This is a genomic window from Streptoverticillium olivoreticuli subsp. olivoreticuli (assembly GCF_003391135.1).
Lineage (GTDB): Bacteria > Actinomycetota > Actinomycetes > Streptomycetales > Streptomycetaceae > Streptomyces > Streptomyces blastmyceticus.
This window is the reverse complement of record NZ_CP031455.1, coordinates 2,999,599-3,056,576: the sequence shown is the minus strand read 5'-3', so window position 1 is coordinate 3,056,576 and position 56,978 is coordinate 2,999,599. Positions and strand designations below refer to the sequence as shown.

The following is a 56,978-nucleotide window of genomic DNA, read 5'->3' as shown; positions in this document are numbered from 1 at the left end:
ACCTGGGCGCGGGCGGCCGCGTCTCCCAGCCCCGGCCGCCGCGCTTCGACGGCGCCGGCAAGCTCAAGGGCACCTCGGCCGTCCTCACCGACGCGCCCGGCAGCCCGCTCACCGCGGCGGGCGCCTACAGCTCCGTCTCCGACGAACTGCCGCCCGCGGACTTCCCGCAGTTCCGCAGCGCGCCCGCCGGCGACTACACGGGCATGCGGTCCCCCTTCCAGCCGTACGAGGGCTCCTGGATGGCGGCCGCCCGGCACCAGGACAACGCCTGGATGCGGCTGTCGCGCACGGTCGACCTCACCGGCGCGACCGCGGCCGACAAACCGGCGCTGGGGCTGTGGCTCAGCCACGACACCGAGCAGGGCTACGACAACGCCGTCCTGGAGGCGCACACGGTCGGCCGGGACGACTGGACCACCCTGCCCGACGCCCGGGGCGGCACCACCGACCAGGTGCCCGCCGACTGCGACTCCCTCCTCCGGCTGCACCCCTTCCTCACCCACTACCTCACGCTCCGTAGCGGCACCTGCGCCGGGCAGGGCACCACCGGCGCCTGGCACGCCTTCACCGGCTCCTCCGACGGCTGGCGGCAGGTCTCCTTCGACCTGAGCGCCTTCGCGGGCAGGAACGCCGAGGTGGTCCTCTCCTACGTCACCGACCCGGGCACCGGGGGCCGCGGCGTCTTCGCCGACAACACCACCCTCACCATCGGCGCGACCGCACAGCCCACCGAGGGCTTCGAGTCCTCCCTGGGCCCCTGGACCGTCCCCGGACCGCCCGCCGGCAGCCCGGGGAACGTGGGCGACTGGGCGCGCTCGAAGGAGTTCATCCACTTCTCGGCGGCGATCACCACCCGGGACACGGTGCTGCTGGGTTTCGGACTCGAACACGTATCAAATGGGAAGACGCGTGCTCGTCTGCTCGGCAATGTGTTGCACGCCATTGACAGCTGACGTGTGAGGGGTCCGCCAATGTCACGTCCCCCTGCTGTTGGAGGTAGGGTCAGTGGTGGTCGGGGACATCCCATACAGCTCGCCGGGTGACAGACCGGCACACCAACGAGGAGATCGGTTCGTGACGATCCGCGTAGGCATCAACGGCTTTGGCCGTATCGGTCGTAACTACTTCCGCGCGCTGCTGGAGCAGGGTGCGGACATCCAGATCGTCGGTGTCAACGACCTGACCGACAACGCCACCCTGGTCCACCTGCTGAAGTACGACACCATCCTGGGTCGTCTGAAGCAGGAGGTCAGCCACACCGACGACTCGATCACCGTCGGTTCCATGACCTTCAAGACGATGGCCGAGCGCGACCCGGCGAACCTGCCGTGGGCCGAGCTGGGCGCCGACATCGTCATCGAGTCCACCGGCATCTTCACCAAGAAGGCCGACGCCGCCAAGCACCTCGCGGCCGGCGCCAAGAAGGTCCTGATCTCCGCGCCCGCCAAGGACGAGGACATCACTATCGTCATGGGCGTCAACCAGGACAAGTACGACGCGGCCAACCACCACGTCATCTCCAACGCCTCCTGCACCACCAACTGTGTGGCGCCGATGGCCAAGGTTCTCGACGAGAACTTCGGCATCGTCAAGGGCATGATGACCACGGTCCACGCGTACACCAACGACCAGCGGATCCTGGACTTCCCGCACTCCGACCTGCGCCGCGCCCGCGCCGCCGCGGAGAACATCATCCCGACCTCGACCGGTGCCGCCAAGGCCACCGCGCTGGTCCTCCCGCAGCTGAAGGGCAAGCTGGACGGCATCGCCATGCGCGTCCCGGTCCCGACCGGCTCGGTCACCGACCTGGTCCTCGAGCTCGACCGCGAGACCAGCAAGGAAGAGATCAACGCCGCCTTCCAGAAGGCCGCCGAGGGTCAGCTCAAGGGCATCCTCGAGTACACCGAGGACGCGATCGTCTCCTCCGACATCGTGAACTGGCCGGCCTCCTGCACCTTCGACTCCTCCCTGACCATGGTCCAGGGCAACCAGGTCAAGGTCGTCGGCTGGTACGACAACGAGTGGGGCTACTCCAACCGCCTGGTCGACCTGACCGTCTTCGTCGGCGGCCAGCTCTGATCTTCGCCCGACTCGCACAGTCGTAGGCAACAGAGATGTAGGGGACAGGGCTCGTACGACGCGATGGAGCGTCGTACGAGCCCCGTCTCATGACTGTCCCCCAGCTATCGCTGGGCGGTGCCCCCATCCGGAAGTCACGGAGTCACTGCATGAAGACGATCGACGAACTCCTCCAGGACGGCGTCGAGGGCAAGCGGGTCTTCGTCCGCGCCGACCTCAACGTGCCGCTCGACGGGACCACCATCACCGACGACGGCCGCATCCGCGCCGTCGCCCCGACGATCGCCAAGCTCGCCGAGGCGGGCGCGAAGGTGATCGTCGCCTCGCACCTGGGCCGCCCCAAGGGCGCCCCGGACCCCGCGTTCTCGCTCGCTCCCGCCGCCGCGCGGCTCGGCGAGATCCTGGGCAGGAATGTCTCGTTCGCCACCGACACGGTCGGCGACAGCGCGAAGGCCACCGTCGCCGCACTGGCGAACGGCGAGGTCACGCTGCTGGAGAACCTCCGTTTCAACGCGGGCGAGACCAGCAAGGACGACGCGGAGCGCGGCGCCTTCGCCGACGAGCTCGCGTCGCTGGCCGACCTCTATGTGGGTGACGGCTTCGGTGCGGTGCACCGCAAGCACGCCTCGGTCTTCGACCTCCCGGCGCGCCTCCCGCACGCCGCCGGCGACCTGATCGCCACCGAGGTCGGCGTCCTGAAGAAGCTGACCGATGATGTCGCGCGCCCGTACGTCGTGGTCCTCGGCGGTGCCAAGGTCTCCGACAAGCTGGGTGTCATCGACAACCTGCTGGAGAAGGCCGACCGCATCCTCATCGGCGGCGGCATGTCCTACACCTTCCTCAAGGCCAAGGGGCACGAGGTCGGCATCTCCCTGCTCCAGGAGGACCAGATCCCGGTCTGCCTGGAGTACCTGGCCCGGGCCGAGAAGCGCGGCGTGGAGTTCGTCCTCCCCGTCGACGTCCTGGTCTCGGCCGACTTCCCGGACCTGAAGACCAAGGCTCCGGCCAACCCCGAGCTCGTCGCCTCGGACGCCATCCCGGCGGACAAGGAGGGCCTGGACATCGGCCCGAAGACGCGCGAGCTCTACGCCTCGAAGCTGGCCGACGCGGGCACCGTCTTCTGGAACGGTCCCATGGGCGTCTTCGAGCACCCCGACTACGCCAACGGCACCAAGGCCGTCGCCCAGGGCCTCCTCGACAGCGAGGCCTTCACCGTCGTGGGCGGTGGCGACTCCGCCGCCGCCGTGCGCATCCTGGGCTTCGACGAGACCGCCTTCGGCCACATCTCGACCGGCGGCGGCGCCAGCCTCGAATACCTCGAGGGCAAGACGCTCCCCGGCCTCGCCGCACTGGAGGACTGAACCACCGTGAGTGAACGTACCCCGCTGATGGCGGGCAACTGGAAGATGAACCTCAACCACCTCGAGGCCATCGCACACGTCCAGAAGCTCTCCTTCGCGCTCGCCGACAAGGACTACGACCACACCGAGGTCGCCGTCCTGCCGCCCTTCGTGGACCTGCGCTCGGTGCAGACCCTGGTCGACGGCGACAAGCTCAAGATCAAGTACGGCGCCCAGGACCTCTCGGCGTACGACTCCGGTGCCTACACCGGCGAGATCTCCGGCGCAATGCTGTCCAAGCTCAAGTGCACCTACGTGGCCGTCGGCCACTCCGAGCGCCGCCAGTACCACGGCGAGACCGACGAGGTCTGCAACGCCAAGGTCAAGGCCGCCTACCGGCACGGGATCACCCCGATCCTCTGCGTCGGCGAGGGCCTGGAGGTCCGCAAGGCCGGTGCCCAGGTCGCGCACACCCTCGCGCAGGTCGACGGCGCCCTGAAGGACGTCCCGGCCGAGCAGGCCGAGAGCATCGTCATCGCCTACGAGCCCGTCTGGGCCATCGGCACCGGCGAGGTCGCCACGCCCGAGGACGCGCAGGAGGTCTGTGGTGCGATCCGCGGCCGCCTCGCGGAGCTGTACGGCCGTGAGCTGGCCGACAAGGTGCGCATCCAGTACGGCGGCTCCGTCAAGTCCGGCAACATCGCCGCGATCATGGCGCAGCCGGACGTCGACGGCGCCCTGATCGGCGGCGCCGCGCTGGACGTGGACGACTTCGTCAAGATCGTCCGCTTCCGCGACCAGTAAGCGAGCTATGACGACGGGTGCTCCCCGTCGTACCCTGTCGGGGCCGGGACCGGTGCTTATCAGCCGCCCGGCCCCTCACCGTTCCAGTCCGAGAGAGTTGGTCCAGCCGTGGTCATGGGGTTCTCGATCGCCCTCATCGTCTTCAGCCTGCTGATGATGATGCTGGTGCTCATGCACAAGGGGAAGGGCGGCGGCCTGTCCGATATGTTCGGCGGCGGCATGCAGTCCTCGGTCGGCGGCTCCTCGGTCGCCGAGCGGAATCTCGACCGGATCACCGTCGTGGTCGGTCTGCTGTGGTTTGCGTGCATTGTCGCACTCGGCCTGCTGATGAAGCTCGATAGCTGACGCACCGTCGTGGACGCGGCCTATCATTGAGGTCGCGTCCTGGCGGCCGGGCTGTAACTCCTGCCACTGGACGCGCGTTGGGCCTTACGTAGACTGGGGCGCCCGCAGCGGAGGCCTTCTTCGACCCCGCGGCGCAGCCGCTATTTGGCACCGTGCAGCACCATCACGCAGGGAGTTACGACCGTGGCAAGTGGCAACGCGATCCGAGGAAGTCGGGTCGGAGCGGGGCCGATGGGAGAGGCCGAGCGCGGCGAGTCCGCACCTCGCCTCCGCATCTCCTTCTGGTGCTCGAACGGGCACGAGACGCAGCCGAGCTTCGCCAGCGACGCACAGGTGCCGGACACCTGGGACTGCCCGCGCTGCGGCTTCCCGGCCGGCCAGGACCGGGACAGCCCGCCCGACCCGCCCCGCACCGAGCCGTACAAGACCCACCTCGCGTACGTCCGGGAGCGGCGCAGCGACGCGGACGGCGAGGCGATCCTCGCCGAGGCGCTCGCGAAGCTCCGCGGGGAGATCTGAAACGGCACGACCGACTGGAGCGGCCCGGCCGCGCACCTGAGAAGGAGCGCAGCCGGGCCGTTGTCAGTGGTGGCCGTTACGGTCTTCGACAAAGCCATCCTTGAGGGGGAACCGTGGCGGCGGTCGAGGAACCGAAGGTCGTACCGATCACATCAACGCACGGGAGCCGGGCGGAAGTTCGGGGCGGCTTCGGGCGGCTGTGGTCGGCGGCCGTCGTCTCGCGCCTCGGTGACGCGCTGCGGGGCGCCGCGCTGCCGCTGCTCGCCGTCTCCCTCACGGATTCGCCGCTGCTCGTCTCGCTGGTGACGGCGAGCGGCTTCCTGCCCTGGCTCCTCTTCGGACTGCTGGGCGGCGCGGTCGCCGACCGGGTCGACCAGCGGCGGGCGATGTGGACGGTGGACGTGCTCCGCGGCGCGCTGGTCGCCGCCTTCGCGGCCGCCGTCGCCCTCGGGCACGCCACGATCGGGCTCCTGATCGCGCTCGCCTTCCTCCTCACCACCCTCCAGACCCTCTTCGACAACGCGGCCACCGCCCTGCTGCCCGCCGTGGTGCCCCGGGACGGGCTCGGCAGGGCCAATGCCCGGCTGATGACCGGGCAGCAGATAGCAGGGGCGTTCCTGGGCGCGCCCCTGGTCCCGGTGCTGCTCGCCGTGGGCGCCGCGATGCCCTTCGCGGCGGACGCCGCCACCTATCTCCTGGCGGCCGCCCTCGTGGCGACCCTGCGGATACCGGCGCCCGCGCGGGAGCCGCGCCCGGCCGGGCGCACGCTCCGCCAGGAGATGGCCCAAGGGCTGCGGGCGCTGTGGCGCGACGGCACGCTCCGCGCGCTGTGCGTGTCCACCACGCTCTGCAACGTGGCGATCGGGGCGCTCATCGCGACCCTGCCGCTGCTGGTCACCGGATGGCTGCACGGCGGCCACGGAGGCTATGCGGCCACCCTCGCCGCGTACGGGGTGGGCGGGGTCGCCGGAGGGATGCTGGCCGGCCGGCTCGTGGACCGCTTCGGGCCGGTGCGCAGCATGCCGGCGCTCGGGGCCCTCCAGACGGCCTGCCTGGTGGCGCTCGGCACGGTGCGCGAACTGCCGGTCGCCGTCGCCGCCCTGGGCCTCTTCGGCTTCTCCGGCATGGTCTGGAACGTCACCCAGACGACGCTGATGCAGCAGCGCGCCCCGGAGGGGATGCTCGGGCGGATCAGCGCCGCCTTCCGCACCCTCGCCATCGCCGGGGCGCCGTTCGGGGCCCTGGCCGGGGGAGCGGTCGCCACCGCCTGGGGGCTGAACACCCCCATGCTGCTGGCCTCGGCCCTCCTCGCGCTCGCGGTCCTCGCCCTGCTGCCCGCGGTGGACCGCGCCGGGGACGGCACGACATCTCATACCGAGCTCTGATCACATAGGTTGGAGACCGGCGGGGCAGCTACGAGAAGAATGGGCTGATGTCCGAGATGAACGCAGAGGGCCACAGCAGGCTCGACCAGACGCCTGAGTGGAATGCGCTGGCCAAGCACCGGGAAGAGCTCGGGGAGGTGCACCTGCGAGAGCTGTTCGCGGAGGATCCCCAGCGGGCCGGGCGCTTGACGCTCACCGTCGGCGATCTGCACGTCGACTACTCCAAGCACCTGGTCACCGACGAGACGCTGCGCCTGCTGCGCGAGCTGGCGGCGTCGGCCGGGGTGGCGGAGCTGCGGGACGCGATGTTCCGTGGCGAGAAGATCAACACCACCGAGGGCCGTGCCGTGCTGCACACCGCGCTGCGCGCCCCCGAGTCGGCGGTGATCAGGACGGACGGCGAGAACGTCGTCCCGGCCGTGCACGCCGTGCTGCTCAAGATGCAGGTCTTCACCGACCGGGTGCGCTCCGGTGACTGGAAGGGCCACACCGGAAAGCCCATCAAGAACGTCGTCAACATCGGCATCGGCGGCTCCGACCTCGGTCCGGCGATGGCCTACGAGGCGCTGCGCGCCTACACGGCACGCGACCTGACGTTCCGTTTCGTCTCCAACGTCGACGGCGCGGACCTGCACGAGGCCGTCCGGGACCTCGACCCGGCCGAGACGCTGTTCATCGTCGCCTCGAAGACCTTCACCACGATCGAGACGATCACCAACGCCACCTCGGCGCGCAACTGGCTGCTGACGGGGCTGGGGGCGGGCGAGGAAGCCGTCGCCAAGCACTTCGTGGCGCTGTCGACGAACGAGGAGAAGGTCACCGAGTTCGGCATCGACCCGACCAACATGTTCGAGTTCTGGGACTGGGTCGGCGGCCGCTATTCGTACGACTCGGCCATCGGGCTGTCCCTGATGCTCGCGATCGGCCCGGACCACTTCCGGGAGATGCTCGCCGGCTTCCACCTGGTCGACGAGCACTTCCGATGCGCGCCGCCCGAGGAGAACGTCCCGCTGCTGCTGGGGCTGCTCGGCATCTGGTACGGCAACTTCCACGGCGCGCAGTCGCACGCGGTGCTGCCCTACAGCCACTACCTGTCGAAGTTCGCGGCCTATCTCCAGCAGCTCGACATGGAGTCCAACGGCAAGTCCGTCGACCGCGAGGGCAACCTCGTCAACTGGCAGACCGGGCCGGTCGTCTGGGGCACGCCGGGCACCAACGGGCAGCACGCCTATTACCAGTTGATCCACCAGGGCACGAAGCTGATCCCGGCGGACTTCATCGGCTTCGCCAAGCCGGTGGAGGACCTGGCGCCGGGGCTGGTCGCCCAGCACGACCTGCTGATGGCCAACCTCTTCGCCCAGGGCCAGGCGCTCGCCTTCGGCAAGACCGCGGAGGAGGTCGCCGCGGAGGGCGTTCCGGCGGAGCTCGTCCCCCACAAGACGTTCCGGGGCAACCACCCGACGACGACGATCCTCGCGAGCGAGCTGACTCCGTCGGTGCTGGGGCAGCTGGTCGCGCTCTACGAGCACAAGGTGTTCGTCCAGGGCGCGATCTGGAACATCGACTCCTTCGACCAGTGGGGGGTCGAGCTGGGCAAGGTGCTCGCGAAGCGGGTTGAGCCTGCGCTCAGCGCTGGCGCCGAGGTGCCCGGCCTGGATGCGTCCACGGCGGCGCTGGTCGCGCGCTACCGCGAGCTGCGGGGTCGCTGACCCGTACATCGTCAAACGCCGGACGGGCTGGAAAATCCAGCCCGTCCGGCGTTTGAGGACACCGCGCGTCAGCGCGGTCAGGGCGAAGCCGGGGGGTACAGCCCCCGGGGGAGGCTCGCGGCGGCCGCCGCGTCGAGCAGCCACAGCGTGCGCGAGCGGCCGTACGCGCCCGCTGCCGGGGCCTGGATCTCACCCGCACCCGACAGCGCCATCGCGACAGCGTTCGCCTTGTCCTCGCCCGCCGCGAGCAGCCAGACCTCGCGGGCCGCGCGGATCGCCGGGAGGGTCAGGGAGACCCTCGTCGGCGGCGGCTTCGGCGCGCCGTGCACCCCGACGACCGTGCGCTCGGTCTCCCGCACGCCCGGCAACTCGGGGAACAGCGAGGCCACGTGCGTGTCCGGGCCGACGCCCAGCAGCAGCACGTCGAAGGACGGCACGGGGCCATGGTCCTCGGGCCGGGCGGCCGCCGCGAGTTCGGCCGCGTAGGCCTCCGCCGCGGCGTCCGCGTCGTTGCCGTACCGGTCACCGGCCGGGGGCATCACATGCACCCGGGCGGGGTCCAGCGGCACTGAGTCCAGGAGCGCGGCGCGCGCCTGGGTCACATTGCGCTCGGGGTCGCCCTCGGGCAGGAAGCGCTCGTCGCCCCACCACAGGTCCAGCCGCGCCCAGTCCACCGCGTCGCGCGCGGGCGCCTCGGCGAGGGCCGCGAGCAGCCCGTTGCCGTTGCGCCCGCCCGTGAGGACGACGGAGGCGGAGCCCCGCGCGGCCTGCGCGTCCACGATCTTCGTGATCAGCCGGGCCGCCGCGGCCTGCGCCATCAGCTCCTTGTCCCGGTGGACGACGATCTGCGGAGCGCTCACTTGCCGGCCGCCTTCTTGCTGCCGGCCTTCTTGGCGGGCGCGGGCGCGGCCTTGGCCTCGGCGGCGTCCGCTTCCGGAGCCTCCGTGGCCGCCTCGGCCGCCTTCGGCGCCGCGGGCGCGGCCGCCTTGGCCTCGCCGAGCCGCTCCACGCCGTACTTCAGCGCCGACTCGTAGGTGTCGTCCGGGTCGAGCCGCCGGAGTTCCTCCGCGAGGAGCTCCGAGGTGTCGCGCCGCTGGAGCGCCACCGCGCGGTCCGGCTGGCCCGGCATGGAGAGCGTGGCCAGGGAGCCGTCGGGGCGGTCCAGGGTGACCGGGCCGTTCCTGGTCTCCAGCCGTACGGCCGTGAGGCCCGGCCCGTCGGAGACGGTCCGGCTGACCGGCACGCCCAGGCGGTCGGCGAGCCACATCGCGAGCAGCTCGCCGCTCGGGTTGTAGCCCTCGCCCTCCACGTCGGCGGAGATGATCTCGACCTGCTGCTGGTCCAGGGCGGCCGCGAGCATCGAGCGCCACGGCGTGATCCGGGTCCAGGCCAGGTCGGTGTCGCCCGGGGTGTAGTGCGCGGCGCGGGCCGAGAGCTCCGAGAGGGGGTCCTCGGCGGCGTAGGCGTCGGTGACCCGGCGCTGGGCGAGCGAACCCAGCGGGTCCTTCTCCGGGTTGACCGGGGAGCCCACCGGCCACCAGACGACCACGGGGGCGTCGGGCAGCAGCAGCGGCAGCACGACCGACTGGGCGTGGTCGATGACGTCGCCGTAGAGCCGCAGCACCACGGTCTCGCCGGTGCCCGCGGACGTGCCCACCCGCACCTCGGCGTCGAGGCGGGCCTTGGCACGGTCGCGCGGCGACCGGCTGACCCGCTTGACGACGACGAGCTTGCGCGAGGGGTGCTCGCGGGAGGCCTCGTTGGCCGCCTTCAGCGCGTCGTAGGCGTGCTCCTCGTCGGTGACGATGACCAGGGTGAGCACCATGCCGATGGCGGGGGTGCCGATGGCGCGCCGGCCCTGGACCAGGGCGTTGTTGATCTTGCTGGACGTGGTGTCCGTCAGGTCGATTTTCATGGCCGGCGCCAGCTCCGTCCGTCACGTGCGAGCATCTCGTCCGCCTCGATGGGGCCCCAGGTGCCTGCCGGGTAGGACGCGGGCTTGCCGTTGGATTCCCAGTACTGCTCGATCGGGTCGAGGATCTGCCAGGACAGCTCGACCTCCCGCAGGCGCGGGAAGAGGTTGGCGTCGCCCAGCAGCACATCGAGGATGAGCCGCTCGTACGCCTCCGGGCTGGACTCGGTGAAGGACTCGCCGTAGGCGAAGTCCATCGAGACGTCCCGGACCTCCATCGAGGTGCCCGGCACCTTCGAGCCGAACCGCATGGTGACGCCCTCGTCCGGCTGCACCCGGATGACCAGGGCGTTCTGCCCCAGCTCCTCGGTGGCGGTGTGGTCGAAGGGCGAGTGCGGAGCCCGCTGGAAGACGACCGCGATCTCGGTGACGCGGCGGCCGAGCCGCTTGCCCGTGCGGAGGTAGAAGGGGACGCCCGCCCAGCGGCGGTTGTCGATCTCCAGCTTGATCGCGGCGTAGGTGTCGGTCTTGGACGCCGGGTCGATGCCGTCCTCTTCGAGGTAGCCGACGACCTCCTCGCCACCCTGCCAGCCGTGCGCGTACTGCCCGCGGACGGTCTCCTTGCCGAGGTCCTTGGGCAGCCGGACGGCGCCCAGCACCTTGGTCTTCTCCGCGACCAGCGCGTCCGCCTCGAAGGAGGCGGGCTCCTCCATGGCGGTCAGCGCCAGCAGCTGGAGCAGGTGGTTCTGGATGACGTCACGGGCGGCGCCGATGCCGTCGTAGTAGCCCGCGCGGCCGCCGATGCCGATGTCCTCGGCCATGGTGATCTGCACGTGGTCGACGTACGACCGGTTCCAGATCGGCTCGAAGAGGGTGTTGGCGAAGCGGAGCGCCAGGATGTTCTGGACGGTCTCCTTGCCCAGGTAGTGGTCGATCCGGAAGACCTCTTCGGGCGGGAAGACCTCGTGGACGATCCGGTTGAGCTCCTGGGCGGAGGCCAGGTCGTGACCGAAGGGCTTCTCGATGACGGCGCGCCGCCAGGAGCCGCCCTTCTTCTGCTCGGCCAGCCCGTGCTTCTTCAGCTGCTGGACGACCTTGGGGAAGAACTTCGGCGGCACCGACAGGTAGAAGGCGAAGTTGCCGCCCGTGCCCTGTGCCGCATCGAGCTCGTGGATCGTGGACTTGAGGGTCTCGAACGCCACGTCGTCGTCGAAGTCGCCCTGCACGAACCGGCAGCCCTGCACCAGCTGCTGCCAGACCTCCTCACGGAAGGGCGTGCGCGCGTGCTCCTTGACGGCGTCGTGCACGATCTGGGCGAAGTCCTCGTTCTCCCAGTCGCGGCGCGCGAAGCCGATGAGCGAGAAGCCCGGCGGCAGCAGCCCCCGGTTCGCGAGGTCATAGACCGCGGGCATCAGCTTTTTCCGGGACAAATCGCCCGTGACGCCAAAGATGACCAGGCCCGACGGCCCCGCGATACGCGGGAGCCGTCGGTCCTGAGCGTCACGCAGCGGATTGCTGCTTGTGCTCAACTCACGCCTCCGGGGCGAGGCGCTTGAGCTCCGCCTCGGTGGACTTAAGAAGGTCGTTCCACGACTGCTCGAACTTGTCGACGCCCTCGTCCTCCAGCAGCTGGACGACGTCGTCGTACGAGATGCCCAGCTTCGCGATCGCGTCGAGCTCGGCCTTGGCCTGCTCGTACGTGCCGCGCACCGTGTCGCCGGTGATCTGCCCGTGGTCGGCGGTGGCCTCCAGGGTGGCCTCCGGCATGGTGTTGACCGTGTTCGGGGCGACCAGGTCGTCCACGTACAGCGTGTCCTTGTAGGCCGGGTCCTTGACACCGGTCGAGGCCCACAGCGGACGCTGCTTGTTGGCGCCGGACTTCTCCAGGGCGGCCCAGCGGTCGGAGGAGAAGACCTCCTCGTACGCCTGGTAGGCGAGGCGGGCGTTGGCCAGGGCGGCCTTGCCGCGCAGCGCCTTGGCCTCGTCGGTGCCCAGCGCGTTCAGGCGCTTGTCGATCTCGCTGTCCACGCGGGACACGAAGAAGGACGCGACCGAGTGGATCAGCGACAGGTCCAGGCCGGCGGCCTTGGCCTTCTCCAGACCGGTCAGGTAGGCGTCCATGACCGCGCGGTAGCGCTCAAGGGAGAAGATCAGCGTGACGTTGACGCTGATGCCCTTGCCGATCACCTCGGCGATGGCCGGGAGGCCCGCCTCGGTGGCCGGGATCTTGATCAGGGTGTTGGGGCGGTCCACCAGCCAGGCCAGCTGCTTGGCCTCGGCCACGGTGGCCGTCGTGTTGTGCGCCAGGCGCGGGTCGACCTCGATGGAGACCCGGCCGTCCTGGCCGTCCGTCGCGTCGAAGACCGGGCGCAGGATGTCGGCGGCGTCACGGACGTCCGCCGTCGTGATCATGCGGATCGCCTCGTCCACGGTGACCTTGCGGGCCGCGAGGTCGGTGAGCTGCTGCTCGTAGCCGTCGCCGCCGGAGATCGCCTTCTGGAAGATCGACGGGTTGGTGGTGACACCCACGACGTGGCTCTGGTCGATCAGCTCGGCCAGGTTGCCGGACGTGATGCGCTTGCGGGACAGGTCGTCCAGCCAGATCGCGACGCCTTCGTCGGAGAGGCGCTTGAGTGCGTCTGTCATCGGGATTGCATCTCCTACTAGTGGTGGGCGGTCGCGTCAGCGACGGTTGGCGTCGACGTGCTCGATCGACTCGCGGGCGGCGGCCACGACGGCCTCGGAGGTCAGGCCGAACTCGCGGTAGAGGATCTTGTAGTCCGCGGAGGCGCCGAAGTGCTCCAGCGAGACGATCCGGCCGGCGTCGCCGACGTACCGGTGCCAGGTCAGGCCGATGCCCGCCTCGACGGCCACGCGGGCCTTGACGTCCGGCAGCAGCACGCCGTCGCGGTACGCCTGGTCCTGCTCCTCGAACCACTCGACGGAGGGCATGGAGACCACGCGGGTCGGGATGCCCTCGGCCTGGAGCACGTCACGGGCCTCGACGGCCAGCTGGACCTCGGAGCCGGTGCCGATCAGGATCACCTGCGGCCGGCCGCCCTCGGCCTCGAAGAGGACGTAGCCGCCCTTGGCGGCGCCCTCGTTGGCCTCGTAGGTCGGCACGTTCTGGCGGGTCAGGGCCAGACCGTGCGGCGCCGGCTTGGCGGTGTGGCGCTTGGTGATCTCGCGCCAGGCGATCGCCGTCTCGTTGGCGTCGGCCGGGCGGACCATGTTCAGGCCCGGGATGGCGCGCAGCGCGGCCATGTGCTCGACCGGCTGGTGCGTCGGGCCGTCCTCGCCGAGACCGATGGAGTCGTGCGTCCACACGTAGGTGACCGGCAGCTTCATCAGGGCGGCCAGGCGGACGGCCGGGCGCATGTAGTCGGAGAACACCAGGAAGGTGCCGCCGTACACACGGGTGTTGCCGTGCAGCGCGATGCCGTTCATGGTCGAACCCATGGCGTGCTCGCGGATGCCGAAGTGGATCGTGCGGCCGTACGGGTTCGCCTCGGGGAGCGGGTTGCCCTCCGGGAGGAACGAGGACGACGGGTCGATCGTGGTGTTGTTCGAGCCCGCGAGGTCGGCGGAGCCGCCCCACAGCTCGGGGATCACGCCGCCCAGCGCCTTGAGGACCTCGCCGGACGCCTTGCGGGTCGCGACGTCCTTGCCGGCCGGGAAGACGGGGAGCGCGTGCTCCCAGCCGTCGGGCAGCTCGCCCGCGGCCATGCGGTCCAGGACGGCGGCGCGCTCCGGGTTGGAGGTGCGCCACTCCTGGAGCTGCTTCTCCCAGGTCGCGTGGGTCTCGCGGCCGCGGTCGACGACCTTGCGGACGTGGGTGAAGACCTCGTCCTCGACCTGGAAGGTCTGCTCCGGGTCGAAGCCCATGACGCGCTTGGTCGCGGCCACCTCGGCGTCGCCGAGCGCCGAGCCGTGCGAGGCCTCGGTGTTCTGGGCGTTCGGGGCGGGCCAGGCGATGATCGTGCGCGCCGCGATGATCGAGGGACGCTCGGTCTCCTCCTGCGCCGCCTTCAGGGCCGCGTAGAGGGCCTGGACGTCGAAGTCGCCGTTCTCGGCCTGCTCGATGCGCTGGACGTGCCAGCCGTACGCCTCGTAGCGCGCGAGGACGTCCTCGGAGAAGGCGGTCTCGGTGTCGCCCTCGATCGAGATGTGGTTGTCGTCGTAGAGCGCGACGAGGTTGCCGAGCTTCTGGTGGCCGGCCAGCGAGGACGCCTCGGCGGAGATGCCCTCCTCCAGGTCGCCGTCGGAGACGATCGCCCAGATGGTGTGGTCGAACGGGGAGGCGCCCTTCGGGGCCTCCGGGTCGAACAGGCCGCGCTCGTAGCGGGCGGCCATCGCCATGCCCACGGCGTTGGCGATGCCCTGGCCCAGCGGGCCGGTGGTGGTCTCGACACCACGGGTGTGACCGTGCTCCGGGTGGCCCGGGGTCTTGCTGTCCCAGGTGCGGAACGACTTCAGGTCCGCGAGCTCCAGGCCGTAGCCGGCCATGAAGAGCTGCACGTAGAGCGTGAGGCTGGTGTGACCGGGGGAGAGGACGAACCGGTCCCGGCCTGCCCAGTCGGCGTCGCTCGGGTCGTGCCGCATCAGCTTCTGGAACAGCAGATAGGCGGCGGGCGCCAGGCTCATGGCCGTGCCCGGATGGCCGTTGCCGACCTTCTGCACGGAGTCCATGGCCAGGACGCGGGCGGTATCGACGGCCCGCTGGTCCAGTTCGGTCCACTCGAGGTCTGTTGTGGTCGGCTTGGTGCTCACCCTCGGTTCAGGGCTCCTCTCCACATGTTTCGATTGCCGGGGGCGGTATGTTCCGCCACGACGCGGCGCTGTCGAGCCTACCCCGCAGGGGCGCGCGCCTTTTCGACACACAGTCGGCTGCCCGACCCGACGTCCCGGGCAACCGGATCCGGATGGCGAAGATTCCCGCCGCGGGTGCGACGGCCATGGGTCCAGCCTGCCGGGGAGGCCGCCGGGGCGCCTCCCGAACGGGGCCACCGTGTCATGTTCCCAGGAGGCCCGATCCGGCGCGCGGGCATCGGGGAACGGCCGCGGATCGGGTCCGCTACGGTCCCAACACGACCCCACCCCGGCGGAGGCCGGGGTATCCCCTACGTCTAGAGTGGCGTGGTAAGCGCAAGCCTTCACCGGGTTCATCCTGCCCGCATCGCTTGCTGGCCTTATCTCTGTCAGGGGTGTGCGTGACGGCCGTCGAATCCCGTCCTGCGGGGGTGCTTCCGGAGAGCCTCGGTCACCGGCCGTTCGGGGCCCGTGTCAAGGCGTTCGTGGCGCTGACCAAGCCGCGGATCATCGAGCTGCTGCTGATGACGACCGTGCCGGTGATGTTCCTCGCCGCGCAGGGCGTGCCCGACCTGTGGCTCGTCCTGGCCACGTGCATCGGCGGTTACCTGTCGGCCGGCGGCGCCGGCGCGTACAACATGTACATCGACCGGGACATCGACGCGCTGATGGACCGTACGGCCCAGCGCCCGCTGGTCACCGGGATGGTCTCGCCGCGGGAGTGCCTGGTCTTCGCCACCGCGCTGACCGTGGGCTCCACCCTCTGGTTCTGGTACCTGGTCAACCCGCTGTCGGCGATGCTGTCGCTCGGGGCCAACGCCTTCTACGTCGTCATCTACACGATGCTGCTCAAGCGCCGCACCGCGCAGAACATCGTCTGGGGCGGCATCGCGGGCTGCATGCCGGTCATCATCGGCTGGTCCGCCGTCACCGAATCGGTCTCCTGGGCCCCGGTCGTCCTCTTCCTGGTCATGTTCTTCTGGACGCCGCCGCACTACTGGCCGCTGTCGATGAAGGTCAAGGACGACTACGAGCGCGCGGGCGTGCCCATGCTGCCGGTCACCGCGGGCAACAAGGCGGTCGCCCGTCAGATCGTCCTCTACAGCTGGGTGATGGTCGCCGTCTCGCTCCTGCTCCAGCCCCTCGGCTACACCGGCTGGTTCTACACGATCGTGGCGGCCGTGCTCGGCGGCATGTGGCTCAAGGAGGCGCACGCGCTCCAGGGCCGCGCCAAGGCCGGGATCACCGGGGCGAAGCTCAAGGAGATGCGCCTCTTCCACTGGTCCATCACCTATGTGTCGCTGCTCTTCGCGGCAGTGGCCGTGGATCCCTTCCTTCGCTAGGGGGTTCGGGGGTCTCCCCCAAAAGACGCAGTACTGGTGGGTAGCATCTGCTTCATGGCAGACACCACGCAGGCCGAAGACACCGCACTCGACAGCCGGGCCGCCCGCAGGGCCGCCCGGCTCGCCCGGCAGATCACCGCCTTCGCCAAGAGCCACGGCGGCAGCGCCGAGGGCCAGCTGGCGCACATCGGCCGCGGCAGCACCCGGATCGCCCTCGTCGGCGCCAACGGCGAGTGGGGCAACCTGGTCGCCCCCTCCATGCCCATGGCGCGGAAGGCCGTCGAGCTCGCCGGCATCACCCTCCACGAGGACTTCGACGGCGAGTTCGCCGCCAAGGTCCGCACCGGCCCGTACGAATGGTCCCGTATGGCCGGCATCCAGCTCGGCGGCCCCAGCAATAACTGACGGCCCCCTCGCCCGTTAGACCCGCCGGGAGCGGCCACCTCGGTGCGCCGCCCGGGGGTTCGGCACGGGGGGACGAGGGCGCGGATGGACGGCATGCCGCCGATCGTGGATCAGCACAGCCACGGCACGGTCCACGGCGAGCTGGGGCTCGGCGCCTTCGAGACGCACCTCGCCGCCGCCGCGGGCTCCACCGGCCCCGCACCGCCCGGCACCACCTTCTTCGACAGCCCCGCCGGACTGGCCGTACGCCGCTGGTGCCCGCCCCTGCTCGGCCTGGAAGCGCACTGCGCGCCGGTCCGCTATCTGGCGCGGCGGCGGGAACTGGGCGCCTACCGCGCCGGGCAACTGCTGCTGCGCGGCGCGGGAATCGGCACCTTCCTGCTGGAGTCCGGGGCGCCGGGCGCCCTCACCTCGGCCACCGAGCTGGCGTACGCGGCCGACGGGCGCGCCCACGAGGTCGTACGCCTCGAACCGCTCGCCGAACAGGTCGCCGACACCTCCGGCAGCGCCGGCTCCTTCACCGCCTACGTCACCGAGGCGTTATGGGTGGCCGCCCGGAGCGCCACCGCGTTCGCCTCCGGGATCCGCTCCTGCGACGGGACGCCACCGGAGCCGCCCGAGGTCCGCAGGGCCGTCGACCGCTGGCTGCGCACCCGCCGGACGGGCGGGCCGCTGGACGAGCCCGTGGTCGCCTGTCATCTGCTGTGGACGGCGGTCGCCACCGGGCTGCCCGTACAGCTGCACTGCCCCGACCCGCGCCGCGTGACGCGCTTCCTGCGTGCCACCGAGGGGCTGGGGACCGATCTGGTGCTGCTGCCCGCCCCCTGGCACCACCGGCAGGCCGCGCGGCTCGCCGCGGGCTTCCCGCACGTGTACGCGGACGTGGGCACCCGGCCCGAGGAGAGCCTGGCCGAAGCGCCGTTCGGCAAGCTGCTGTTCTCCACCGGGGCGCGGGCGCTGGCCGAGCTCTATGTGGTCGGCGCCCGGACCTTCTCACAGGCCATGGGGCGGCTCATGGACGACTGGGTCGCCGACGGGGTGTGCCGGTGGGCGGAGGCGGGGCGGATCGCCTCGCTCGTCGCCGCCGGCACCGCCCGCAGGATCTACCGGCTGGGGACGGAGGCCGTCTGAAGCGCGTCGTGCTCACCGGAGGGGGCGGGCACGGAGGCGAGTTCACCGCGGTCGCGCAGCGACAGGAAGACGCGCAGAACGGCGATCCACACGATGCAGGAGCCGAGCATGTGGGCACCCACGACCAGCTCCGGCTGGCCGGTGAAGTACTGCACGTACCCTATGACGCCCTGGAGCATCAGCACGACGAACAGCTCGGTGACCCGGCGGCTCGGCGCGGCGGCCGCCTTGACGGCCCGCAGGGTGAACCACAGGGCGACGGTCAGGCCGACCACGACGAATACGAAGTCGACGTGCAGCTGGGTGAGCTCACGCCAGTTCAACGGGATCCGGTGGACGTCCTTGGAGGCGTCGCCCGCGTGCTTGCCCGCACCGGTGACCACGGTGCCGACCACGATCAGCACGGCGCTCGCGACGACCAGCAGCCAGCTCAACTGCCGCACCGGACGGGCCACCCGGTCACGCGGCTCCGCGTCGCCCTCACGAGTGCGCTGCCACATCACCACGGAGACCGTCAGCAGCGCGGTGGACAGCAGGAAGTGGGAGCTGACGATGTACGGGTTGAGGCCCGTCAGCACCGTGATGCCACCGACGACGGCGTTGCCCATGACGATCCAGAACTGCGCCCAGCCCAGACGGGTCAGCGACCGCCGGCGCGGCTCACGCGCGCGTGCCGCGATGATCGCGAGCCCGACTACACCGCACAGGACGTACGTCAGCATGCGGTTGCCGAACTCGATGACACCGTTGATGCCCATCGCACGCGTGGGCGTCAGGCTCTCGTCGGTGCACGTCGGCCACGTCGGGCAGCCGAGCCCCGACTGGGTGAGACGGACCGCGCCACCTGTCACCACGATGACCACGGCCATGACCACACAGGCGAGCGCGGCCCGCTGGACGAAGCGCGCGGAGGGCTGCCAGCGGTCGGCGATCAGCTGGAGAGGGTTCATCGAATTCGGCACGGAGTCATCGTAAGGGCCCGCTTGTGCATGGATTCACGAGGGGGGTGCGTGGCGAATTGCCCGGCTGCTCCCGGGCTCACCCCCGGCTCACTCCCAGCGGAAGAAGCGCGCCGCCGCGCCCAGCCCGAGCACCGCCCACGCCGCGAGGACGCCCAGGTCGGCCCACGGCATTCCCGCGCCGTGCTGGAGCACGTCCCGCAGGCCGCCCGAGAGCGCGGAGATCGGCAGCAGGTCCAGCACCGACCGGGCGGCGGCCGGGAACTTGTCCAGCGACACGATCACCCCGCCGCCGACGAGCAGCAGCAGGAAGACGAGGTTCGCCGCGGCCAGCGTCGCCTCGGCCTTGAGCGTGCCCGCCATCAGCAGACCCAGCCCGGAGAAGGCCGCCGTGCCGAGCACGAGCAGCAGGACGACGGCGAAGGGGTTGCCGTGCGGCGACCAGCCCAGCGCGAACGCGATCACCGTCAGCAGGGCGATCTGGAGCACCTCGGTGACCAGCACGGAGCAGGTCTTCGCGGTCATCAGCCCCCAGCGCGGCAGCGGGGAGGCGCCGAGCCGCTTCAGCACGCCGTAACGGCGCTCGAAGCCGGTCGCGATGGCCTGGCCGGTGAAGGCCGTCGACAGCACCGCCAGCGCCAGGATGCCGGGGGCGAGGAAGTCGACGGCCTTGCCCTCGCCCGTGTCGACGATGTCGACCGAGCTGAAGAGCACCAGCAGGAGCGTCGGGATGACGACGGTCAGCAGCAGCTGCTCGCCGTTGCGCAGCAGCATCCGGGTCTCCAGCGCGGCCTGCGCGCGGATCATCCGGCCCAGTGGCGCGGCGCCGGGCTTCGGCGTGAACGTGCCGGTGTTCGTACTCGTGCCCGCGTCCGCGCTCATGCCCGCAGCTCCTTGCCGGTCAGCTCCAAGCTGTTGTCCTCCGGGGGGCGCTGTGCCCCATTGCGGCTGTGCCGCGGGCCGGACCCCCGGCCGGTCTGTGCGTAACCCCTCATGCCCGCAGCTCCTTGCCGGTCAGCTCCAAAAAGACGTCCTCCAGCGTGTGCCGCTCCACCGCTATGCGGTCCGGCATGACCCCGTGCTGCGCGCACCATATGGTGACCGTCGCCAGCAGCTGGGGGTCGATCTTGCCGCTGACCCGGTACGTGCCGGGTGTCAGCTCCACCGCGGCGGAGTCGGCGGGCAGTGCCTTGAGGAGCGAGGCGAGGTCGAGCGCGGGGCGGCCGCTGAAGCGGAGCGTGTTCTCGGCGCCGCCGCGGCACAGCTCCTCGGGGCTGCCCTGGGCGATGACCTTGCCGCTGTCGATGATGGCGACGTCGTCCGCCAGGGTCTCGGCCTCGTCCATGTAGTGCGTGGTCAGGACGACGGTGACGCCGTCCTGGCGCAGCTCGCGCACCAGGTCCCAGGTCGCGTGCCGGGCCTGCGGGTCGAGACCGGCCGTCGGCTCGTCGAGGAAGACCAGCTCGGGCCGGCCGACGACGGCCATCGCGAGGGAGAGGCGCTGCTGCTGCCCGCCGGACAGCCGCCGGTAGGCGGTGCGCCCGCAGCTCTCCAGGCCGAGCCGCTCGATCAGCATGCCGACGTCGAGGGGGTGGGCGTGCAGGGAGGCGGTGTGCCGCAGCATCTCGTCCGCGCGGGCACCCGCGTAGACGCCCCCGCTCTGGAGCATCACGCCGATCCGCGGGCGCAGTGCGGCCGCGTCGGCGACCGGGTCGAGCCCGAGCACCCGGACGGAGCCCGCGTCGGGCCGGCGGTAGCCCTCGCAGGTCTCGACGGTGGTCGTCTTGCCCGCCCCGTTGGGGCCGAGCACGGCGGTGAGGGAGCCGCGGGCGACGGACAGGTCGAGGCCGTCGACGGCGGTTTTCGCCCCGTACCGCTTCACCAGCCCGCGGACCTCGACCGCGGGCTCACGGCCGGGGGGCGGGGGGACGGCCGGGCTGTCCCCCGGGAAGACGCTGCGCATGGCGGGAAGTCTACGAACCCCGCGGCGCCCCGGACCGCCCCGGGGGTGCGGGACTTCCCGGACTTTCGGACGATCTCGGCCGTGGCCCGGCGGACGATCTTCGCAGGTGATCTTGGCAGTGGCGGTTAGGTGACCCTTAGTGATCGAGGCCACCGACGGGCGGCCGGGGCGAGGCTTGTCCGTCTCCCGGTAATTACGCAACAATGGTGTTGTGAAATACGCGAGCGAGGCTCCGCAGGACCCCACGGCCCAGTCGGCCGCCGGGGCCCACGCGCCTGCTCCGGTGCCCGCGCGCGACGAGGAGCGCGTCCACGACGAGCAGCGCGGCACCCGTAACCGCGTCGCCAGGTCCATCCTCGACCACGGTCCGTCCACCGCGGCCGAGCTGGCCCTGCGCCTGGAGCTGACCCAGGCCGCGGTCCGCCGCCACCTCGACACCCTCGTCGCCGAGGGCGTCGTCGAGCCCCGCGAGAAGCGGGTCTACGGCGCGCGCACGCGCGGCCGCCCCGCGAAGGCGTTCGCGCTCACCGACTGCGGCCGTGACGCCTTCGACCAGGCCTACGACAAGCTGGCCGGTGACGCCCTGCGCTGGATCGCGCAGGCCGCCGGCGGGGGCGAGATGGGCGAGGCCGCGGTCGCGGCCTTCGCCCGTGCCCGGATGGCCGCACAGGCCGAGGGCTATCGCGAGGCCCTGGAGGCCGTCGCCCCCGAGTCCCGCACGGAGGCCCTTGCCAGGGCATTGACCGAAGACGGGTACGCTGCTACGGCGCGTAGCGCGCCGGTCGGCGAACAGCTTTGCCAGCACCACTGCCCGGTCGCCCATGTCGCCGAGCAGTTCCCGCAGCTGTGCGAGGCGGAGACCGAGGTCTTCTCCCGCCTGCTCGGGACGCATGTGCAGCGTCTTGCCACCATCGCCCACGGCGACGGTGTGTGCACGACGTTCATCCCGCGCAGCAAACCGCGGCGCACCACCAAGACCACCACAGCATCCGCCAGCACGGCCGGGAGGAACCCCGCATGACTCTCCCCACGGAGACTGCCCACCCTGAGCTCGAAGGCCTGGGCACGTACGAGTACGGCTGGGCCGACTCCGACGTGGCCGGTGCCACGGCCAAGCGCGGCCTCTCCGAGGAGGTCGTCCGCGACATCTCGGCGAAGAAGTCCGAGCCGGAGTGGATGCTCAAGCTGCGTCTGAAGGGCCTGAAGCTCTTCGAGAAGAAGCCCATGCCGACCTGGGGCTCCGACCTCTCGGGCATCGACTTCGACAACATCAAGTACTTCGTGCGTTCCACCGAGAAGCAGGCCGCTTCCTGGGAGGACCTGCCCGCGGACATCAAGAACACCTACGACAAGCTGGGCATCCCGGAGGCGGAGAAGCAGCGCCTGGTCGCCGGTGTCGCCGCGCAGTACGAGTCGGAGGTCGTCTACCACCAGATCCGCGAGGACCTGGAGGAGCAGGGCGTTCTCTTCCTGGACACCGACACGGCGCTGAAGGAGCACCCGGAGATCTTCCAGGAGTACTTCGGCACGGTGATCCCCGTCGGCGACAACAAGTTCGCCTCGCTGAACACCGCCGTGTGGTCGGGTGGCTCGTTCATCTACGTCCCGCCGGGCGTCCACGTCGACATCCCGCTCCAGGCCTACTTCCGTATCAACACGGAGAACATGGGCCAGTTCGAGCGGACGCTGATCATCGTCGACGAGAACGCCTATGTGCACTACGTCGAGGGCTGCACCGCCCCGATCTACTCCTCGGACTCGCTGCACAGCGCCGTGGTCGAGATCATCGTGAAGAAGGGCGGCCGCTGCCGCTACACGACGATCCAGAACTGGTCGAACAACGTCTACAACCTGGTCACCAAGCGGGCCGTGGCCTATGAGGGCGCGACCATGGAGTGGGTCGACGGCAACATCGGCTCCAAGGTGACCATGAAGTACCCGGCCGTCTACCTGATGGGCGAGCACGCCAAGGGCGAGACCCTCTCCATCGCCTTCTCCGGCGAGGGCCAGCACCAGGACGCCGGCGCGAAGATGGTCCACATGGCGCCGAACACCTCCTCCAACATCGTCTCCAAGTCGGTGGCGCGAGGCGGCGGCCGCACCTCCTACCGCGGCCTGATCGAGATCGGCGAGGGCGCCCACGGCTCCAAGTCGAACGTGCTCTGCGACGCCCTGCTGGTGGACACCATCTCCCGGTCGGACACCTACCCCTACGTCGACGTCCGCGAGGACGACGTCTCCATGGGCCACGAGGCGACCGTCTCCAAGGTCAGCGACGACCAGCTCTTCTACCTGATGAGCCGCGGTCTGACCGAGTTCGAGGCGATGGCGATGATCGTGCGCGGCTTCGTCGAGCCGATCGCCCGGGAGCTGCCGATGGAGTACGCGCTGGAGCTCAACCGGCTGATCGAGCTGCAGATGGAAGGCGCGGTCGGCTGACCGCCCACCCCCACCAGCAGCAGCGACCCGACTTTTTGTGACAGGAAGAGAGCACGACGACAGCCATGGCTGACAACACTCCCGCCGGCAGCACGACCGACGGCGCCATCCAGGTGGGCGGGCCCCAGCAGCCCATCGACGCCCGGGTCAGCGCCCCCGCCTCGTACGACGTCGCGGACTTCCCCGTGCCGCACGGCCGCGAGGAGGAGTGGCGCTTCACCCCGCTGGCGCGCCTGCGCGGGCTGCACGACGGCACCGCGGTGGCGAACGGTGGCGGCGTCAAGGTCGAGGTGAGCGCCCCCGAGGGCGTGACCGTGGAGACGGTCGGGCGGGACGATGCCCGTCTGGGCCGTGCGGGCAAGCCGGTCGACCGGGTGGCCGCCCAGGCGTACAGCTCCTTCGAGAAGGCCTCCGTCGTCTCGGTCCCCAAGGACACGGTGCTCACCGAGCCCGTCCGCATCTCCGTGCACGGTGAGGGCGGTGTGGCCTTCGGCCACCAGGTGATCGAGCTCGGCGCCTTCGCCGAGGCGATGGTGGTCCTCGACCACACCGGCGACGCCACCCTCGCCGCCAACGTCGAGTACCTGATCGGCGACGGCGCCAAGCTCACCGTCGTCTCCATCCAGGACTGGGACGCGACCGCGGTGCACGCCGCCCAGCACACCGCGCTGGTCGGCCGGGACGCCTCGTTCAAGTCCGTGATCGTCACCTTCGGCGGCGACCTGGTCCGCCTCCACCCCCGGGTCGTCTACGGTGCCCCCGGCGGCGAGGCCGAGCTCTACGGCCTGTACTTCACCGACAAGGGCCAGCACCAGGAGCACCGCCTCTTCGTCGACCACGACACCCCGCACTGCCGCTCCAACGTGGCGTACAAGGGCGCGCTGCAGGGCGAGGGCGCCCACGCGGTGTGGATCGGCGACGTCCTCATCCGCGCCGCCGCCGAGGGCACGGACACCTACGAGCTCAACCGCAACCTCGTCCTGTCCGACGGCGCCCGCGTCGACTCGGTGCCCAACCTGGAGATCGAGACCGGCGAGATCGTCGGCGCCGGCCACGCCTCGGCGACCGGCCGCTTCGACGACGAGCAGCTGTTCTACCTGATGGCCCGCGGCATCCCGGCCGACGAGGCGCGCCGCCTGGTCGTCCGTGGCTTCTTCGCCGAGCTCGTCCAGCAGATCGGCATCCCCGACCTGGAAGAACGCCTCATCGCCAAGATCGAGGCCGAGCTGGAAGCGTCCGTGGCATGAGCGAGGCAACGTTCGTACGCGCCTGCGGCCTGAGCGAGCTGGAGGAGGACACCCCGAAGCGGGTGGAACTCGACGGCACGCCGGTCTCGGTCGTCCGTACCGAGGGCGAGGTGTTCGCCATCAACGACATCTGCTCCCACGCGAACGTCTCGCTCTCCGAGGGCGAGGTGGAGGACTGCGCCATCGAGTGCTGGCTGCACGGCTCCAGCTTCGACCTGCGCACCGGCAAGCCCTCGGGCCTGCCCGCCACGCGTCCCGTCCCCGTATACCCCGTCAAGATCGAAGGGGACGACGTGCTCGTCTCCCTCACCCAGGAGTCCTGAGTTCCCCATGGCAACGCTTGAGATCCACGACCTGCACGTTTCCGTCGAGGCCGAGAACGGCCCGCGGGAGATCCTGCGCGGCGTCGACCTGACCGTGAAGCAGGGCGAGACCCACGCCATCATGGGCCCCAACGGCTCCGGCAAGTCCACCCTCGCCTACTCCCTGGCCGGTCACCCGAAGTACACGATCACCGGTGGCACCGTCACCCTCGACGGCGAGGACGTCCTCGAGATGTCCGTCGACGAGCGCGCCCGCGCCGGTGTCTTCCTCGCCATGCAGTACCCGGTCGAGGTCCCCGGTGTCTCGGTCTCCAACTTCCTGCGCACCTCCGCCACCGCCATCCGCGGCGAGGCCCCCAAGCTGCGCACCTGGGTGAAGGAGGTCAAGGGGGCCATGGAGCGCCTCAACATGGACCCCGCCTTCGCCGAGCGCAACGTCAACGAGGGCTTCTCCGGCGGTGAGAAGAAGCGCCACGAGATCCTCCAGCTCGAGCTCCTCAAGCCGAAGATCGCCATCCTCGACGAGACCGACTCCGGCCTCGACGTCGACGCGCTGCGCCAGGTCTCCGAGGGCGTCAACCGCGTCCGCGAGACCGGCGAGGTCGGCACCCTGCTGATCACGCACTACACGCGCATCCTGCGCTACATCAAGCCCGACTTCGTCCACGTCTTCTCGGCCGGCCGCATCGTGGAGTCCGGCGGCGCCGAGCTCGCCGACAAGCTGGAGAACGAGGGCTACGAGGCCTACCAGACGAAGGGTGGCGTAACCGCGTGACGATACTGCCGGGGCTCCTCGACACCGAGGCGATCCGTAAGGACTTCCCCATCCTGGACCGCACGGTCCACGACGGCAAGAAGATCGTGTACCTGGACTCCGCGGCGACCTCGCAGAAGCCGCGCCAGGTCCTCGACGCGCTCAACGAGTACTACGAGCGCCACAACGCCAACGTCCACCGCGGTGTGTACACGATCGCCGAGGAGGCGACCGCGCTGTACGAGGGCGCCCGTGACAAGGTCGCGGCCTTCATCAACGCGCCCTCCCGCGACGAGGTGATCTTCACGAAGAACGCCTCGGAGTCGCTCAACCTCGTGGCCAACATGCTGGGCTGGGCGGACGAGCCCTACCGCGTGGACCACGACACCGAGATCGTCATCACCGAGATGGAGCACCACTCCAACATCGTGCCGTGGCAGCTGCTCTCGCAGCGCACCGGCGCGAAGCTGAAGTGGTTCGGCCTCACCGACGACGGCCGCCTCGACCTGTCCAACATCGACGAGATCATCACCGAGAAGACCAAGGTCGTCTCCTTCGTGCTGGTCTCCAACATCATGGGCACCGTCAACCCCGTCGAGGCGATCGTGCGCCGTGCCCAGGAGGTCGGCGCGCTCGTCGTCGTCGACGCCTCCCAGGCCGCCCCGCACATGCCCCTGGACGTCCAGGCCCTCCAGGCCGACTTCGTGGCCTTCACCGGCCACAAGATGTGCGCGCCCACCGGCATCGGCGTCCTGTGGGGCCGCCAGGAACTCCTCGAGGACCTGCCGCCCTTCCTCGGCGGCGGCGAGATGATCGAGACCGTCTCGATGCACTCCTCCACCTATGCCCCCGCACCGCACAAGTTCGAGGCCGGCACGCCCCCGATCGCCCAGGCCGTCGGCCTCGGCGCCGCGGTGGACTACCTCACCTCGATCGGCATGGAGAACATCGCCCGCCACGAGCACGCGATCACCGAGTACGCGGTGCGCAGGCTCCAGGAGGTCCCCGACCTGCGGATCATCGGCCCCACCACGGCCGAGGACCGCGGGGCGACGATCTCCTTCACCCTCGGCGACATCCACCCCCACGATGTCGGCCAGGTGCTGGACGAGCAGGGCATCGCGGTCCGTGTGGGACACCACTGCGCGCGGCCTGTCTGCCTGCGGTACGGAATTCCCGCGACCACGCGAGCGTCGTTCTATCTGTACTCCACCCCCGGCGAGGTCGACGCGCTGGTCGAGGGCCTGGAGCACGTACGGAACTTCTTCGGCTGACACGGACGAGGCTGCTGACTGTGAAGCTTGATTCGATGTACCAGGACGTCATCCTGGACCACTACAAGCACCCGCACGGGCGGGGCTTGCGGACCGGCGACGCCGAGGTGCACCACGTCAATCCGACGTGCGGCGACGAGATCACGCTGCGGGTGCGGCTCTCCGGCGAGACCATTGAAGATGTCTCGTACGAGGGCCAGGGCTGCTCCATCAGCCAGGCCAGCGCCTCCGTGCTCAACGAGCTGCTGGTCGGCAAGGAGCTCGCCGAGGCCCGCCGGATCCAGGAGACCTTCCTGGAGCTGATGCAGTCCAAGGGCAAGATCGAGCCGGACGACGCGATGGAGGAGGTGCTGGAGGACGCGGTCGCGTTCGCCGGTGTCTCCAAGTACCCGGCACGCGTGAAGTGCGCGCTGCTGAGCTGGATGGCGTGGAAGGACGCGACGGCGCAGGCGCTGTCCGAAGGGAAGACCGCATGAGTGAGAACGTGGACGTGACGACGAAGCCGGCCTCCGAGGAGGAGGTGCGCGAGGCGCTGTACGACGTCGTCGACCCCGAGCTGGGCATCGACGTCGTCAACCTCGGCCTCATCTACGGCATTCATGTCGACGACGCCAACATCGCCACCCTCGACATGACGCTGACGTCGGCGGCCTGCCCGCTGACCGATGTGATCGAGGACCAGGCGAAGTCGGCCACCGAGGGCATCGTCAACGAGCTCCGGATCAACTGGGTCTGGATGCCGCCGTGGGGCCCGGACAAGATCACGGACGAGGGCCGCGAGCAGCTCCGGGCGCTCGGTTTCAACGTCTGAGACCGCCGTTCCCGTGCAGCCCGCTTCCTGACCCGGTCAGGGAGCGGGCTGCTGCTGTGTGGCGCAGTGGATGCCGCCGCCGCCCTCGGCCAGGGTGTTGATCTCCACGGCACGGATGTCGCGGCCGGGGTGGAGGTCGCGCAGGATCGCCGCGGCGCGGTCGTCGGCGCGGCGGTCGCCGAAGCGGGGCAGGAGCACGGCTCCGCCGGTCACGTAGTAGTTGGCGTAGCAGGCGAGGAAGTCCTCGCCCCGGTCGCCGAGCCCGGCCGGGTCGGCCTCGGGGAGGTCGACGATCTCCAGGGACCGGCCGCGGGCGTCGGTGGCGTTCTCCAGGGCCGTACGGGCCTGGTCGTGCACCCGGCTCCACAGGTCGGGCGCCGCCCCGGCGGGCGGGGCGCTGAGGACCACGGTGCCGGGTCCGGCGAAGCGGGCCAGGGCGTCGACGTGGCAGTCGGTGATGTCCTCGCCGCGCACGCCCTCCAGCCAGATCACCGCGGTGACGCCCAGCAGCTCCTTGAGGGTGCTCTCGATGTCGTCGCGGGAGCGGCCGGGGTTGCGGTTGTCGTTGACCAGCGAGCTCTCGGTGACCAGCAGGGTGCCCTCGCCGTCGGTCTCCAGGGAGCCGCCCTCGGCGACGAGGGGCGCGTCGATCCGGGGCACGCCGAAGGCCTCCAGCAGGCGCCGGGCGACCAGGCCGTCGCGGGGGTGGTCCTGCTTGCCGCCCCAGCCGTTGAAGTGGAAGTCGACACCGGCGGGCCCGCCGTCCGCCCCGATGACGAAGGTCGGGCCGGAGTCCCGCAGCCACAGGTCGTCCACGGGCACGCGGGCGATCTCCACCGCGCCGCCGCACGCCTTGCGCGCGCCCTTCTCGTCCCCGGGGCCCGCGAGCAGCACCACGGGCTCGTACTCCGCGATCACCCGGGCGATGGCGGCCACGTCCTGCCGCACGGCCGCGGTGTACCGGCCCCAGACGGAGCCGGCCGGTGGCCAGCCCATGAAGGTGCGGGTGTGCGGCAGCGACTCGGACGGCAGGTGGTTCATCCCGTCATCCTGCCAGCGGGCGGCTCCGACGGCATCACGCCATCGGGTCACGCCATCCAGAAGAAGACCGCCGTCATGCGCTTGTCCTCCAGGGTGCTGCCCCAGTAGCCGGTGGCGCTGTGCAGCATGTTGGCGGTGTAGAGGAGCAGCCGGTTGTACCGGTGCGGGATGCGGACGTCCTCGGTGAAGGAGTCCGGCGGGACGAACCGGGTGCCCAGGGCGTCGACCATGTTGTTGTGCGGCGCCGTCACCATGTTGCCGCCGAGCCTGCCGCCGGGCAGCTGCTGCCGGTAGAAGCTGGTCCCGCAGTCCTTGGGCACGTGGGGGTTGAGGTAGAGCACCGCGGCGTACCGGCACAGCGAGCGCGAGTCGGTGTGCGGGCGGGGCTCGGACTCGCCCTCGCCGACGACCTGGACGCAGTTGTGGTTCAGCGTCCCGCCGCCGGGCGCGGTCTCCCGCCAGACGCGCCGCGCGCCGGTCGCCTTGCGCACCAGCCGCTCCACGCGCTCCAGCTCGTCCGGCTCCAGCCCCGGCATGGTGCGCAGCCCGGGCCAGCTCTCGGGCTTGTGCGGATACCCCTCGACCCAGTCGTCCTTGGCGAGGCAGCGCTCCCGCACGGCGTCCACGCCGGGCAGCACGTCGTCCAGCACCCAGTAGTCCCGGCCGGGGGTGGGTTTGCGATAGGGAAGGACCGGCAGGGCCGGTCTCCGTGTGGGGTCGGGGGACATGCGGCAGACCATACGGTCGACAACTGCCAGCGTTCGCCTGGGATTTGGTCAACAATGACCCAACTCGGCCCGCCGGTGGGTGACGGCGCCGCCACGGCGGGTGCGCACCCCTCGGTGATCGTCGGCGGGGACGGTTCGCATTGAGCGGCTGTGTCCGGTTAGCTTTCGACCATGACCGATGCAGTAGCTTCCCGTACCACCGGCGCCGTCGCCGCCGGCCTCGCCACGATCACCGAGGACGGCACCGTCCTCGACACCTGGTTCCCGGCCCCCGAGCTGGTCACCGAGCCCGGCCCGGCCGGGACCGAGCGGCTGACCGCCGAGCGTGCCGCGGAGCTGCTGGGCGAGGGCGCCCTCAAGGCGCTCGGCCCCGACCCGCGCCGCGGCGTCGAGGTCGTCGCCGTCCGTACGGTCATCGCCTCGCTGGACGCCAAGCCGCTCGACGCGCACGACGCCTACCTCCGTCTGCACCTGCTGTCCCACCGCCTGGTCAAGCCGCACGGCCAGAACCTGGACGGCATCTTCGGCCTGCTCGCGAACGTCGCCTGGACCTCGCTCGGCCCCGTCGCCGTCGACCAGGTCGAGAAGGTCCGCCTGAACGCGCGCGCCGAGGGCCTGCACCTCCAGGTGACCAGCATCGACAAGTTCCCGCGCATGACCGACTACGTCGCCCCCTCCGGCATCCGGATCGCCGACGCCGACCGGGCCCGCCTCGGCGCGCACCTCGCGCCGGGCACCACCGTCATGCACGAGGGCTTCGTCAACTTCAACGCCGGCACGCTCGGCACGTCCATGGTCGAGGGCCGGATCAGCGCGGGCGTCGTCGTCGGCGACGGCACCGACATCGGCGGCGGCGCGTCGATCATGGGCACCCTGTCCGGCGGCGGCAAGCAGATCATCTCCATCGGCGAGCGCTGCCTGCTCGGCGCCGAGGCCGGCATCGGCATCGCGCTGGGCGACGACTGCATCGTCGAGGCCGGTCTGTACGTCACCGCGGGCACGCGCGTGACGCTGCCGGACGGCGAGGTCGTCAAGGCGCTGGACCTCTCCGGCGCCGACAACCTCCTCTTCCGCCGCAACTCCACCTCGGGCCGGGTCGAGGCCCTGCCGCGCTCCGGCTCCTGGGGCGGTCTGAACGAGGCGCTGCACAGCCACAACTGATGTCGCGGGCGGGCGGTGGTGCGGCGGGTCGGTCCGCGGTGCCACCGCCCCGGCCGTCGCGGGTGGATCAGGAGCGGCCGGTCGCACCCCTGTGCGCGGTCAGCAGCTCTCGCACCCGCTCCGCCCCCGCCGCCCGCAGCGGCGCCCGGACCGGCCCTCCCGGGAGCGCCAGGGCGTTCAGCAGTGCCTTCGCCGTGACCGTGCCCGGCAGGCCGCGGGCCATCATCAGCTCGACCAGCGGCAGCACGCGCTGGTGGTGCCGGGTCGCCTCCGCCGTCGCGCCGCGGTCGAACGCGTCCAGGACCGCCGCCACCGCGGGGCCCGCGACGTTGGCGACCGTGCTGACGTAGCCGACGGCGCCGACCGCGCGCAGCGGAAGGTTCAGCTCCTCCACGCCTGAGTAGTAGGCGAGCCCGCTCCCGGCGATCACCTTCGAGCTGCCGAGCAGGTCGTAAGCGCAGTCCTTGACCCCGGCGATCCGCGGGTGCTCCGCGAGCCGCAGCATGGTGTCGGCCTCGATCCGGGTGCCCGTTCGCCCCGGGATGTCGTAGAGCATCACCGGCACCCCGACCGCGTCCGCGACGGTGCGGAAGTGCTCCGCGATGTCCTCCTGCGGCGGCCGGCTGTAGTACGGCGTCACCGCCAGCACCCCGTGAGCCCCGGCCGCCTCCGCCGCCCGCGCCAGGGCGACCGTGTGCCGGGTGTCGGCCGACCCCACGCCCGCCGTGATCCGCGCCCGGTCACCGACCGCCTCGGACACGGCCCGCACCAGCGCGCTCTTCTCCTCGTCCGAGGTCGTCGGGGACTCGCCCGTCGTCCCGTTGAGCACCAGGCCGTCGCAGCCGCCCGACTCGACGAGGTGGGCGGTGAGGCGCTGCGCGCCGTCGAGGTCGAGACAGCCGTCCTCGGTGAAGGGGGTCACCATCGCGCAGACGGTACGGCCGAAGGGGCTGGTGGGCATCGTGTCACTCTCCGGTACTGGTGCTGTCCCCGGGAGTCTGGCCCCTTCGGCCGTACAGGTCTATTTAAATGTTCTCGCCGCAACCCCTAAGAGGCGCTACGGCTTCCAGCGCAGCACCTGCGGGTCGTGGTCGCTCGCCTGGTCCGCGAATTCCGCGTTGATGTGCACGATGTCGTACTCCGTGCGGCTCACATGACGGCTCGTCAGGATGTGGTCCAGGACCTGGGAGTTGCCCTGGAAGACATAGCCGTAGCGCTCCTTGCGGGGCAGCTCGGTGACCTGGTCGGTGAGGGCGCCGCCCGCGGTGAGGGCCCCCAGCGCGGGGGAGAACTGGTAGTCGTTGAGGTCGCCCGCGACGATCACGTTCGCGCGCCTGTCGGCCGCCAGGAGCTGCTTGACGAAGCCGTTGACGAGCTTCGCCTGCTCCGTCCGCTGCACCTCCGACGTGCGGGCCGGCGGCTGGAAGCGGCTGTCGAGACCCTGGTCGCCGCCCTTGGAGTTGAAGTGGTTGGCGACGACGAAGACGCGCTGCCCCTGGAAGGTGAACTGCCCGGCCAGCGGCTTGCGGCTGTTCTTCCAGGCCGCGTCCGTGGGCGCGACCCGGCCGGGGGAGGCGGAGAGCGCCGCCCTGCCGCCCTCGCGCACGGCCTTGACCGCGGTGGTGGAGTCGCCACCGGGAAGGTCGTCGAAGGAGACGCGCGCGGGGTTGAAGAGGAAGGCGGTGCGGATGTTGCCGCCCGGCTGCCCGCCGTCCTGGTCATTGACCGGGTTGATCTGGCGCCACCGGTAGGCCGGTCCGCCCGCCGCCGCGATCGCGTCCGTCAGCTTCTTCAGCGTCTGCCCGGCGTCCACGACCCCGTCGTCCGTCGTGCCGTTGTCGTCCTGGACCTCTTCCAGGGCGACGATGTCGGGCGACGCGAGGTTGGTCACGAGCGCCGACGCCAGGCGGTCGAACTTCGCCTGCGGCGTCCGGGGGGAGAGGTTCTCGACGTTGTACGTGGCGACGGCCAGCTCGTCGCGCTTCTGCTTGCGGGTCGTCTCGCGCTTCAGCCCCTTGTCGGCGAGCGCCCCGAGCTCGGTCGCCTGAAGGGTGTAGCCGCCGAAGTTGTCGTAGTCCAGCGGCCCGGCGGTGGTGCCCGTCAGCACGTCGCCGACGTTCGCGACCGGGAAGGGGCGCTGTGCGTACGGGACGAGCGAAGCCACCTTCACCCGGCCGGAGTTGGGGTCGCGGTAGGAGCCGTAGAGGGTGCCGCCGCGCGCGGTGCGGTCGTGCCGGGGCGCGGCCGTGACCCACAGGTCCTTGTGCGCGCCGGTCGCGCCGACGACGGGCGCGTCCTGGACCGAGACCCGCATGCCCTCCAGCGACTCGAAGCGGTCCAGGGCGTACGTGCCCGGCTTCAGCGGCAGCTTCTCGACGGACCCCCCGCGGGCGTCGGGCGCGTACCGGGCCGGGAGCGTCGAGGGGTTCAGCACGACGGCGGCGGGCAGGGCGTTGCCGGAGGACCGCACGGTCCACGTGGCCTTGGTGAGCTCGGTGACCGACTGGAGGCCCGCGGCCTCGCCGCCGGGGTAGTACTCCGTGACGGTGCCCGAGACGAGCACCGCGTCACCGGCCTTGACGTCCGGCGTGGCCGAGCCGGTGAAGACGAAGATCCCCTCGCTGGTCCGGGGGTCGGCGTCGGGGTGCGGGTCCTGGTACCAGAAGCCGCGCGCCGGCCCGAAGGCGCGTACGGCCGTGACGACGCCCGGCACCCCGGTCACCTGGTGGCCGGCGAGCGGGGATATCCGCGTGGTGCCCTGGATGTCGTGGATGCGGACCTCCGCGGCGCTCGCGGACTGCGGGGCGACGAGCAGTCCGGCGGCGAGCGCGGCGGCGACGACGGAGCCGACGGTCGCGGGTCTGCGCAGGGGGCGGCGAGTGGGCACAGGGGCCTCCGGTGGGGAAGAGGGACAGGAGGGCGGCACGGGTGAAGCGGAAGACGTGCCACCGGGGGCGTCCGGCCGGGCCGGACGGATCTACGCGCGTCAATCTCTTGTGTGGCCAGGGCAGTTGTCAAGGTTCCGCGGGCATACGGCGGCCGACGGTCCGGTGAACCGGGCGGTGCCGGGGAAAACCCGTCTACGCTTGGGCATCGCGCGCCCCACCGACCGCGGCGCGGCCGTCACGACGAGGAGATGACCCCCCTGATGTCCGGAGACCGCCCGACCATGCCGCCGGTGCGGCTCCACTCCGACGCGGAGCTCGCGCGGGACGCGCTGTCCACGCCGTTGTTGACCCGCGCCGCGAAGCTCGCCCGCTGGGCAGGCGAGAAGGGCATCTTCGTCGGCGTCGGCGGCGAGCTGCTCGTCGAGCAGCTGCACACCGCGGCCGGGATCCTGGGCCTCGCGGACGAGGAGGACGGCACCGCGTACGCCGCCGAGGCGTGGCAGCACGCGCTGGACACCGGTCTTGTGGAGTCCGGCCCCCTCGCCGACCAGCCCGAGGGCGCCGACCCCGACGAGCCGGTCGAGGTCGCCACCGTGGGCGAGGAGATGGAGATCCTCACCTCCGGCAGCCCCGCCGAGATCCTCGAACTCTGGCTCGGCGGGATGGAGACCGTCATGGCCGACGCCGCGGCCCCCGACCTCGGCGACATCGTCGATCAGATCTCCGAGGGCGGGGACATCGACCTCGGCTCCCTCGACTGGAACCCCGAGGGGGAGGCCGACTTCCTCGACGGCGTCCTCGGCAACCTCTATCTGCTGACCGCGCTGGACGAGAGCGCCGCCGAGCGGCCCGTACCGCTGCCCGCGCTCGCCGCCTCCATGATCGTCCCCGATGACATGGACGAGCCGACCGACGACATCCTCGAAGAGGTCTCCGACGCGATGATGCGCCTGGACGACCAGTTCCGGATGCTCGCGCCCACCGGGATCGTGGAGTACCGGCCCGTGGACGAGTCCCTCATCGAGGAGGTCGACGGCGAGGGCCGCATCCGCGAGTCCGTCGACGGGCTGGACTCCGACGACCCCGAGGACGAGGACGTCAGCCGCTACGGCCTGGTCACCCTCACCCCGCTCGGCGTCCACGCGGTGCGCACCCGGATGCTCGACGCCGGGATCGACGCCCCGGCCGTCGGCGACCTGGCCGAGGAGAGCGCCGACGTCCTCCTCGCCGCGCTCCCCGGCCACCCCGGCGCGGCCGCCCGCGCCGAGACGGAGCTGTGGCTCGCCCGCCGCGCGCCGCTCGACGCCGCCCGTGAGCTGGTCGCCGCCGCGCGCGGAGCGGACGAGGAGGCCCCGCGCCGCCGGCTGTCCTGCCAGCAGACGCTCTCCCTCGTCGGCCCCGAGGCCGAGCCCGCGCTGCGCGAGGTCCTCGACGACCGCGAACTCGGCGGCCTGGCCCGGGTCTGGCTCGCCGAGCACGGCGTCGCGGACATCCCCGAGCCCGACGAGACGATGGTCTTCTGGCTGACCGTGGACACCATCGCCGCGCAGCTGGCGGCCGACGGCGACTCGGACGAGCTGCGCGACCTGGTCACCGACCTGGTGGGCCGGCACAGCGGCTTCTTCGACTCGGCCTGGCGGGTGGACCACCCCTCGACGGCGGACGTCCTGGAGGCGATGGGCCGTCTGCACCCGGACAAGAAGACGGCCAAGGAAGCGCGCAAGGCGGCCTTCAAGGCCCGCTCCCGGCGCTGACCGGGTTCTTCCTCCCCGGGCGGGTGGGCCACGGCCCACCCGCCCGGGCCGGGAATCATCCGCCCGCCGCGGTGTTGAAGCGAGGGTGACCACCGCACGGATACGCGCGACGAAGTTCTCCGTTCTCGACCGCTCCCGGACCCGGCAGGGGCGTGAGCCGGGGGAGGCACTGCGCGAGAGCGTGCGCTTCGCGGGGGAGGCCGAGGCGCTCGGCTATCACCGCTTCTGGGTGTCGGAGCACCACAGCGTGCCCGGAGTGGCGGGCTCCGCGCCCACCGTGCTGGCCGCGGCCGTCGCCGCCGCGACCTCCGGCATCCGCGTCGGCACCGGCGGGGTGATGCTGCCCAACCACCGCACCCTGGTGGTCGCCGAACAGTTCGGCGTGCTGGAATCCCTCTTCCCCGGCCGGATCGACATGGGCCTGGGCCGCTCCGTGGGCTTCACCGACGGCATCCGCCGGGCGCTCGGCACGGACAAGGACGCCATGGAGGACTTCGGCGCACAGCTCGCCGAACTCACGGCGTACTTCACCGGCGGCCCCCGCGCCCACCCCGAGGTGCACGCCCGCCCGGCGGAGGGCCTGCGGGTGCCGATGTTCGTCCTCGCCAACGAAGCGGGCGCGCGACTCGCGGCCGAAGCCGGTGCGGCCCTGGTCATCGGCGGACTCGGCGGCGAGGGAAAGATGCTCGCCGCCATCGACCGCTACCGGGCGGCCTTTCGCCCGTCCGCCCTGCGCGACCGCCCTTATGTCGTCGTCGCGGGCAACGTCGCCGTCGCGGGGAGCACCGGGTCGGCCCGCCGGCTGCTGATCCCGGAGGCCTGGGCACTGGCCTACTCCCGCACCCACGGCGTCTTCCCGCCGCTGACCCCGGCCGAGGAGATCGAGGCCCTGGCCATGACGGACCGGGAGCGCGGCTTCTACGAGGCCGGGCTGCGCGGCCACATCCACGGCACGGAGGACGAGGTGGCCGCCGCGCTCGACTCGCTGATCGAGCGCAGCGGCGCCGACGAGGTGCTGGTCACCACCGCTTCCCACGACCGGCCGGCGCTCCTCGGCTCCTACCGCCGGCTGGCCCGCCTCGCCGGGCTGCCGGCGGCCGTCTCACAGAGCCAGGGCGGCGGGCTTGACCAGGTCGCGCACCGTCTTTGACTTCACGTACTCGCCGAGGGCCGTCATCTCCCACTCGCCCGAGAACTGCCGGACGAACTTGCACATGAGGACGCCCGTCTTCGGCTCGGCCCCCGTCAGGTCGAAGCGCACCAGCTCCTCACCCGTACGGGCGTCGAGCAGGCGGCAGTACGCCTTGGCGACCTGGGTGAACTTCTGGCCGTTGAAGGAGCTGACCGTGAAGACCAGGCCGGTCACCTCGGGCGGCAGGCCGTCCATGTGGACGGTGATCGACTCGTCGTCGCCCGAGCCCTCGCCGGTGAGGTTGTCACCGGAGTGCTGGATCGCGCCGTTGAGGATCTGGAGCTTGCCGAAGTAGCAGGCGTCGATCATGTTGCGGTCGGGGCCGTAGGCGATCACCGAGGCGTCGAGGTCGATGGCCCGGCTGCCGTACGCCGGCTCCCAGCCCAGACCCATCCGCACGGACTGGGTCAGCGGCCGGCCGCCCTTGACGAGGGAGACCGTCTGGTTCTTCTGGAGACTGACCCGGCCCTTGTCGAGGTTGACCTTGCCGGGCGCGGCCGGGAACACGGGCGGCGCGGCGGGCGCGGCGGGGGCGCCCCACCGACCGGCGGGCGGTGCCTGCGCGGGCACGGGCGGGGCCACCGGCGGAGCCGGCGGCGGGGCGACCGGCTGCGCCGGGGCCGCGGGCTCCTCCACGCTCACGCCGAAGTCCGTGGCGATGCCCGCCAGGCCGTTCGCATAGCCCTGGCCGACCGCGCGCACCTTCCACGCACCGGCGCGCCGGTAGACCTCGACGATCACCAGCGCCGTCTCCGAGCCCAGCCGCGGCGGGGTGAACGTGGCGAGCACGGAACCGTCGTCCGCGCTGCGCACGGTCGCGGTCGGCTCGGTGCCCGCGAAGGTCGCGCCCGCGGCGTCCGGGCTGGCCGTCACCACGATCTTGTCGATCTCGGCCGGCACCGCGCCGGTGTCCACGGTGATCGAGTCGGGCGTCCCGCCGGACGCGGCGCGGTGGGTCACGCCGGGCCCGCCGGGCTGGTTGTAGAAGACGAAGTCGTCGTCGGAGCGCACCTTGCCGTCGGCGGTGAGCAGCAGGCCCGAAACGTCGAGCCGCACCGGTGCGGTGACGTCCACCGTCACGCGGGCGACGGAGAGAGGGATGTTCGAGCCGGGTGTCATAGCGGTCATGTCCCGGGTAACGAGTGGCCGCGCTTTACGGTTCCATTACCGAACGTCGGATTCCCGTACAGCCGCCGGGTGTCGTCGCGCCGCCGTCGGTCAGGGCCTGCGGGTGGGCGGGCTGTCCGTGCAGAAGGCCCCGCCGAGCCAGGCGTCACCGGGCTGCGGACCCTCGCCCTCCGCCGCGAGGAGCGCGGCGGCGTACGGTTCCGAGTCGTCCCGGGGCTCGTAACCGAGCGCGCGGGCACCCGACAGGTCCCACCACAGGCGGGTGTTGGCGGAGCTGCCGTACACGACGGTGTGCCCCACCCCCTCGGCGGTCAGCGCCGCGTGCACCAGCCGGGCGCAGTCGCCGGGGCTCAGCCAGGTGGACAGCATCCGCACGGACCGCGGCGCGCGGAAGCAGGAACCGATGCGCAGGCCGACCGACTCGATCCCGTGCCGGTCCCAGTAGAGGGCGGCGAGGTCCTCCCCGAAGCACTTGGAGAGCCCGTAGAAGGTGTCCGGGCGGTGCGGGACCGTGGCGGGGATCAGCGGCGCGCCCTGGTCCGGGACCGGGGTGAAGCCGACGGCGTGGTTGCTCGACGCGAGGACGACCCGCCGCACGCCCTCCTCCCGCGCGGCCTCGTAAAGGCGGTACGTGCCCTCGATGTTGGTGTGCAGGAGCTCCTCGAACGGCGCCTCGAGCGAGATCCCCGCGAGGTGGACGACCGCGTCGGCGCCCGCCATGGCCGCGCGCAGTGCCCCGCGGTCGTGGAGCTCCGCGGTGACGGCGTCCGGCTCGCCCTCGACGGGCCGGCTGTCGAACAGCCGCAGCCGGTAGCCGTATTCGGGCAGCCGGTCGCGCAGGAAGGTCCCGATGTTGCCTGCGGCGCCGGTGAGCAGGATGCTGCTGCGGGTGGCCATGGGTTCTCCTTCCCCGGCCCCGCCCCTCCCCGAAACCGTGGCCGCGCGCCCCGGGCCGGGTGACGGAATATCCGGGCGCCTCTCGTCGCTCCACTCCCCGACGGAAGATCATCGAGCTTCGAGGGAGCGCGCGACATGTCGGAGAAGGCCATCGCCCGGGGGACCGTAGCCAAGGGCTACGAAGCGGTGCGCGAGGAGTTCGAGGCCACGCTCGCGGAGGAGCGCGCGGGGCACTCCGCCCAGCTCGCCGCCTACGTGGACGGCCGCCAGGTGGTCGACCTGTGGGGCGGGCCCGGGATCGAGGCCGACTCGCTCACCGGCGTCTTCTCCTCCACCAAGGGCGCGGCCCACCTCGCCGTGGCGCTGCTCGTCCAGGACGGCACCCTCGACCTGGACCGGGAAGTGAGCCACTACTGGCCCGAGTTCGCCGCCGAGGGCAAGGAACACATCACGCTGCGCGACCTGCTCGCCCACCGCGCCGGCCTGCCCGGTGTCGAGGGCGGCCTCGCCCCTGACGAGCTCGCGGACGACCGCGTGATCGCCGAGCGGCTGGCCGCGCAGCGCCCGCTCTGGCGCCCGGGCAGCGCCTTCGGCTACCACGCCCTGGTCATCGGCGCCCTCACCGGCGAGGTCGTCCGGCGCGTGACCGGGCTGACCATGCAGGAGTTCTACGAGACCCGGATCCGCGCCCCGTACGGCATCGACTTCTACATGGGCCTGCCCGAGGACCAGGAGCACCGGGTGCTGCACACCCAGCCCATGGACCCGACGCCCGAGCAGAAGCAGGCCCTGGCGCAGGGGCACAGCGGACCGGAGAGCCTCCAGGGCATAGCGTTCAACATCAACCACCCCGTGCCGACCGTGCTGGAGGAGCTGCCCAACTCCCGTGCCGTCCGCGCCGCCGGCCCCGCCTCCGTCGGCGGCATGGCCTCCGCCCGCGGCCTCGCCCGCCTGTACGCGGCGGCCATCAGCCACGTCGACGGCAAGGAGCCGCTGCTGACGCCCGGGACCGCCGCCGACTTCGCCCAGATCCACTCCGTGGGATACGACGTGGTCCTGCGTCAGCACATGACCTTCGGCCTGGGCTTCTCCCCGGTCTCGGACGCCTACCCGTTCCTGGGCGGACGGTCCTTCGGACACGGCGGCGCGGCCGGCTCGCACGCCTTCGCCGACCCGGGCCGCGCTCTCGCCTTCGGCTACAACCGCCGCCGCTTCGCCTTCCCCGGCGGCCCGGCCCCGGAGGTCGCCCGCCTCGCCCAGGCGGTGTACGACTGCGCGTCCGCGCGCTGAGCCGCTGCCGCTCCCGGGCGCGCGCCACGCGCCCGGGAGCGCCGTGTCCGGTGGGTCCGGTGCGCGGGCCTTCGCGGGCCGTGTCGCCTGCACCACCGCTGAGGGTGATGTCCTCAGTCGCCGGACGGGCTGGACGTGCCGGCAGGTGATCGTCGATCCGCACCGGATCAAGCCCGTGGGGGCACCTCCGGGGGACCCTCAGCAGGGGCCCGCCGCGGAGGGCGGTACGACGGCCCGCACTCGGCAATGATCCGCCGGACGCGGACTATCGCACCACCTTCCCCCGGAGCACCACCCGTCGAGGGGCGCCCAGCACCCTGACGTCCTCCCGGGGATCGCTCTCGTAGACCACCAGGTCCGCCGGGGCGCCCTCCTCCAGGCCAGGGCGGCCGAGCCACTCCCGCGCGCCCCAGGACGCCGCCGCGAGCGCCGCCGTCGCCGGGATGCCCGCCTTGACCAGCTCGGCGACCTCCTGGGCCACCAGGCCGTGCGCGAGCGAACCGCCCGCGTCCGTGCCGACGTAGACGGGGATGCCCGCGTCGTACGCCGCGCCCACCGTCTCGTAGCGCCGCGCGTGCAGCCGGCGCATGTGGTCCGCCCAGCGCGGGAACTTCGCCTCGCCGCCCTGCGCCAGCCCCGGGAACGTCGCGATGTTGACCAGCGTCGGCACGATCGCCACGCCCCGCTCGGCGAACAGCGGGATCGTCTCCTCGGTCAGCCCGGTGGCGTGCTCGACGCAGTCGATGCCCGCCTCGACCAGCGGCGCGAGGGACTCCTCGGCGAAGCAGTGCGCCGTGACCCGCGCCCCCAGCCGGTGCGCCTCCGCGATCGCGGCCTCCACCGCGCCGCGCGGCCAGCACAGCGACAGGTCGCCCGTCTCCCGGTCGATCCAGTCGCCGACGAGCTTGACCCAGCCGTCCCCGCGCCGCGCCTCGCGCGCCACATAGGCGACCAGGTCCTCGGGCTCGATCTCGTGCGCGTAGTTGCGGATGTAGCGGCGGGTACGGGCGATGTGGCGGCCCGCGCGGATGATCCGCGGCAGGTCCTCGCGGTCATCGACCCACCGGGTGTCCGACGGGGAACCCGCGTCCCGCAGCAGCAGCGCCCCCGCGTCGCGGTCCGTCAACGCCTGCTTCTCGCTGGTCGATTCGTCGACCGGGCCGTGGGCGTCGAGCCCCACGTGGCAGTGGGCGTCCACGAGACCGGGGAGGACCCAGCCCTCGACGGTGGTGACGTCGCGCACCCCCGTCGGGCGGTCGAAGGTGATCCGGCCGTCCACGGCCCACAGTTCGTCGCGGGTCCCGTGGTCGGGGTCCGGACCGGTGAGCACTCGCCCCTTGATGTGCAGCACTTCGCTGTCGCTCATGGGCGCCACTTTATTCGGGGGCGTGTTCGGGTGCGGCGCCGTTGCCGGGGCGCCGCCCCGGACCCCGGTCCGCGGATTCCGGACGGGCTCGTTTCGCATGGCACCGGCTTTTCCGGTTCCGATTCCCTCCAGATATGCGTGAATGCAAATTCCCTGCCTTCGCCTGCCCTCCCTTCCCGACCCTAAACCGGGGAATTCCAATGACTTCCCAACACGCGGCCCCGCCCTGTGACCGACTCCACAAGCCCGCCCATAACGCCCGTCGATACCGGATAAATGAGGGCATTTAGGCGTCCACTTGCGCGCCCGCCCATACCCGCGCGATAACACGGCACCGCCGCGACCGTAAAGGTCGTCCCCCCATGCATTTTTTGATTCGCCTCGGTAAATTCACTCCGCATGACCGCCGCACAAGCAGACCTTGTACGTGCCCGCAGTGAATTCCCGGAAATGCCGGAGGGGCTCACACTCGACAGCCCACGCGTCGAGGACGGGGCCGCGATCTGGCGGATCGCCCGTGACTCGGAGGTGCTGGACCTCAACTCCTCCTACAGCTACCTGCTGTGGTGCCGCGACTTCGCCGCCACCTCCGCCGTGGCCCGCGGTGCCGACGGGGAGCCGGCCGGGTTCGTCACCGGCTACCTCCGTCCCGGCCGGCCCTGCACCCTCGTGGTCTGGCAGGTCGCCGTCGACCACGCGCACCGCGGCCGGGGCCTGGCCGCCGCCCTGCTCGACGGCCTGGTCGCCCGGACCGCCCGGGACCTCGGCGTGCGCGGGGTCGAGACCACCGTCACGCCCGACAACACCGCCTCCAACCGGCTGTTCGCCTCCTTCGCCGAGCGGCACGGCGCGCCCGTGGAGCGCGAGGTGCTCTTCGCCGGCGGCCTGTTCCCCGACGCCGGGCACGCGCCCGAGGTGCTCCACCGCATCGGCCCCCTCGCGGCCTGACCCCCCCCCGCCGAGCCCCGACACCCCCATTCCTGGAGTGTGCTGTGACCATCACCCCGCCCGCACTGAGCGTCTTCGAGACCCTGGAGTCGGAGGTGCGCAGCTACTGCCGCAGCTGGCCCGCCGTCTTCGACCGCGCCCACGGCAGCCGGATGTACGACGAGGACGGCCACACCTACCTCGACTTCTTCGCCGGCGCCGGGGCGCTCAACTACGGGCACAACAACCCCGTGCTCAAACGCGCCCTGCTCGACCATCTGGAACGCGACGGCGTCACCCACGGCCTGGACATGGCGACGACCGCCAAGCGGGTGTTCCTGGAGACCTTCCAGGACGTCGTGCTCCGGCCGCGCGACCTCCCGTACAAGGTGATGTTCCCCGGCCCCACGGGCACCAACGCCGTGGAAGCCGCGCTCAAACTGGCCCGCAAGGCCAAGGGCCGTGAGCCGGTCGTCTCCTTCACCAACGCCTTCCACGGCATGTCGCTCGGCTCGCTCGCCGTCACCGGAAACGCCTTCAAGCGCGCCGGGGCCGGCATTCCGCTGGTGCACGGCACGCCCATGCCGTTCGACAACTACTTCGAGGGGCGCGTCCCGGACTTCCTGTGGTTCGAGCGGCTCCTGGAGGACCAGGGCTCGGGCCTCGACACCCCCGCCGCCGTCATCGTCGAGACCGTGCAGGGCGAGGGCGGCGTCAACGTCGCCCGCCCCGAGTGGCTGCGCGCCCTCGCCGCGCTCTGCGAGCGCCGCGACATGCTGCTGATCGTCGACGACATCCAGATGGGCTGCGGCCGCACCGGCGCCTTCTTCTCCTTCGAGGAGGCGGGCATCACCCCGGACATCGTCACCCTCTCGAAGTCCATCGGCGGCTACGGGATGCCGATGTCGCTCACCCTCTTCAAGCCCGAGCTCGACCTCTGGGAGCCCGGCGAGCACAACGGCACCTTCCGCGGCAACAACCCCTCCTTCGTCACCGCCGCCGCGGCCCTGAACGCCTACTGGACCGACGGCCAGATGGAGAAGCAGACCCTCGCGCGCGGCGAACAGGTCGCGCAGGCCCTCCGGGCGATCGGCGCCGAACACCCCGAGCTGGGCGCGCGGTACCGCGGCCGGGGTCTCGTCTGGGGTCTTGAGTTCCGGGGGTCCGGGGGTCGCTCCCCGGAAGGACGCAGCGCCGACCGGGCGCGGGCCTCCGCCGTCGCCGCGCGGGCCTTCGAACTCGGCCTGCTCATCGAGACCTCCGGCCCCGAGAGCGAGGTCGTCAAGCTGCTCCCGGCCCTGACCATCACCCCCGAGGACCTCGACGAGGGCCTGCGGATCCTCGCCCGCGCGGTCCGCGAGACCGCCTGACCCGACCGGCAACGCACCCCCGACAGAAAGAGGCAGCACCGTGATCGTCCGCTCGTTCAAGGACATCGAGGGCACCGACCGGCACGTCAGGGCCAGGTCCGGCACCTGGGAGAGCAAGCGCATCGTCCTCGCCGAGGAACGCGTCGGCTTCTCCCTGCACGAGACCACGCTCTACGCCGGGACCGAGACCTCCATGTGGTACGCCAACCACATCGAGGCCGTCCTGTGCGTGGAGGGCGAGGCCGAACTCACCAATGACGAGACCGGCGAGAAGCACCGGATCACGCCCGGCACGATGTACCTTCTGGACGGCCACGAGAAGCACACCATGCGGCCGAAGACCGACTTCCGCTGCGTCTGCGTCTTCAACCCGCCGGTCACCGGACGGGAGGACCACGACGAGAACGGCGTCTACCCCCTGCTCACCGAGGAGGGCTGACCGATGACCGCCACGGCCACAGACCTCTACCCCACCCGCGGCGCCCGAGAGGTGTCCGTCCCCCGCCAGGACCCCGTCACCTGGTCCGCCCCCGGCACCCCGGGCCCGATCGGCGCGGCCGAGCTGGAGGGCTACGACCGCGACGGTTTCCTGACGGTGGATCAACTCCTCGGCCCGTACGAGGTGGCCCACTACCGCGCCGAACTCGACCGGCTGATCGCCGACCCGGCCGTACGCGCCGACGAGCGCTCCGTCGTCGAGCCGAAGTCGCGGGACGTACGGTCGGTCTTCGAGGTCCACCGCATCAGCGAGGTCTTCGCCGCGCTCGTGCGCGACCCCCGGGTGGTGGGCCGGGCCCGGCAGATCCTCGGCTCGGACGTCTACGTCCACCAGTCCAGGATCAACGTCAAGCCCGGCTTCGGTGCCTCGGGGTTCTACTGGCACTCCGACTTCGAGACCTGGCACGCCGAGGACGGGCTCCCGCGCATGCGGACCGTGTCGGTCTCCATCGCCCTCACCGAGAACCACGACACCAACGGCGGTCTGATGATCATGCCCGGCTCGCACCGGACGTTCCTCGGCTGCGCCGGTGCGACCCCGCGCGACAACTACAAGCGGTCGCTGCGCACGCAGGACGCGGGCACACCGTCCGACGAGGCCCTGACCGGCCTCGCGGAGCGGCACGGCATCAAGCTGTTCACCGGGCCGGCCGGGTCGGCGACATGGTTCGACTGCAACTGCATGCACGGTTCCGGTGACAACATCACGCCCTTCCCGCGCAGCAACGTCTTCATCGTCTTCAACAGCGTGGAGAACGCGGCGGTGGAACCGTTCGCCGCACCGGTGCGCAGGCCGGAGTTCGTGGGCGCGAGGGATTTCACGCCGGTGGTGTGAGCAGCCGCGCGGCCGGGCGGGCCGGGGAATCCCGCCCGCCCGGCCGCGCGGGACCGGGCTACAGGGCTTCCAGCAACCGGTCCACGTCCGCGACCGTGTTGTAGAGGTGGAACGCCGCCCGGAGATTGCCCGCACGCGCGCTCACGTGCACGCCCGCCGCCGCGAGCCGCGCCGCCGCGTCCCCGAGGCCCGGGACCGCCACGATCGCGGATCCCGCCGCCTCCACCGGTACGTGACCGAGCCCGGCGACCCCCGCGCGGAACCGGTCGGCGAGCGCCACGTCGTACGCGCCGATGCGCTCGACGCCGAGCGCCTCCACCAGGCCGAGGCTCTCGCGGGCGGCCACGTAGGAGAAGACGGGCACGTTCACATCGAAGCGGCGCGCGGACGCGGCGAGCGGCTCGACCCGCCCGTAACAGCTCTCCCACGGTTCCTCGCCCGAGGTCCAGCCCGCGAACACCGGTGTGAGACCGCCGAGATCCTCGGGCACGGTCAGGAAGGCGGTGCCACGGGGGCACATCAGCCACTTGTACCCCACGCAGACCGTGTAGTCATGGGCGGTCGCGTCGACGGGCAGCCAGCCGACGGCCTGGCTGACGTCGATCAGCGTACGGGCGCCGTGGGCGCGGGCGGCGGCGCCGATCTCGTCGAGCGCGGCGATCCGGCCGTCCGCCGACTGGACGGCGCTCACCGCGACCAGGGCCGTGCCCGGCCGCACCTCGTCGGCGACCTTCTCCAGGGGGACGGTGCGCACCCGCAGGTCGTGGCGCACATGGAAGGGGTTGACGAGCGAGCTGAAATCGCCGTCGGCGACGAGGACTTCGGACCCGGACGGCAGGGACTGGGCGATCAGCCCGCAGTAGGCCGCCACCGAACTCCCCGTGGCCACCCGCCCGGCGGGCACGCCGAGCAACCGCCCGTACGCCGCGCGCGCCGCCTCCACCGCCGCCGAGAACACCTCCTCCTGCGGGCGCCCCACGGACGCGGCGGCGACGGACGCGGTCATGACCGCGACCGCGCCCGTGGGGATCAGGCCCCAGGAGGCGGTGTTGAGGTAGACGGTCTCGGGACTGAAGTGATCAGGTGCGAGGCTCTTCATGGTTGTCCACTATGGGTGGGGGTGATCGATCCGTCCACGGCTTGCGGTGGCTTCGCCGGGTGCGGGTCCGTCGCCGCCTGTGGCCGGGGCGCCCCGCGGGCTCGGGGCGGAGCCGTACCGCCCGTCCTCCTCAAGGGCGAGGTCCGCGCGCCTCGTTCTGCCTCGAGGACGAGAAAAGGATCAGCCCTGCGGCGGAGAGGATCCGCCGCTGGGGCCGACGCGCCGGGCGCCCGCCCCCGGGACCCTGGTCGTATGAACCGCATCTCCAGGGACGACCACGTGACCGCCGCCGTCAAGCGCGCCGCGAGCGGGACATCCACGCCGCGACCGCCGCGCCCGAGACGTTGTGCCAGACCGAGAAGACCGCGGCGGGCAGGGCCGCCGCCGGGCTGAAGTGCGCGGTGGCCAGGGACGCCGCGAGGCCGGAGTTCTGCATGCCGACCTCGAAGGCCATGGCCCGGCTCGCGGGCGGGCCCAGCCGGGCCAGCCGGCCGGAGGCGTAACCGAGCGCCAGGCCGAGGGCGTTGTGCAGGACGACCGCCAGGAGGACCAGGCCGGCGGCGTCCTTGATGCGGGCCGCGCTGCCGGACACCACGACGAGCACGATGACGGAGATCGTCAGTGCCGAGACCCACGGCAGGGCGCGCAGCGCCCGGTCGACGTACCGCCCGGCGACGGCGCGGACGAGCGCCCCGCCGAGGACCGGGACGAGCACCGTCCTGAGGATGTCACCGACCATCGCCCCCGCGTCCACGTCCAGGAAGCGGTCGGCGAGCAGCAGCGTCAGCGGGGGTGTCACCAGCGGGGCGACCAGCGTGGACACCGTCGCGACCGAGACGGACAGCGCGACGTCGCCCCGCGCCAGGTAGGTGACCACATTGGAGGCCGTACCGCTGGGCGCGCAGCCCACCAGGATGACCCCGGCGGCCAGTTGCGGCGGCAGGTCGAGCACGGTGGCGATCAGCCAGCCCAGCCCCGGCATGATCACATAGTGGGCGGCCAGACCCAGCCCCACCGCCCAGGGCCGCTTGACGACGGTACGGAAGTCCGGGGGCGTCAGGGTGAGGCCCATGGTGAACATCACCACGCCCAGCAGATAGGGCACCGCCGGGGCCCAGCCGGTGAAGTGCGCGGGGGCCGAGAGCCCCACGCCGCCCGCCGCGAGCACCAGCAGCGGGAAGACGGTGACGGCCAGCCGGGCCGTCCGGTCGGCGGTGGGGCCGCCCTGAGCTGCGACGGGCTTCGGGGATATCCGCTCGGTTGACATACGGCGGCACCTTAGCGATCACCGCCTCCGCCGAACAGGGGTAACGCGGGTGACGAGGGTCGACTCACGCGCCGGACGAATCGAATGCGGCTGCGAAACTTACTCGTTGGGGTGAACTGGCCTCAGGAGACTGCCCGTTCACTCTCCAGGGGTCAAATATGGCGGGGTCCCGCCGTCGGCGCGGCGCTGTCCCCCATCGACCGCGCCGACGGCACCAAGCCTCTTGTGGGGGTTCCACACACGTGTACAGCACCACCAGCCCTTCCTTCGGCATGCCCGTACGCCGTCTCGCCGCGCTCGCGGCGGCGGCCGCCGCGACCGCGACCGCCGTCGCCGGGCCCGCGTATGCCACTGGAGGCGGCTCCGGCGACCGAGGGAAGTCCGGCGCGGCCGTCCTCCGCACCGGACTCGACGTCGCCCTGCTCAACAAGACCGTCCACGTCCCGCTCAACGCCTCCCTGAACGAGGTGCGCGCACCGGCCGACGCCGACAGGACCGCCCTGACCGTCACGCTCGACGGCGTCGAACAGGGCAAGCCCGTCGACGTCCTGCGCGCCGACGCCGCCACCGCCCGCGCCACCACCGACCGGAACAAGGCGGAGGGCTACGCCAACCTCGTCCACGCCCGGGTGCACGTCCCCGGACTGCCGTTCCTCTCGCTCATCGAGGTCCAGCAGGTCACGTCGACGGCCGTGTGCGAGGCCGGCCGGAAGCCCACCGCCACCTCGAACCTCCTGGGCAGCGTCTCGGTGCTCGGCAGGAAGGTCACGCTCACCACGGGCGGCACGACGAAGGTCGAGGTGCCCGGCGTCGGCGAGGTGCGGCTGGATCTGTCCCGGACGGCGACCACCTCGCGGACGGCCGCCGCCAGCGCGCTCGCGTTGCGCGTCGCCGTCAATCCGCTGAAGCTGAACGTCGCGGAGGTCTCGGGCGAGGTGACCCTGGCGGAGGCGACATGCGAGGCCCCTGCGGCCGGGGAGGCTTCCGGCACGTCGGGTGGGGGCGGTGGTGATGTCAAGCCGCAGACGGCGGCCCGTGCGTCCGCGGAGCCGGTTGCCGCGAAGCACGCGGAGAATCTGGCCGAGACGGGAGGCAGCTCGGCCACGCCGTATGTGGCGGGGGCGGCCGCGGCGCTTGTCGTGGCGGGTGGGGGAGCGGTGGTTGTGGCCCGTCGTCGTGCGGCTGCCCGGCGCTAGTTTCCCCACCCCGCCCCTTCCCGTAACTGGGCTGGAATTTCAGCCCTCCGTGAGTACCGATCGCAGCGCGTCCACGAAGCGGTCCGTCGTCGCGCGGTCGCGGACCGCCAGGCGGAGGTAGTCCGGGCCCAGGCCGGGGAACGTGTCGCCCCGGCGGACCGCGAAGCCCAGGCCGCGCAGGCGGGAGCGGACCGTCACCGCTTCCGGCAGGTGTATCAGGACGAAGGGGCCCGCCGCCGGGCCGTGCACGCGCACCCCCTCGAACTCCGCGAGGGCCGCGACCAGATGGGCACGGTCCGACGCCAAATGGTGTGCCGCGTGGGCGGCCTCGGCGAGGGCCGGGGGAGCGCTGCACACCTCCGCCGCCGCGAGGGCGGGGGAGGAGACGGGCCACAGCGGCTGGGCCCGTTCCAGCTTCGCGATCGCACCGGGCGAGGCGAGGACGTAGCCGATGCGCAGCCCCGCGAGACCCCAGGTCTTCGTGAGGCTGCGCAGCACCACCAGGCCCGGCAGGTCCGTACGGGACGCCAGGGACTCGCGCTCGCCCGGCACCGCGTCCATGAACGCCTCGTCCACGACGAGCGTCCGCCCCGGCCGGGCGAGCTGGGCCAGCGCCTGCGCGGGGTGCAGGACCGACGTCGGGTTGGTGGGGTTGCCGACGACCACCAGGTCCGCGTCACCGGGCACGGCGCGCGGGTCCAGCCGGAAGCCGTCCTCCGCGTCGAGGAGCACGCGCTCCACCGTGTGCCCGGCGGCCCGCAGCGCCGCCTCCGGCTCGGTGAACTGCGGGTGCACGACCACCGGCCGCCGCACCGGGAGGGCCCGCGCCAGCAGCACGAACGCCTCCGCCGCGCCCGCCGTCAGCAGCACCCGCTCCTCCGGCAGCCCGTGCCGCGCGGCCACCGCCCGCCGCGCGGCCCGCCCGTCCGGATAGGCGGCGAGCCCGTCGAGCGACCCGGCGATGTGCTCCCGCAGCCACTCCGGAGGCGTACCCGAGCGCACGTTGACCGCGAGGTCGGTCAACTCCGCCCCACCGCCGCGCACTTCGGCGTCGCCGTGGTGCCGCAGGTCGGGTTCACTGGGTGTATGCATGGCCGCGGGCCACCTTCTCTTCTCCTTGACGCTGACGGGGCCGGTGCGAGGGCCCGACCCGGAAACCGTACTGACGGCCCGCCCGCCGCCCTCACCCGGGTCCGCGCGCGACGGCGCAGGTCGCCCGCGCCGACTTCCGCTTGTCGACCACCAGCACCCCGTACGGGCCGGCGGCCAGCAGCGCCGCGGCCTCGGCGACACCGGGCGCGCCCACGGCGGCGAGCGCGGCGGGGGAGGGGTTCGGGACCGTGACGGCGGCGAGGGCCTCCGCGCCGTACGACAGGAGCGGCACGCCGAGCCGGGCGGCGGCCTCGACCAGACCGGGCTCGCGGGCCTTGGCCCCGGCGGTGGCGAGCGCCGCGAGCGCCCCGCCGCCCGCTTCGGCGAGCGCCTCCCCGATCAGCGTCAGTACCTCGTCCGCCCCCACGCCCCGGCGGGCGCCGACGCCCGCGTACCAGTAAGCAGGAAGCAGTGCAGCCGTGAGAAGGGTGGACCCGTGCCGGTCGTCGTCGCCCTGGGCGCGTTCCTGATGACGCTGCTCGGCGGCTGGACCGCCCAGCGGGTCACCGACCGCCGCCACCTCATCCTGGGGCTCGCCGGCGGGCTCATGCTGGGCGTCGTCGGCCTCGACCTGCTCCCGGAGGCGCTGGAGGCCGCCCGGCGCAAGGTCTTCGGGGTCCCGGCCGCCCTGCTCTGCTTCGTTCTCGGCTTCCTCACCGCCCACCTCGTCGAACGGCTCCTCGCCGTCCGCCGGGCCGACCACGGCATCACCGGCCGGGAACGCGTCCCCCAGGTGGGGCTCACCGCCGCGGCCGCGCTGGTCGGGCACAGTGCCATGGACGGCGTCGCGATCGGCGCCGCCTTCCAGGTCGACAGCGGCATGGCCGCCGCCGTCGCGCTCGCCGTCATCGCCCACGACTTCGCCGACGGCTTCAACACGTACACGATCACCGACCTGTACGGGAACGAGCGCCACCGCGCCCTCCTGATGCTCGGTGCCGACGCGCTCGCGCCCGTCGCCGGGGCCGCCTCGACCCTGCTGTTCACCCTTCCGGAGCACTTCCTCGGCATCTACCTCGGATTCTTCGGCGGGGTGCTGCTCTATCTGGCGACCTCCGACATCCTCCCCGAGGCCCACCACCGGCACCCCGCCCGCTCCACCCTGGCCTGCACGGTGGCCGGAGTGGCGTTCGTCTGGCTCATGGTGGGCCTCACGAGCTGACGTCACCGCCGGGACAGGCCCGCCACGAAGCGGTGCGCGGTGCCGGGGGAGCCCGCCCAGTGCGTGTGCAGGTACGAGGCGTGGACGCCCCCTTGCACGAAGCCCTCGGTGCGGCGCTCCGGGTGCGTCATCCCCCACGCCGGAGTGGCGCCGGTGCCCGGCTCGACGACCGTGCGGTGGAATTCGTGACCGCGCACACGGGTGCCGGCCGCGGCCAGCGGGTTGTCCGCGATGGCGACGGCTTCCCGGTAGCCGAGGGTGAGCCGCTCCGACATCCGCGCGTCCGCGGGCAGCACGCCGCACATCGGCTTGCCGTCCAGGGAACGGGAGAGATAGAGCAGGCCCGCGCACTCGGCGGCGATGGGCGCGCCGGTTTCCGCCAGGGCGGCGACGGCTTTGCGCAGGGGGTCGTTGGCGGAGAGCTCGGCGGCGTGCATTTCGGGGAAGCCGCCGCCGATGACGAGGGCGGCTGTGTCGGGCGGCAGTTCTTCGTCCCGAAGGGGGTCGAACGTGACGACCTCCGCGCCTGCGGCGGTGAGCAGTTCCGTGTGCTCGGCGTACGAGAAGGTGAACGCGGGACCGCCGGCGAGGGCGACGACGGGCCGGGCGGCGGGGGTTTGTTCCCCAGCCCCGCCCCTTCCCGGCTGTACCGATTCGCGGCTCCGCCGCGTGGGGGGCAAGCCCCCGGACCCCCACTCCGGGGGCGTGGCCGGGCCACCGGCCCGTACCCGGGCGGGGTCCGGGGCGGAGCCCCGGTTTCGGGAAGGGGCGGGGCTGGGGAAAGACTCCGGCGACCACGCGGAGTCCGCCAGCGGCGGCGCGCTGTGGGCCAGGGCCAGCAGCCCCCGCAAGTCGCATCCGGCGCGCACCTGGTCGGCCTGGGCGGCGACAGCCGCCACCGCTTCGGGGCGGCGTTCCGCGACCGGCACCAGACCCAGGTGCCGACTGGGCGTGTCGACCGTCCGCACGCGCCGCACGGCGCCGAGCACCGGCACCCCCGACTCCTCCAGCGCCTCGCGCAGCAGGTGCTCGTGGCGGTCCGAGCCGACCTTGTTCAGGATCACGCCCGCGACCCGCACCTCCGGGTCCCACGACGCGAAGCCGTGCACCAGCGCCGCCACCGACCGCGACTGCGACGACGCGTCCACGACCAGCACGACCGGTGCCTTCAGCAGCTTCGCCACATGCGCCGTCGACGCCAGCTCGCCCTGCCCGCTCGCCCCGTCGTAGAGGCCCATCACGCCCTCGACCAGGGCGAGATCGCAGCCCGCCGCACCGTGCAGGAACAGCGGGGCGATCCGCTCGGGCCCGCACATATAGGCGTCCAGATTGCGGCCCGGGCGGCCGGTCGCCAGCGCGTGGTAGCCCGGGTCGATGTAGTCGGGACCGACCTTGTGCGGCGAGACCGCGAGCCCGGCGTCCGTGAAGGCCCGCATCAGACCGGTCGCGATGGTCGTCTTGCCGCTGCCGGAGGCCGGAGCGGCGATGACGAGACGGGGGACGTTCACCACTCGATGCCCCGCTGGCCCTTCTGGCCGGCGTCCATCGGGTGCTTGACCTTGGACATGTCCGTCACCAGATCGGCGAAGTCGATCAGCTTCTGCGGGGCGTTGCGACCGGTGATCACCACGTGCTGGGTGCCGGGGCGGTCCCGCAGCACCGAGACCACCTCGTCCGTGTCGATCCAGCCCCAGTGCATCGGATACGCGAACTCGTCCAGCACGTACAGCTTGTACGACTCCGCCGCCAGGTCCCGCTTCACCTGCTCCCAGCCCTCGCGCGCCGCCTCCTCGCTGGAGGAGATGTCGCGCTGCACCCAGGACCAGCCCTCGCCCATCTTGTGCCAGGCGACCGTGCCGCCCTCGCCCGAGTCGCCGAGCACCTTCAGCGCCCGCTCCTCGCCGACCTTCCACTTCGCGGACTTCACGAACTGGAAAACACCGACCGGCCACCCCTGGTTCCACGCGCGCAGCGCCAGCCCGAAGGCGGCCGTCGACTTGCCCTTGCCGATGCCCGTGTGGACGAAGACCAGCGGCCGGTTACGGCGCTGACGTGTGGTGAGACCGTCGTCCGGAACGACGGTCGGCTGTCCCTGCGGCATTTATGCGGCCCTCCTGGAGCTTGTGTTCCTTACGGTACGTACGAGCGCGGAGACGCTGTCCGCACGCAGTTCGTCGAGCGTGACCACCGGGCCGCGCAGCTCGCGGCCCAGCTCGCCCGCCAGCCCGAGCCGCACCGGACCCGCCTCGCAGTCCACGACCACCGACGCCGTGCCCTCGCCCGCCAGCAGCCGCGCGGCACGCGCCGCCCGCGCGAGCGGCTCAGGGCCGCCGGTCGCCCGCCCGTCGGTCACCACGACCAGCAGCGGCCGCCGCGACGGGTCGCGCAACCGCTCCACCCGCAGCACCTCGTGCGCCTGGAGCAGACCCGCCGCCAGCGGCGTACGGCCACCGGTCGGCAGCCGCTCCAGCCGCGCCGCGCCCACGTCCACCGACGACGTCGGCGGCAGCGCCACCTCCGCGCCCGCACCCCGGAAGGTGATCATCCCGATCTTGTCGCGGCGCTGGTACGCGTCGAGCAGCAGCGACAGCACCGCGCCCTTGACCGCCCCCATCCGCTTGCGCGCCGCCATCGAACCGGACGCGTCCACGACGAACAGCACGAGATTGCCCTCGCGCCCCTCGCGCACCGCCTCCCGCAGATCGTCACGGCGCACGACCAGACCCGGCCCGCTGCGCCCGCGCGCCCGCTGGTGCGGCGCCGCCGCCCGCACGGTCGCCGCCAGGTGCAGCTTCGACAGCGCGCCCCGGGGGCGCCGCGCCCCCGTCGTGCGGCCGTGCGCGGTACGGGCCCGCGAGCGCCGCCCGTCCGCGCCCTCGCCGAGGCCCGGGACGTCGAGCTTCCGCGTACGGAACGGGTCGGCGGCGGCGGCCGCCGGGGCGTCCCCGCCCTCGGACGGGCGCTCCTGACCGCCCTGCCCGCCTTGTGCCTCGGGCGCCGAACCCTCCTGCTGGGCCGGGGCGTTCTCCTGTGACTCGCGCTGCGCGGGGACGTCCGGGGTGCCGGGCCCGTCCGCGCCCTGCGGCGGCTCGCCGCCACCGGGGCCGTCGTCACCCGGTCCGCCGTCCCCGGGGCCGTCCTGCGGACCCTCCGGCTCCGGGTCGGGCTCGGGCTCCGGCTCGTCGTCCTCGAACTGCCGCAGGATCTCGTCGAGTTTGTCCTCGTCCAGGCCGGGCGCGTCGAAGGGGGCCCGCCGCCGCCGGTGCGGCAGCGACAGCAGGGCCGCCTGCCGCACGTCCTCGGCGGTCACGTCCGTACGCCCCGCCCAGGCGGCCAGCGCGGTGGCCGTCCGCGCGGTCACGATGTCCGCGCGCATGCCGTCCACCTCGAAACCGGCGCACACCGCGGCGATCCGGCGCAGCGCGCCGTCGCCCAGCCGGACGTCCGGCAGCAGCGCCCGCGCGGCGGTGATCCGCTCGCGCAGCGTCTCCTCCTCGGCGGCCCACTTGGCGGCGAAGGCGGCCGGATCCTCGTCGTACGCGAGCCGGCGCCGCACGACCTCGACCCGCTCCTCGGTCTCCCGCGAGGCCGCGACCTCGACGGTCAGCCCGAACCGGTCGAGCAACTGAGGCCGCAGCTCGCCCTCTTCGGGGTTCATGGTGCCGACGAGGAGGAAACGGGAGGCGTGCCGGACGGAGACGCCTTCGCGCTCGACGGACGAGGAGCCCGTCGCGGCCGCGTCCAGGAGGGAGTCGACGAGATGGTCGCCCAGCAGGTTGACCTCGTCGACGTAGAGCACACCGCGGTGCGCGGCGGCCAGCAGGCCCGGTTCGAAGGCCTTGACGCCCTCGCCCAGCGCGCGCTCGATGTCGAGCGCGCCGACGAGCCGGTCCTCGGAGGCACCGACCGGCAGCTCGACCATGCGCGCGGGGCGCGGGGCGTGCGCGGCGCCGTCCTCGTGCGGGCCGTCCGGGCAGGCGGGGTCCGGGGCCGCGGGGTCGCAGGAGAACCGGCAGCCGGTGACGGTGTGGACCTCGGGCAGCAGCGCGGAGAGCGCGCGGACCGTCGTCGTCTTCGCGGTTCCTTTCTCGCCCCGCACGAGCACTCCGCCGATCGACGGGGAAATCGCGTTGAGCAGCAGGCCCAGGCGCATGTCGTCCATCCCGACGACCGCGGTGAACGGGTAGGTGGCCGAGGCCATCAACGGGTACCCCCTTCGAGGGAATTGCTCTGACTGGTCCGCGCGGGCAGGCGCGTTCACGGGGCGCCCGGCGGGATGAAGGGCACGCCGGCCGGTACCCCGTCCTCGATCAGCCGCAGCAGCGCGTCCGTGTCCGCGTGCTCCTCGATGAGGTCGCCCAGGCGATCCAGCTGCTCCTCGCGCAGCGCCGCGAACGACGTGTCCGGCGCCGGGACGAACGCGCGCCCCGCCGCCTCCGCGACGCGCCGCAGGAACGCCCGCCGGAAGCCGTCGCTCTCCAGCGAGCCGTGCCAGTGCGTGCCCCACACCGCGCCCGACCGGCAGCCGTCCAGGAACGACTCGTCGCCGCCCAGCACTTCGGCGACGCCGTGGTGGATCTCGTAGCCCTCCACCCGCTCGCCCAGGGCCTCGCCGACCGGCCGGGCCAGCGTCTTCTCCCGGGCGAACCGCACCCGTACGGGCAGCAGGCCGAGACCCTCGACCGTGCCCGCCTTCGACTCGACCTCGTCCTCGATGCGCTCGCCCAGCACCTGGAAGCCGCCGCAGACGCCGAGCACCGGCCGGCCCTCCGCCGCGCGCCGCGCGATCGCGTCCGCCAGCCCGCGCTCGCGCAGCCAGGCGAGCGCCCGTACGGTGCCGCGGGTGCCAGGCACGACGACCAGGTCGGCGTCGATCAGCTCCTCCGGGCGGTCCACGAAGCGCACGACGACGCCCGGTTCGGCGGCGAGCGCGTCGACGTCGGTGAAGTTCGACATCAGCGGCACCGCGCACACCGCGACGCGCAGCACGTCCGCGCCGTGCGGCGGGGCCACCACCGACTCCCGCACCGCCCCGCGCATCGACACCCGCAGGCCGTCCTCCTCGTCGATGCCGAGGCCGTGGGCGAACGGCAGCACGCCGACGGTGGGCCGCCCGGTCAGGTCCCGCAGCATCTTCAGACCGGGCTCCAGCAGCGTCACGTCGCCCCGGAACTTGTTGACCAGATAGCCCGCTATGTGGGCCTGGTCCTCGCGGGACAGCAGCGCCGTCGTACCGAAGAACGACGCGAACACCCCGCCCCGGTCGATGTCACCGACCACGACGACCGGCAGCCGCGCGGCCCGGGCTATGCCCATGTTGACGATGTCGGTGCGCCGCAGATTGATCTCGGCGGGGCTGCCGGCGCCCTCGCAGATCACCGCGTCGTGGGTGCGGCGCAGCTCGGCCAGGCAGTCGGTGACCGTCCCCAGCAACTGCTCCTGGCGCCCCGAGTGGTAGCCACGAGCACTCAGCTCGCCCACCGGCTTGCCCATCAGCACCACCTGACTGCTGCGGTCGCTGCCGGGCTTGAGCAGCACGGGGTTCATCAGGGCCGACGGCTCGACCCGGGCGGCGGCCGCCTGCATGGCCTGGGCGCGGCCTATCTCCGCGCCCTCGCGGGTCACGAAGGAGTTGAGCGACATGTTCTGCGCCTTGAACGGCGCGACCTTGACGCCCTTGCGGACCAGCCACCGGCAGATCCCGGCGGTCACCACGCTCTTGCCCGCGTCCGAGGTCGTCCCGGCCACGAGCAGGCCCCCGCCCAGCGGGCCCGGGGGCCCGCTCATCTCCGCTGTCACCGGTTCCTCCTCGTAAGGCGATCTGGGGAAAGGCTGCCCGCCGCACGGCCCCGGGAGACGGCGGCCCGCACCCCGATCGCGACGCCCAGCGCCAGCAGCGACACCCGCCGGGAGAGCCGCACGGCGCGCTCGATGTCGGCGGTCTCCACGGGGCGGTTCTCCGCGCCCAGGACGGGGCGGTGTTCGACGCGGCCCTTGTACGCGAGCGTGCCGCCGAGGCGCACGCCGAGCGCCCCGGCGAACGCGGCCTCCACCGGGCCCGCGTTGGGGCTCGGGTGCCGGGACGCGTCGCGCCGGGCCACCCGCCAGGCGCCCCGCGGGTCGGGACCGGCGAGGACGGTGAGGGCGGCGGTCAGCCGCGCGCCGGGCCAGCCGACGACGTCGTCGAGCCGGGCCGAGGCCCAGCCGAAGCGCCGGTAGCGCGGCGACTTGTGGCCGACCATCGCGTCCAGGGTGTTGACGGCACGGAACCCGGCCAGCCCCGGCACTCCGCCCAGCGCACCCCAGACGAGGGCGCCCACGACGGCGTCGGAGGTGTTCTCCGCGACGGACTCCACGACCGCGCGCGCCATCTGCGCGCCGTCCAGCGCCTGCGGGTCGCGCCCGCACAGATGCGGCAGCCGCTCCCGGGCGACCTCCAGGTCACCGGCGGCGAGCGCGCCCCCGATGGCCCGCGC

General features: G+C 72.1%; 52 protein-coding genes and 1 pseudogene (2 of these 53 only partly in view). 29 read left to right on the top strand and 24 right to left on the bottom strand.

All coding sequences use genetic code 11. The features are described from left to right. The 8 genes from DXZ73_RS12940 to pgi form a co-directional block, all read left to right on the top strand. Positions 1-953 carry the 3' portion of a M14 family metallopeptidase gene (locus DXZ73_RS12940; protein ID WP_116211142.1) on the top strand. It extends 2,008 nt beyond the left edge of the window, so 953 of the gene's 2,961 nt are visible here — the last part of the coding sequence; the start codon falls outside the window, past its left edge; it ends in the stop codon at positions 951-953. A 121-nt stretch (positions 954-1,074) separates the two neighbouring features. Continuing rightward, complete coding sequence (gap, locus tag DXZ73_RS12935) at positions 1,075-2,079, top strand: type I glyceraldehyde-3-phosphate dehydrogenase (RefSeq protein WP_116211141.1); 1,005 nt, start codon at positions 1,075-1,077, stop codon at positions 2,077-2,079. A gap of 149 nt (positions 2,080-2,228) precedes the next feature. Further along, the gene (locus tag DXZ73_RS12930) at positions 2,229-3,440 is read left to right on the top strand and encodes a phosphoglycerate kinase (RefSeq protein ID WP_116211140.1); all 1,212 of its coding nucleotides are present in this window, start codon (positions 2,229-2,231) and stop codon (positions 3,438-3,440) included. 6 nt (positions 3,441-3,446) lie between these two features. Beyond that, positions 3,447-4,223: a triose-phosphate isomerase gene (gene tpiA / locus DXZ73_RS12925; RefSeq protein ID WP_116211139.1), complete on the top strand. Its 777-nt coding sequence runs from the start codon at positions 3,447-3,449 to the stop codon at positions 4,221-4,223. 114 nt (positions 4,224-4,337) lie between these two features. Further along, a complete protein-coding gene (secG, locus tag DXZ73_RS12920; RefSeq protein ID WP_184730779.1) occupies positions 4,338-4,568 on the top strand; it encodes a preprotein translocase subunit SecG in 231 nt (76 codons plus the stop codon). Positions 4,569-4,751: 183 nt separating this feature from the next. Further along, positions 4,752-5,087, top strand: a complete 336-nt coding sequence (locus DXZ73_RS12915; RefSeq protein WP_079110552.1) for an RNA polymerase-binding protein RbpA — start codon at positions 4,752-4,754, stop codon at positions 5,085-5,087. A 146-nt stretch (positions 5,088-5,233) separates the two neighbouring features. Further along, positions 5,234-6,472, top strand: a complete 1,239-nt coding sequence (locus DXZ73_RS12910) for an MFS transporter (RefSeq protein ID WP_116215589.1) — start codon at positions 5,234-5,236, stop codon at positions 6,470-6,472. A gap of 56 nt (positions 6,473-6,528) precedes the next feature. Further along, positions 6,529-8,181 carry a glucose-6-phosphate isomerase gene (gene pgi / locus DXZ73_RS12905; protein WP_116215588.1) on the top strand — a complete coding sequence of 551 codons (1,653 nt, stop codon included), beginning with the start codon at positions 6,529-6,531 and terminating at the stop codon, positions 8,179-8,181. A gap of 77 nt (positions 8,182-8,258) precedes the next feature. Here pgi and pgl read toward each other — a convergent pair whose 3' ends face one another. From pgl to tkt, 5 genes are read right to left on the bottom strand one after another with little or no spacing between them, the layout of a single operon-like run. Further along, complete coding sequence (pgl, locus tag DXZ73_RS12900) at positions 8,259-9,041, bottom strand: 6-phosphogluconolactonase (RefSeq protein WP_116211138.1); 783 nt, start codon at positions 9,039-9,041, stop codon at positions 8,259-8,261. After that, the gene (opcA, locus tag DXZ73_RS12895) at positions 9,038-10,096 is read right to left on the bottom strand and encodes a glucose-6-phosphate dehydrogenase assembly protein OpcA (RefSeq protein WP_116211137.1); all 1,059 of its coding nucleotides are present in this window, start codon (positions 10,094-10,096) and stop codon (positions 9,038-9,040) included. Before opcA ends, pgl begins: the two co-directional genes overlap by 4 nt. Further along, positions 10,093-11,622, bottom strand: coding sequence for a glucose-6-phosphate dehydrogenase (gene zwf / locus DXZ73_RS12890; protein WP_116211136.1), 1,530 nt, complete (start codon positions 11,620-11,622; stop codon positions 10,093-10,095). Before zwf ends, opcA begins: the two co-directional genes overlap by 4 nt. Position 11,623: 1 nt before the next feature. Continuing rightward, positions 11,624-12,739, bottom strand: a complete 1,116-nt coding sequence (gene tal, locus DXZ73_RS12885) for a transaldolase (protein ID WP_116211135.1) — start codon at positions 12,737-12,739, stop codon at positions 11,624-11,626. A 36-nt stretch (positions 12,740-12,775) separates the two neighbouring features. Then, positions 12,776-14,863, bottom strand: coding sequence for a transketolase (tkt, locus tag DXZ73_RS12880; protein ID WP_116211134.1), 2,088 nt, complete (start codon positions 14,861-14,863; stop codon positions 12,776-12,778). Positions 14,864-15,303: 440 nt separating this feature from the next. Between tkt and DXZ73_RS12875 the strand changes: the two genes are divergently transcribed. The 3 genes from DXZ73_RS12875 to DXZ73_RS12865 all read left to right on the top strand — a co-directional run bounded on the left by DXZ73_RS12875 (position 15,304) and on the right by DXZ73_RS12865 (position 17,781). After that, positions 15,304-16,245 (top strand): heme o synthase, encoded by a 942-nt coding sequence (locus tag DXZ73_RS12875; RefSeq protein ID WP_116211133.1) that lies wholly within the window; start codon positions 15,304-15,306, stop codon positions 16,243-16,245. 54 nt (positions 16,246-16,299) lie between these two features. Further along, a complete protein-coding gene (locus DXZ73_RS12870) occupies positions 16,300-16,650 on the top strand; it encodes a hypothetical protein (RefSeq protein WP_116211132.1) in 351 nt (116 codons plus the stop codon). Between the two features lie 84 nt (positions 16,651-16,734). Beyond that, positions 16,735-17,781, top strand: a complete 1,047-nt coding sequence (locus tag DXZ73_RS12865) for an amidohydrolase (protein WP_116211131.1) — start codon at positions 16,735-16,737, stop codon at positions 17,779-17,781. Here the strand turns inward: DXZ73_RS12865 and DXZ73_RS12860 are convergent. The 3 genes from DXZ73_RS12860 to DXZ73_RS12850 all read right to left on the bottom strand — a co-directional run bounded on the left by DXZ73_RS12860 (position 17,754) and on the right by DXZ73_RS12850 (position 20,703). Beyond that, positions 17,754-18,743, bottom strand: coding sequence for a COX15/CtaA family protein (locus DXZ73_RS12860; RefSeq protein ID WP_116211130.1), 990 nt, complete (start codon positions 18,741-18,743; stop codon positions 17,754-17,756). The two genes, DXZ73_RS12865 and DXZ73_RS12860, sit on opposite strands and share 28 nt — an antisense overlap. Before the next feature lie 87 nt (positions 18,744-18,830). Then, entirely contained in the window at positions 18,831-19,622 is a 792-nt protein-coding gene (locus DXZ73_RS12855) for an ABC transporter permease (RefSeq protein ID WP_116211129.1), read from the bottom strand. Positions 19,623-19,731: 109 nt separating this feature from the next. Then, positions 19,732-20,703 carry an ABC transporter ATP-binding protein gene (locus DXZ73_RS12850; protein WP_116211128.1) on the bottom strand — a complete coding sequence of 324 codons (972 nt, stop codon included), beginning with the start codon at positions 20,701-20,703 and terminating at the stop codon, positions 19,732-19,734. A gap of 211 nt (positions 20,704-20,914) precedes the next feature. Here DXZ73_RS12850 and DXZ73_RS12845 point away from each other — a divergent pair, with 211 nt between their 5' ends. From DXZ73_RS12845 to DXZ73_RS12810, 8 genes are all read left to right on the top strand, one after another. Continuing rightward, positions 20,915-21,724 carry a helix-turn-helix transcriptional regulator gene (locus DXZ73_RS12845; RefSeq protein ID WP_116211127.1) on the top strand — a complete coding sequence of 270 codons (810 nt, stop codon included), beginning with the start codon at positions 20,915-20,917 and terminating at the stop codon, positions 21,722-21,724. Continuing rightward, positions 21,721-23,142 (top strand): Fe-S cluster assembly protein SufB, encoded by a 1,422-nt coding sequence (gene sufB / locus DXZ73_RS12840; protein ID WP_116211126.1) that lies wholly within the window; start codon positions 21,721-21,723, stop codon positions 23,140-23,142. Before DXZ73_RS12845 ends, sufB begins: the two co-directional genes overlap by 4 nt. 65 nt (positions 23,143-23,207) lie before the next feature. Continuing rightward, positions 23,208-24,389, top strand: a complete 1,182-nt coding sequence (gene sufD / locus DXZ73_RS12835; protein WP_116211125.1) for a Fe-S cluster assembly protein SufD — start codon at positions 23,208-23,210, stop codon at positions 24,387-24,389. After that, positions 24,386-24,712, top strand: coding sequence for a bifunctional 3-phenylpropionate/cinnamic acid dioxygenase ferredoxin subunit (locus DXZ73_RS12830; RefSeq protein ID WP_116211124.1), 327 nt, complete (start codon positions 24,386-24,388; stop codon positions 24,710-24,712). The genes sufD and DXZ73_RS12830 overlap by 4 nt, the downstream gene beginning before the upstream one ends. A 7-nt stretch (positions 24,713-24,719) precedes the next feature. Further along, positions 24,720-25,487 (top strand): Fe-S cluster assembly ATPase SufC, encoded by a 768-nt coding sequence (gene sufC / locus DXZ73_RS12825; protein WP_116211123.1) that lies wholly within the window; start codon positions 24,720-24,722, stop codon positions 25,485-25,487. Next, positions 25,484-26,740, top strand: a complete 1,257-nt coding sequence (locus DXZ73_RS12820) for a cysteine desulfurase (RefSeq protein WP_116211122.1) — start codon at positions 25,484-25,486, stop codon at positions 26,738-26,740. The genes sufC and DXZ73_RS12820 overlap by 4 nt, the downstream gene beginning before the upstream one ends. A gap of 20 nt (positions 26,741-26,760) precedes the next feature. Beyond that, the gene (sufU, locus tag DXZ73_RS12815; protein ID WP_116211121.1) at positions 26,761-27,216 is read left to right on the top strand and encodes a Fe-S cluster assembly sulfur transfer protein SufU; all 456 of its coding nucleotides are present in this window, start codon (positions 26,761-26,763) and stop codon (positions 27,214-27,216) included. Beyond that, the gene (locus DXZ73_RS12810; RefSeq protein ID WP_116211120.1) at positions 27,213-27,551 is read left to right on the top strand and encodes a metal-sulfur cluster assembly factor; all 339 of its coding nucleotides are present in this window, start codon (positions 27,213-27,215) and stop codon (positions 27,549-27,551) included. Before sufU ends, DXZ73_RS12810 begins: the two co-directional genes overlap by 4 nt. Positions 27,552-27,587: 36 nt before the next feature. Here DXZ73_RS12810 and DXZ73_RS12805 read toward each other — a convergent pair whose 3' ends face one another. Together DXZ73_RS12805 and DXZ73_RS12800 are read right to left on the bottom strand one after the other, a co-directional pair. Beyond that, positions 27,588-28,592 carry an agmatine deiminase family protein gene (locus tag DXZ73_RS12805; protein WP_116211119.1) on the bottom strand — a complete coding sequence of 335 codons (1,005 nt, stop codon included), beginning with the start codon at positions 28,590-28,592 and terminating at the stop codon, positions 27,588-27,590. Between the two features lie 47 nt (positions 28,593-28,639). Continuing rightward, positions 28,640-29,320: a DUF6445 family protein gene (locus DXZ73_RS12800; protein WP_116215587.1), complete on the bottom strand. Its 681-nt coding sequence runs from the start codon at positions 29,318-29,320 to the stop codon at positions 28,640-28,642. Between the two features lie 171 nt (positions 29,321-29,491). Here DXZ73_RS12800 and dapD point away from each other — a divergent pair, with 171 nt between their 5' ends. Next, on the top strand, positions 29,492-30,481 hold the full coding sequence (gene dapD, locus DXZ73_RS12795; RefSeq protein WP_116211118.1) for a 2,3,4,5-tetrahydropyridine-2,6-dicarboxylate N-succinyltransferase: 990 nt from the start codon (positions 29,492-29,494) through the stop codon (positions 30,479-30,481). Between the two features lie 67 nt (positions 30,482-30,548). Here the strand turns inward: dapD and dapA are convergent, their stop codons facing one another. After that, complete coding sequence (gene dapA / locus DXZ73_RS12790) at positions 30,549-31,442, bottom strand: 4-hydroxy-tetrahydrodipicolinate synthase (RefSeq protein ID WP_116211117.1); 894 nt, start codon at positions 31,440-31,442, stop codon at positions 30,549-30,551. Positions 31,443-31,538: 96 nt separating this feature from the next. Beyond that, complete coding sequence (locus tag DXZ73_RS12785) at positions 31,539-33,368, bottom strand: endonuclease/exonuclease/phosphatase family protein (protein WP_116211116.1); 1,830 nt, start codon at positions 33,366-33,368, stop codon at positions 31,539-31,541. Positions 33,369-33,629: 261 nt separating this feature from the next. On the opposite strand from DXZ73_RS12785, the gene DXZ73_RS12780 reads away from it, so the two are divergent. Both DXZ73_RS12780 and DXZ73_RS12775 read left to right on the top strand, forming a co-directional pair. Next, entirely contained in the window at positions 33,630-35,123 is a 1,494-nt protein-coding gene (locus DXZ73_RS12780; RefSeq protein ID WP_116215586.1) for a hypothetical protein, read from the top strand. An 85-nt stretch (positions 35,124-35,208) separates the two neighbouring features. Continuing rightward, the gene (locus tag DXZ73_RS12775; protein ID WP_116211115.1) at positions 35,209-36,273 is read left to right on the top strand and encodes an MsnO8 family LLM class oxidoreductase; all 1,065 of its coding nucleotides are present in this window, start codon (positions 35,209-35,211) and stop codon (positions 36,271-36,273) included. Here the strand turns inward: DXZ73_RS12775 and DXZ73_RS12770 are convergent. Further along, on the bottom strand, positions 36,226-37,434 hold the full coding sequence (locus DXZ73_RS12770; protein ID WP_116211114.1) for a TerD family protein: 1,209 nt from the start codon (positions 37,432-37,434) through the stop codon (positions 36,226-36,228). The genes DXZ73_RS12775 and DXZ73_RS12770 overlap by 48 nt on opposite strands. A gap of 99 nt (positions 37,435-37,533) precedes the next feature. Beyond that, positions 37,534-38,340 (bottom strand): NAD-dependent epimerase/dehydratase family protein, encoded by an 807-nt coding sequence (locus tag DXZ73_RS12765; protein ID WP_116211113.1) that lies wholly within the window; start codon positions 38,338-38,340, stop codon positions 37,534-37,536. A 135-nt stretch (positions 38,341-38,475) separates the two neighbouring features. Here DXZ73_RS12765 and DXZ73_RS12760 point away from each other — a divergent pair, with 135 nt between their 5' ends. Next, the gene (locus DXZ73_RS12760) at positions 38,476-39,630 is read left to right on the top strand and encodes a serine hydrolase domain-containing protein (RefSeq protein WP_116211112.1); all 1,155 of its coding nucleotides are present in this window, start codon (positions 38,476-38,478) and stop codon (positions 39,628-39,630) included. Between the two features lie 265 nt (positions 39,631-39,895). On the opposite strand, the gene DXZ73_RS12755 is transcribed toward DXZ73_RS12760, so the two are convergent. Continuing rightward, complete coding sequence (locus DXZ73_RS12755; protein WP_205519161.1) at positions 39,896-40,996, bottom strand: amidohydrolase family protein; 1,101 nt, start codon at positions 40,994-40,996, stop codon at positions 39,896-39,898. 399 nt (positions 40,997-41,395) lie between these two features. Here DXZ73_RS12755 and ectA point away from each other — a divergent pair, with 399 nt between their 5' ends. The 4 genes from ectA to thpD are packed head-to-tail and all read left to right on the top strand — an operon-like array spanning position 41,396 to position 44,626. After that, entirely contained in the window at positions 41,396-41,944 is a 549-nt protein-coding gene (gene ectA, locus DXZ73_RS12750; protein WP_116211110.1) for a diaminobutyrate acetyltransferase, read from the top strand. 44 nt (positions 41,945-41,988) lie between these two features. After that, positions 41,989-43,293 carry a diaminobutyrate--2-oxoglutarate transaminase gene (gene ectB, locus DXZ73_RS12745; protein WP_116211109.1) on the top strand — a complete coding sequence of 435 codons (1,305 nt, stop codon included), beginning with the start codon at positions 41,989-41,991 and terminating at the stop codon, positions 43,291-43,293. Positions 43,294-43,333: 40 nt separating this feature from the next. Then, positions 43,334-43,732: an ectoine synthase gene (locus tag DXZ73_RS12740; protein ID WP_116211108.1), complete on the top strand. Its 399-nt coding sequence runs from the start codon at positions 43,334-43,336 to the stop codon at positions 43,730-43,732. A gap of 3 nt (positions 43,733-43,735) precedes the next feature. Continuing rightward, positions 43,736-44,626: an ectoine hydroxylase gene (thpD, locus tag DXZ73_RS12735; protein WP_116211107.1), complete on the top strand. Its 891-nt coding sequence runs from the start codon at positions 43,736-43,738 to the stop codon at positions 44,624-44,626. 58 nt (positions 44,627-44,684) lie between these two features. On the opposite strand, the gene DXZ73_RS12730 is transcribed toward thpD, so the two are convergent. Together DXZ73_RS12730 and DXZ73_RS12725 are read right to left on the bottom strand one after the other, a co-directional pair. Further along, positions 44,685-45,725, bottom strand: coding sequence for an aminotransferase class V-fold PLP-dependent enzyme (locus DXZ73_RS12730; RefSeq protein WP_116211106.1), 1,041 nt, complete (start codon positions 45,723-45,725; stop codon positions 44,685-44,687). A gap of 292 nt (positions 45,726-46,017) precedes the next feature. Then, positions 46,018-46,992 (bottom strand): bile acid:sodium symporter family protein, encoded by a 975-nt coding sequence (locus tag DXZ73_RS12725; RefSeq protein WP_116211105.1) that lies wholly within the window; start codon positions 46,990-46,992, stop codon positions 46,018-46,020. A 272-nt stretch (positions 46,993-47,264) separates the two neighbouring features. Between DXZ73_RS12725 and DXZ73_RS12720 the strand changes: the two genes are divergently transcribed. Beyond that, on the top strand, positions 47,265-48,188 hold the full coding sequence (locus tag DXZ73_RS12720; RefSeq protein ID WP_116215585.1) for an SCO1860 family LAETG-anchored protein: 924 nt from the start codon (positions 47,265-47,267) through the stop codon (positions 48,186-48,188). 39 nt (positions 48,189-48,227) lie between these two features. On the opposite strand, the gene cobC is transcribed toward DXZ73_RS12720, so the two are convergent. Both cobC and DXZ73_RS12710 read right to left on the bottom strand, forming a co-directional pair. Continuing rightward, on the bottom strand, positions 48,228-49,280 hold the full coding sequence (gene cobC, locus DXZ73_RS12715) for an Rv2231c family pyridoxal phosphate-dependent protein CobC (RefSeq protein ID WP_116211104.1): 1,053 nt from the start codon (positions 49,278-49,280) through the stop codon (positions 48,228-48,230). Positions 49,281-49,377: 97 nt separating this feature from the next. Continuing rightward, positions 49,378-49,758, bottom strand: a pseudogene (locus DXZ73_RS12710) (cobalamin biosynthesis protein); the annotation flags it as partial. A gap of 18 nt (positions 49,759-49,776) precedes the next feature. Between DXZ73_RS12710 and DXZ73_RS12705 the strand changes: the two are divergent. Next, the gene (locus DXZ73_RS12705) at positions 49,777-50,502 is read left to right on the top strand and encodes a ZIP family metal transporter (protein WP_116211103.1); all 726 of its coding nucleotides are present in this window, start codon (positions 49,777-49,779) and stop codon (positions 50,500-50,502) included. A 2-nt stretch (positions 50,503-50,504) separates the two neighbouring features. Here DXZ73_RS12705 and DXZ73_RS12700 read toward each other — a convergent pair whose 3' ends face one another. The 5 genes in view from DXZ73_RS12700 to DXZ73_RS12680 are tightly spaced (at most 56 nt apart) and all read right to left on the bottom strand, a layout consistent with a single transcriptional unit that may run on beyond the window. Further along, on the bottom strand, positions 50,505-52,013 hold the full coding sequence (locus DXZ73_RS12700; RefSeq protein WP_116211102.1) for a cobyrinate a,c-diamide synthase: 1,509 nt from the start codon (positions 52,011-52,013) through the stop codon (positions 50,505-50,507). Continuing rightward, on the bottom strand, positions 52,007-52,603 hold the full coding sequence (cobO, locus tag DXZ73_RS12695) for a cob(I)yrinic acid a,c-diamide adenosyltransferase (RefSeq protein WP_116211101.1): 597 nt from the start codon (positions 52,601-52,603) through the stop codon (positions 52,007-52,009). Before cobO ends, DXZ73_RS12700 begins: the two co-directional genes overlap by 7 nt. Further along, positions 52,604-54,703, bottom strand: coding sequence for a putative cobaltochelatase (locus tag DXZ73_RS12690; protein WP_116211100.1), 2,100 nt, complete (start codon positions 54,701-54,703; stop codon positions 52,604-52,606). Positions 54,704-54,759: 56 nt separating this feature from the next. Further along, entirely contained in the window at positions 54,760-56,289 is a 1,530-nt protein-coding gene (locus tag DXZ73_RS12685; RefSeq protein ID WP_205519339.1) for a cobyric acid synthase, read from the bottom strand. 8 nt (positions 56,290-56,297) lie between these two features. Next, positions 56,298-56,978 carry the 3' portion of a cobalamin biosynthesis protein gene (locus DXZ73_RS12680; protein ID WP_116211099.1) on the bottom strand. Its footprint extends 306 nt past the window's final position, so the window shows 681 of its 987 coding nt (coding positions 307-987); the start codon falls outside the window, past its right edge — the gene reads right to left on this strand; the stop codon is at positions 56,298-56,300.

Coding starts and splice junctions, on each gene's coding strand:
- DXZ73_RS12930 (WP_116211140.1), top strand. CDS start 2,229: ATGAAGACGATCGACGAACTCCTCCAGGACGGCGTCGAGGGCAAGCGG.
- secG (WP_184730779.1), top strand. CDS start 4,338: ATGGGGTTCTCGATCGCCCTCATCGTCTTCAGCCTGCTGATGATGATG.
- pgi (WP_116215588.1), top strand. CDS start 6,529: ATGAACGCAGAGGGCCACAGCAGGCTCGACCAGACGCCTGAGTGGAAT.
- opcA (WP_116211137.1), bottom strand. CDS start 10,096: ATGAAAATCGACCTGACGGACACCACGTCCAGCAAGATCAACAACGCC.
- tal (WP_116211135.1), bottom strand. CDS start 12,739: ATGACAGACGCACTCAAGCGCCTCTCCGACGAAGGCGTCGCGATCTGG.
- DXZ73_RS12870 (WP_116211132.1), top strand. CDS start 16,300: ATGGCAGACACCACGCAGGCCGAAGACACCGCACTCGACAGCCGGGCC.
- DXZ73_RS12865 (WP_116211131.1), top strand. CDS start 16,735: ATGGACGGCATGCCGCCGATCGTGGATCAGCACAGCCACGGCACGGTC.
- DXZ73_RS12855 (WP_116211129.1), bottom strand. CDS start 19,622: ATGAGCGCGGACGCGGGCACGAGTACGAACACCGGCACGTTCACGCCG.
- DXZ73_RS12850 (WP_116211128.1), bottom strand. CDS start 20,703: ATGCGCAGCGTCTTCCCGGGGGACAGCCCGGCCGTCCCCCCGCCCCCC.
- sufB (WP_116211126.1), top strand. CDS start 21,721: ATGACTCTCCCCACGGAGACTGCCCACCCTGAGCTCGAAGGCCTGGGC.
- sufD (WP_116211125.1), top strand. CDS start 23,208: ATGGCTGACAACACTCCCGCCGGCAGCACGACCGACGGCGCCATCCAG.
- DXZ73_RS12830 (WP_116211124.1), top strand. CDS start 24,386: ATGAGCGAGGCAACGTTCGTACGCGCCTGCGGCCTGAGCGAGCTGGAG.
- sufC (WP_116211123.1), top strand. CDS start 24,720: ATGGCAACGCTTGAGATCCACGACCTGCACGTTTCCGTCGAGGCCGAG.
- DXZ73_RS12810 (WP_116211120.1), top strand. CDS start 27,213: ATGAGTGAGAACGTGGACGTGACGACGAAGCCGGCCTCCGAGGAGGAG.
- DXZ73_RS12805 (WP_116211119.1), bottom strand. CDS start 28,592: ATGAACCACCTGCCGTCCGAGTCGCTGCCGCACACCCGCACCTTCATG.
- DXZ73_RS12800 (WP_116215587.1), bottom strand. CDS start 29,320: ATGTCCCCCGACCCCACACGGAGACCGGCCCTGCCGGTCCTTCCCTAT.
- dapD (WP_116211118.1), top strand. CDS start 29,492: ATGACCGATGCAGTAGCTTCCCGTACCACCGGCGCCGTCGCCGCCGGC.
- dapA (WP_116211117.1), bottom strand. CDS start 31,442: ATGCCCACCAGCCCCTTCGGCCGTACCGTCTGCGCGATGGTGACCCCC.
- DXZ73_RS12780 (WP_116215586.1), top strand. CDS start 33,630: ATGTCCGGAGACCGCCCGACCATGCCGCCGGTGCGGCTCCACTCCGAC.
- DXZ73_RS12770 (WP_116211114.1), bottom strand. CDS start 37,434: ATGACACCCGGCTCGAACATCCCTCTCTCCGTCGCCCGCGTGACGGTG.
- DXZ73_RS12765 (WP_116211113.1), bottom strand. CDS start 38,340: ATGGCCACCCGCAGCAGCATCCTGCTCACCGGCGCCGCAGGCAACATC.
- DXZ73_RS12760 (WP_116211112.1), top strand. CDS start 38,476: ATGTCGGAGAAGGCCATCGCCCGGGGGACCGTAGCCAAGGGCTACGAA.
- DXZ73_RS12755 (WP_205519161.1), bottom strand. CDS start 40,996: ATGAGCGACAGCGAAGTGCTGCACATCAAGGGGCGAGTGCTCACCGGT.
- ectA (WP_116211110.1), top strand. CDS start 41,396: ATGACCGCCGCACAAGCAGACCTTGTACGTGCCCGCAGTGAATTCCCG.
- thpD (WP_116211107.1), top strand. CDS start 43,736: ATGACCGCCACGGCCACAGACCTCTACCCCACCCGCGGCGCCCGAGAG.
- DXZ73_RS12730 (WP_116211106.1), bottom strand. CDS start 45,725: ATGAAGAGCCTCGCACCTGATCACTTCAGTCCCGAGACCGTCTACCTC.
- DXZ73_RS12725 (WP_116211105.1), bottom strand. CDS start 46,992: ATGTCAACCGAGCGGATATCCCCGAAGCCCGTCGCAGCTCAGGGCGGC.
- DXZ73_RS12720 (WP_116215585.1), top strand. CDS start 47,265: ATGCCCGTACGCCGTCTCGCCGCGCTCGCGGCGGCGGCCGCCGCGACC.
- cobC (WP_116211104.1), bottom strand. CDS start 49,280: ATGCATACACCCAGTGAACCCGACCTGCGGCACCACGGCGACGCCGAA.
- cobO (WP_116211101.1), bottom strand. CDS start 52,603: ATGCCGCAGGGACAGCCGACCGTCGTTCCGGACGACGGTCTCACCACA.
- DXZ73_RS12690 (WP_116211100.1), bottom strand. CDS start 54,703: ATGGCCTCGGCCACCTACCCGTTCACCGCGGTCGTCGGGATGGACGAC.
- DXZ73_RS12685 (WP_205519339.1), bottom strand. CDS start 56,289: ATGAGCGGGCCCCCGGGCCCGCTGGGCGGGGGCCTGCTCGTGGCCGGG.